At 36.8% G+C, this 57671-nt stretch carries 53 protein-coding genes, 1 tRNA gene and 1 pseudogene (2 of these 55 cut by a window edge); 34 read left to right on the top strand and 21 right to left on the bottom strand.

Features of this window, described 5'->3' with window-relative positions:
* The 4 genes from PXC01_RS04985 to alaS form a co-directional block, all read right to left on the bottom strand.
* Positions 1-174, bottom strand: partial view of a DUF4230 domain-containing protein gene (locus PXC01_RS04985; RefSeq protein WP_276471215.1) — the 5' end (the start) only. It extends 453 nt beyond the left edge of the window; only the first 174 of its 627 coding nucleotides appear in the window; the start codon lies at positions 172-174; the stop codon falls past the left edge of the window.
* On the bottom strand, positions 171-1130 hold the full coding sequence (locus tag PXC01_RS04980) for a GSCFA domain-containing protein (protein WP_276471214.1): 960 nt from the start codon (positions 1128-1130) through the stop codon (positions 171-173). Before PXC01_RS04980 ends, PXC01_RS04985 begins: the two co-directional genes overlap by 4 nt.
* Positions 1127-1978, bottom strand: a complete 852-nt coding sequence (locus PXC01_RS04975) for a tetratricopeptide repeat protein (protein ID WP_276471213.1) — start codon at positions 1976-1978, stop codon at positions 1127-1129. Before PXC01_RS04975 ends, PXC01_RS04980 begins: the two co-directional genes overlap by 4 nt.
* A 73-nt stretch (positions 1979-2051) precedes the next feature.
* Positions 2052-4667, bottom strand: coding sequence for an alanine--tRNA ligase (gene alaS / locus PXC01_RS04970; protein ID WP_276471212.1), 2616 nt, complete (start codon positions 4665-4667; stop codon positions 2052-2054).
* Between the two features lie 105 nt (positions 4668-4772).
* Between alaS and PXC01_RS04965 the strand changes: the two genes are divergently transcribed.
* The 5 genes from PXC01_RS04965 to PXC01_RS04945 are packed head-to-tail and all read left to right on the top strand — an operon-like array spanning position 4773 to position 7908.
* A complete protein-coding gene (locus PXC01_RS04965) occupies positions 4773-5750 on the top strand; it encodes a M23 family metallopeptidase (RefSeq protein WP_276471211.1) in 978 nt (325 codons plus the stop codon).
* Positions 5750-6079, top strand: coding sequence for a MerR family transcriptional regulator (locus PXC01_RS04960; protein WP_058105223.1), 330 nt, complete (start codon positions 5750-5752; stop codon positions 6077-6079). Before PXC01_RS04965 ends, PXC01_RS04960 begins: the two co-directional genes overlap by 1 nt.
* A gap of 10 nt (positions 6080-6089) precedes the next feature.
* The gene (locus PXC01_RS04955) at positions 6090-6689 is read left to right on the top strand and encodes a LemA family protein (RefSeq protein ID WP_276471210.1); all 600 of its coding nucleotides are present in this window, start codon (positions 6090-6092) and stop codon (positions 6687-6689) included.
* A gap of 6 nt (positions 6690-6695) precedes the next feature.
* Positions 6696-7133, top strand: a complete 438-nt coding sequence (locus PXC01_RS04950; RefSeq protein ID WP_276471209.1) for a TPM domain-containing protein — start codon at positions 6696-6698, stop codon at positions 7131-7133.
* Positions 7114-7908, top strand: a complete 795-nt coding sequence (locus tag PXC01_RS04945; RefSeq protein WP_276471208.1) for a TPM domain-containing protein — start codon at positions 7114-7116, stop codon at positions 7906-7908. Before PXC01_RS04950 ends, PXC01_RS04945 begins: the two co-directional genes overlap by 20 nt.
* A 411-nt stretch (positions 7909-8319) precedes the next feature.
* Here the strand turns inward: PXC01_RS04945 and der are convergent, their stop codons facing one another.
* From der to PXC01_RS04930, 3 genes are all read right to left on the bottom strand, one after another.
* Positions 8320-9624 carry a ribosome biogenesis GTPase Der gene (der, locus tag PXC01_RS04940; RefSeq protein WP_058105219.1) on the bottom strand — a complete coding sequence of 435 codons (1305 nt, stop codon included), beginning with the start codon at positions 9622-9624 and terminating at the stop codon, positions 8320-8322.
* Between the two features lie 82 nt (positions 9625-9706).
* Complete coding sequence (gene era, locus PXC01_RS04935) at positions 9707-10591, bottom strand: GTPase Era (protein WP_276471207.1); 885 nt, start codon at positions 10589-10591, stop codon at positions 9707-9709.
* The gene (locus tag PXC01_RS04930; RefSeq protein ID WP_276471206.1) at positions 10578-11942 is read right to left on the bottom strand and encodes an alanine/glycine:cation symporter family protein; all 1365 of its coding nucleotides are present in this window, start codon (positions 11940-11942) and stop codon (positions 10578-10580) included. The genes era and PXC01_RS04930 overlap by 14 nt, the downstream gene beginning before the upstream one ends.
* 192 nt (positions 11943-12134) lie before the next feature.
* Here PXC01_RS04930 and PXC01_RS04925 point away from each other — a divergent pair.
* The 22 genes and pseudogenes from PXC01_RS04925 (at position 12135) to PXC01_RS04820 (ending at position 36192) form a co-directional block, all read left to right on the top strand.
* A tRNA-Met gene (locus PXC01_RS04925) sits at positions 12135-12207 on the top strand.
* A gap of 264 nt (positions 12208-12471) precedes the next feature.
* Positions 12472-12891 (top strand): HYC_CC_PP family protein, encoded by a 420-nt coding sequence (locus PXC01_RS04920; RefSeq protein ID WP_073240370.1) that lies wholly within the window; start codon positions 12472-12474, stop codon positions 12889-12891.
* Between the two features lie 119 nt (positions 12892-13010).
* On the top strand, positions 13011-16763 hold the full coding sequence (locus PXC01_RS04915; protein ID WP_073240371.1) for an efflux RND transporter permease subunit: 3753 nt from the start codon (positions 13011-13013) through the stop codon (positions 16761-16763).
* Positions 16760-17977, top strand: coding sequence for a TolC family protein (locus tag PXC01_RS04910; protein WP_073240372.1), 1218 nt, complete (start codon positions 16760-16762; stop codon positions 17975-17977). The genes PXC01_RS04915 and PXC01_RS04910 overlap by 4 nt, the downstream gene beginning before the upstream one ends.
* A gap of 3 nt (positions 17978-17980) precedes the next feature.
* Complete coding sequence (locus tag PXC01_RS04905; RefSeq protein WP_073240373.1) at positions 17981-18547, top strand: helix-turn-helix domain-containing protein; 567 nt, start codon at positions 17981-17983, stop codon at positions 18545-18547.
* Between the two features lie 72 nt (positions 18548-18619).
* The gene (locus PXC01_RS04900; protein ID WP_073240374.1) at positions 18620-21022 is read left to right on the top strand and encodes a multicopper oxidase domain-containing protein; all 2403 of its coding nucleotides are present in this window, start codon (positions 18620-18622) and stop codon (positions 21020-21022) included.
* 31 nt (positions 21023-21053) lie between these two features.
* Positions 21054-21644: a DUF3347 domain-containing protein gene (locus PXC01_RS04895; RefSeq protein WP_073240375.1), complete on the top strand. Its 591-nt coding sequence runs from the start codon at positions 21054-21056 to the stop codon at positions 21642-21644.
* A pseudogene (locus tag PXC01_RS04890) lies at positions 21645-21923 on the top strand (heme-binding domain-containing protein); the annotation flags it as partial.
* The gene (locus tag PXC01_RS04885; protein ID WP_276471254.1) at positions 21909-22304 is read left to right on the top strand and encodes a universal stress protein; all 396 of its coding nucleotides are present in this window, start codon (positions 21909-21911) and stop codon (positions 22302-22304) included. The pseudogene PXC01_RS04890 and the gene PXC01_RS04885, both read left to right, overlap by 15 nt.
* A 1-nt stretch (position 22305) precedes the next feature.
* Positions 22306-22599 (top strand): phosphoribosylpyrophosphate synthetase, encoded by a 294-nt coding sequence (locus tag PXC01_RS04880; RefSeq protein ID WP_073240377.1) that lies wholly within the window; start codon positions 22306-22308, stop codon positions 22597-22599.
* Positions 22600-22613: 14 nt separating this feature from the next.
* Entirely contained in the window at positions 22614-23969 is a 1356-nt protein-coding gene (locus tag PXC01_RS04875; RefSeq protein WP_073240378.1) for an APC family permease, read from the top strand.
* A gap of 14 nt (positions 23970-23983) precedes the next feature.
* On the top strand, positions 23984-26494 hold the full coding sequence (locus PXC01_RS04870; RefSeq protein ID WP_073240379.1) for a heavy metal translocating P-type ATPase: 2511 nt from the start codon (positions 23984-23986) through the stop codon (positions 26492-26494).
* A 19-nt stretch (positions 26495-26513) separates the two neighbouring features.
* Positions 26514-27005 carry a DUF305 domain-containing protein gene (locus tag PXC01_RS04865; protein WP_073240380.1) on the top strand — a complete coding sequence of 164 codons (492 nt, stop codon included), beginning with the start codon at positions 26514-26516 and terminating at the stop codon, positions 27003-27005.
* 109 nt (positions 27006-27114) lie between these two features.
* Positions 27115-28857, top strand: a complete 1743-nt coding sequence (locus tag PXC01_RS04860) for an efflux RND transporter periplasmic adaptor subunit (RefSeq protein ID WP_073240381.1) — start codon at positions 27115-27117, stop codon at positions 28855-28857.
* Positions 28858-29002: 145 nt separating this feature from the next.
* On the top strand, positions 29003-29833 hold the full coding sequence (locus PXC01_RS04855; RefSeq protein WP_073240382.1) for a class I SAM-dependent methyltransferase: 831 nt from the start codon (positions 29003-29005) through the stop codon (positions 29831-29833).
* A 165-nt stretch (positions 29834-29998) separates the two neighbouring features.
* On the top strand, positions 29999-30793 hold the full coding sequence (locus tag PXC01_RS04850) for a CPBP family glutamic-type intramembrane protease (RefSeq protein ID WP_073240383.1): 795 nt from the start codon (positions 29999-30001) through the stop codon (positions 30791-30793).
* A gap of 926 nt (positions 30794-31719) precedes the next feature.
* On the top strand, positions 31720-32064 hold the full coding sequence (locus PXC01_RS04845; protein ID WP_073240384.1) for a single-stranded DNA-binding protein: 345 nt from the start codon (positions 31720-31722) through the stop codon (positions 32062-32064).
* Positions 32065-32142: 78 nt separating this feature from the next.
* Positions 32143-32523 carry a DUF6876 family protein gene (locus PXC01_RS04840; RefSeq protein WP_073240385.1) on the top strand — a complete coding sequence of 127 codons (381 nt, stop codon included), beginning with the start codon at positions 32143-32145 and terminating at the stop codon, positions 32521-32523.
* 12 nt (positions 32524-32535) lie between these two features.
* Entirely contained in the window at positions 32536-32733 is a 198-nt protein-coding gene (locus tag PXC01_RS04835) for a hypothetical protein (protein ID WP_073240386.1), read from the top strand.
* Between the two features lie 432 nt (positions 32734-33165).
* A complete protein-coding gene (locus PXC01_RS04830) occupies positions 33166-33546 on the top strand; it encodes a BfmA/BtgA family mobilization protein (RefSeq protein WP_073240387.1) in 381 nt (126 codons plus the stop codon).
* Positions 33547-33556: 10 nt separating this feature from the next.
* Positions 33557-34588: a MobB family relaxase gene (gene mobB / locus PXC01_RS04825; RefSeq protein WP_073240388.1), complete on the top strand. Its 1032-nt coding sequence runs from the start codon at positions 33557-33559 to the stop codon at positions 34586-34588.
* 5 nt (positions 34589-34593) lie between these two features.
* Positions 34594-36192: a type IV secretory system conjugative DNA transfer family protein gene (locus tag PXC01_RS04820; RefSeq protein ID WP_276471205.1), complete on the top strand. Its 1599-nt coding sequence runs from the start codon at positions 34594-34596 to the stop codon at positions 36190-36192.
* A 299-nt stretch (positions 36193-36491) separates the two neighbouring features.
* Here the strand turns inward: PXC01_RS04820 and PXC01_RS04815 are convergent, their stop codons facing one another.
* The 14 genes from PXC01_RS04815 to PXC01_RS04745 form a co-directional block, all read right to left on the bottom strand.
* On the bottom strand, positions 36492-38459 hold the full coding sequence (locus PXC01_RS04815) for a heavy metal translocating P-type ATPase (RefSeq protein WP_073240390.1): 1968 nt from the start codon (positions 38457-38459) through the stop codon (positions 36492-36494).
* A 41-nt stretch (positions 38460-38500) separates the two neighbouring features.
* Positions 38501-38917 (bottom strand): Fur family transcriptional regulator, encoded by a 417-nt coding sequence (locus tag PXC01_RS04810; RefSeq protein ID WP_073240391.1) that lies wholly within the window; start codon positions 38915-38917, stop codon positions 38501-38503.
* A gap of 9 nt (positions 38918-38926) precedes the next feature.
* Positions 38927-40111, bottom strand: a complete 1185-nt coding sequence (locus PXC01_RS04805; RefSeq protein WP_073240392.1) for an efflux RND transporter periplasmic adaptor subunit — start codon at positions 40109-40111, stop codon at positions 38927-38929.
* Position 40112: 1 nt separating this feature from the next.
* A complete protein-coding gene (locus tag PXC01_RS04800; protein WP_073240393.1) occupies positions 40113-44498 on the bottom strand; it encodes a CusA/CzcA family heavy metal efflux RND transporter in 4386 nt (1461 codons plus the stop codon).
* Positions 44499-44616: 118 nt separating this feature from the next.
* Positions 44617-44928: a DUF6660 family protein gene (locus tag PXC01_RS18405; RefSeq protein ID WP_073240394.1), complete on the bottom strand. Its 312-nt coding sequence runs from the start codon at positions 44926-44928 to the stop codon at positions 44617-44619.
* A gap of 371 nt (positions 44929-45299) precedes the next feature.
* Positions 45300-45560, bottom strand: coding sequence for a hypothetical protein (locus PXC01_RS04790; protein WP_073240395.1), 261 nt, complete (start codon positions 45558-45560; stop codon positions 45300-45302).
* A gap of 3 nt (positions 45561-45563) precedes the next feature.
* Complete coding sequence (locus tag PXC01_RS04785) at positions 45564-45926, bottom strand: hypothetical protein (protein WP_073240396.1); 363 nt, start codon at positions 45924-45926, stop codon at positions 45564-45566.
* Between the two features lie 7 nt (positions 45927-45933).
* Positions 45934-46767, bottom strand: coding sequence for a DUF4138 domain-containing protein (locus tag PXC01_RS04780; protein WP_073240397.1), 834 nt, complete (start codon positions 46765-46767; stop codon positions 45934-45936).
* Positions 46768-46799: 32 nt separating this feature from the next.
* Positions 46800-47729, bottom strand: a complete 930-nt coding sequence (traM, locus tag PXC01_RS04775; RefSeq protein ID WP_073240398.1) for a conjugative transposon protein TraM — start codon at positions 47727-47729, stop codon at positions 46800-46802.
* Positions 47710-48333, bottom strand: a complete 624-nt coding sequence (locus tag PXC01_RS04770; protein ID WP_073240399.1) for a conjugal transfer protein TraK — start codon at positions 48331-48333, stop codon at positions 47710-47712. Before PXC01_RS04770 ends, traM begins: the two co-directional genes overlap by 20 nt.
* Before the next feature lie 20 nt (positions 48334-48353).
* Positions 48354-49178 carry a hypothetical protein gene (locus tag PXC01_RS04765; protein ID WP_073240400.1) on the bottom strand — a complete coding sequence of 275 codons (825 nt, stop codon included), beginning with the start codon at positions 49176-49178 and terminating at the stop codon, positions 48354-48356.
* Positions 49178-49765: a conjugal transfer protein gene (locus PXC01_RS04760; protein WP_073240401.1), complete on the bottom strand. Its 588-nt coding sequence runs from the start codon at positions 49763-49765 to the stop codon at positions 49178-49180. The genes PXC01_RS04765 and PXC01_RS04760 overlap by 1 nt, the downstream gene beginning before the upstream one ends.
* 4 nt (positions 49766-49769) lie before the next feature.
* Complete coding sequence (locus tag PXC01_RS04755) at positions 49770-52172, bottom strand: TraG family conjugative transposon ATPase (protein WP_073240402.1); 2403 nt, start codon at positions 52170-52172, stop codon at positions 49770-49772.
* A 271-nt stretch (positions 52173-52443) separates the two neighbouring features.
* A complete protein-coding gene (locus tag PXC01_RS04745) occupies positions 52444-52731 on the bottom strand; it encodes a hypothetical protein (RefSeq protein ID WP_073243663.1) in 288 nt (95 codons plus the stop codon).
* A 188-nt stretch (positions 52732-52919) separates the two neighbouring features.
* On the opposite strand from PXC01_RS04745, the gene PXC01_RS04740 reads away from it, so the two are divergent.
* The 7 genes from PXC01_RS04740 to PXC01_RS04710 all read left to right on the top strand — a co-directional run.
* Positions 52920-53549 (top strand): N-acetylmuramoyl-L-alanine amidase family protein, encoded by a 630-nt coding sequence (locus PXC01_RS04740; protein WP_276471204.1) that lies wholly within the window; start codon positions 52920-52922, stop codon positions 53547-53549.
* 212 nt (positions 53550-53761) lie between these two features.
* Complete coding sequence (locus PXC01_RS04735; protein ID WP_073240405.1) at positions 53762-54136, top strand: ArsR/SmtB family transcription factor; 375 nt, start codon at positions 53762-53764, stop codon at positions 54134-54136.
* A complete protein-coding gene (merTP, locus tag PXC01_RS04730) occupies positions 54133-54732 on the top strand; it encodes a mercuric transport protein MerTP (RefSeq protein WP_073240406.1) in 600 nt (199 codons plus the stop codon). Before PXC01_RS04735 ends, merTP begins: the two co-directional genes overlap by 4 nt.
* Positions 54732-54938, top strand: a complete 207-nt coding sequence (locus PXC01_RS04725; RefSeq protein ID WP_073240407.1) for a GDCCVxC domain-containing (seleno)protein — start codon at positions 54732-54734, stop codon at positions 54936-54938. The genes merTP and PXC01_RS04725 overlap by 1 nt, the downstream gene beginning before the upstream one ends.
* 35 nt (positions 54939-54973) lie before the next feature.
* A complete protein-coding gene (locus PXC01_RS04720; RefSeq protein WP_073240408.1) occupies positions 54974-55384 on the top strand; it encodes a Fur family transcriptional regulator in 411 nt (136 codons plus the stop codon).
* Between the two features lie 67 nt (positions 55385-55451).
* A complete protein-coding gene (locus PXC01_RS04715; protein ID WP_073240409.1) occupies positions 55452-57635 on the top strand; it encodes a TonB-dependent receptor in 2184 nt (727 codons plus the stop codon).
* Between the two features lies 1 nt (position 57636).
* Positions 57637-57671, top strand: the 5' portion of a protein-coding gene (locus tag PXC01_RS04710; protein ID WP_073243665.1) for a cation efflux transmembrane domain-containing protein. It continues 760 nt past the right edge of the window; only the first 35 of its 795 coding nucleotides appear in the window; it begins with the start codon at positions 57637-57639; its stop codon lies off the right edge, out of view.

Raw genomic sequence — 57671 nt, 5'->3', positions numbered from 1 at the left:
CACCTCCGCAAAATGCCCCTCAGTTACCACCAACTTGGAAACGTTGGTGATTTCTTGTTGAATGAGCATGGAGTTTTCTTTAAGAATAGATTTATCTTCTTTACCATCATTGCAGGAACGAACCACCAATACAATTGCTAAAGTAATTAGAACGCCTGCAATAAATTTTTTCATGCCTTTGAAATTTTGAAATCCATAAATGGATACGCTTTCTGTATATACGTAATCTTTCTACGTAACGATGTTAAAAATTTTTGATGTGCTTCACTATTCGGATTAAAAGGTCGATGTTGCAATCCACGTTGAATTTCATCAACTTTTTTCATGTGATCGTCCATACTATCCTTAATCCAAACTAATCTAAACTTCTCCCAGATATACTCTATTGCCAACTCATTGGGGTGTATCATATCTTTGGCGTAAAAACGATAATCACGCAACTCATCCATCATTAATTCATAACTAGGAAAATAAGATACCCTATCCTCATTTAAAACCTGATGAATAGCGGCAATAAGATGCGCTTTACTTCTTTGATTCTCCAGAAATCCATCCTTTAAATGCCTAACAGGTGATACCGTAAATATAAATTGTACTGTAGGACTTACAGATTGCACAAATGTGATAACTCGTTTTAAACTCTGTGCCACCTCTTCTACGCTTAACAGCTCTTTAGTAAAATTTGACTGCGGTACTTTATGGCAATTTGCTACAACTTTATTGCTAGAAGTCTTGCGGTACACCCAAGCGGTACCTAAAGTGATAATGATATGACTAGCTGTATTTACTTGCGTTGAAGTTCTACTTATTGCATTATTTAAATCTGTAATAATTTGTGCTTTGGACGGATTACTTAAGCTAGAATGCGCATCAAAACTATGCCATTGTTCATTCTGGTTAAACACATCTTTTTCTGTAAATAATTCTTGATTGACCGACTTTTCAATTATCCTTTCAATTGCCAAAGGATGAAACAATATCCCAAACGGGTTCTGTATTCCTTGAAATTTGTAATACGATAGCTTAGCCCCTATATTTTCAGAAAAACAAGAGCCCAACAATAATAACTGACTAGAGTAGTCAATAGGATTATTAGCTTTGGAGAACGGTATTTCAGTTAAGAGATTCATTTTGGTCGTTCACTCTCATTTAACTTATGAAACAGTTGATATGGATAAATCTCATAAATTACATTATCCTCATTTATAGTATTATCTCCATATTCAAAAGCTTTCTTCTCCCATTCCGCACCTTCTTCATTTCCCAATTTGGTCATACTTCTACCCTTAAAATAAAGTGCTTCGGCAAAATTTTCATAAACCTTTAATGACATTTCAAGTGAAGTAATCGCGTCTTTGTAATTGCCTAGTTCAAAATCTGCAATACCCAAATAATACCAATCCAAATAGTGACAGGCTTCTTGCGGAGGATCATTAGGAAAATCTTTAAACTGCTGCTCTTTACTTAGCAACAAAAACTCTTTTGCTTTAGAGAATTTATTTAATTGAAGATAATCCAGACCAATGTAAAAGTTATAGGTATGATCCATAACATACCCATCGCCAAACTCTTTTTTGGCTCTCATAAATTCAGAAATCGATTTTATATAATCTTTTGAGAAAATACAGTTTATAAAACCGCTATAATCCAAATACTTTTCCGGGTCGTACTCAACAGCCTTCTCTAAAAATGGTTCTCCTAATTGGTATTTTCTAGTTTTATATAGCGGCATTGCTTTTTGTTGCCATAGCCAAGCGCTCTCTGGCATAATTGCTAATGCAGAATCTAAATACTGTTGATGTTCCAGCGAATGCATCGGGCTTTGAAAAGATTTCTCTACATACTCCCTAATACGCACAGAATCTATACCTGACAAGACTTTTTTCTCTACCTTTTTATCATCTTTTTCAGACTCTACCTTTTTATCCGAAAGGTTACAAGAGGAGATAAACAGCAATAAGATGACATATTTTTTCATAAAAAATCGCAATATTAAGCCCCTCAATTAATACAACCAAGGTATTATTATTTTCATCTTAAGGATGATAATATTACCCCAAATAACTCTCTGCTTTTGCCAAAGCCTCATCAATACCACTAGGGTTTTTACCGCCTGCAGTGGCAAAGAAAGGTTGACCGCCACCGCCGCCTTGAATATACTTACCAAGCTCACGAACAATTGTCCCGGCATTTAATCCTTTTGAGGCAACCAGTTCTTTAGATATATAACAGGACAATAAAGCTTTACCATTTTGCTCTGTACCGAACAGTAAAAACAAATTATCTTTATTGCCGCCCATTTCAAAACTAAGGTCTTTAATACCAGCGGCATCTAAATCTATCTTTTTAGCTAGAAACTGCACTCCGTTGATTTCCTTAAGTTCTGAAAGTAAATCACCTTTTAGGTTTTTTGCCTTATCCTTAAGTAATTCAGCTACTTGTTTTTTAAGGCTGCTATTCTCTTCCTGTAAACTTGAAACCGACTTTAACGGATCTTGGCTATTGCCTAAAACATGTTTTATTTCTGATAGCAATTTGTCATTATCAGTATGAAGGTCTTTAACGGCATCACCGGTAATTGCTTCTATTCTTCTAATACCTGCCGCAACGGCGCCCTCTGACTTTATTTTAAATTGCCAGATATCTCCCGTATTCTTTACATGTGTTCCTCCACATAATTCTATGGATTGACCAAAACGAATGGTTCTTACCGCATCTCCATATTTTTCTCCAAATAACGCCATAGCGCCCTCTGCTATCGCCGTTTTCATTGGTACGTTTCTTTCTTCTTGAAGCTGTAATTGTCCGTCTATACGAGCATTCACAAAATTCTCAACCTCCTGCAATTCTTCTGGTGTCATTTTAGAAAAATGAGAAAAATCGAATCGTAAATATTTTGAATGTACCGAAGACCCTTTTTGCTCTACGTGCTTACCCAAAACTTCTCTTAATGCCTGATGCAACAAGTGCGTTGCCGTATGGTTAGCTTCAGTTCTGTTGCGTTGCTTTTTATCTACGACCGCTTTAAAACTTTCATTTAAATGCTTTGGTAGGTTCTTGGCAAAATGAATGATCTCATTATTCTCTTTCTTGGTATCGGTAATATAAATAACATCGCCATGTGCATCTTCTAAATACCCTTTATCACCAACTTGACCACCGCCTTCAGCATAAAAAGGGGTGAGATTAAACACCAGTTGATATTGTGTACCTTCTTTTTTGGACGTTATTTTTCTGTATTTGGTAATCTTTACCTCAACATCAAGCATATCATAACCAACAAACTCTTGCTCGTTATCCTCTTGTAAAACCTCCCAATCTTCTTTAGATACGGACGATGCGGATTTTGACCTATTTTTCTGCTTCTGCATTGCGGCATCAAAGCCAACTTCATCTAACTCATATCCTTTTTCACTAAGAATCAATGCAGTTAAATCTATTGGAAATCCGAAAGTATCATATAGCTCAAAAGCCTTTCCGCCATCTACGATTTTTCCTTTGGTATTCTTTATGATGGTATCTAAAAGCAATAAGCCCTGATCCAAGGTTTTCAAGAAAGAGTATTCTTCTTCTTTGATCACATTTTCGATCAGTTGTTTTTGTTCTTTCAATTCCGGGTAAGCTGCACCCAAAGAATCCGTTAAAACATTTACCAAACGGAACATAAAAGGTTCTTTGGTATTTAAAAAGGTGAATCCGTAGCGTACCGCTCTTCTTAATATTCTTCTTATTACATAACCGGCACCTGTATTACTTGGCAACTGACCGTCTGCAATAGAAAATGCCACCGCGCGAATGTGATCACTGATCACACGAATGGCTATATCAATTTCTTCATTTTTCCCATAATCGGAATTTGTTATGGTTTCTATTTCTCGTATTAACGGCGTAAATATATCTGTATCATAGTTAGATTGTACTCCTTGTAAAACCATACAAAGACGTTCAAACCCCATTCCTGTATCCACGTGCTTAGCCGGCAAACTCTCTAACGAACCATCCGCTTTGCGGTTGTATTGCATAAATACCAGGTTCCAAATTTCCACTACCTGCGGATGGTCTTGATTTACCAAACTTGCACCAGATACTTTTGCCTTTTCTTCTTTTGAGCGAATATCCACGTGGATCTCGGAACATGGCCCACACGGTCCTTGGTCGCCCATTTCCCAAAAATTATCTTTTTTGTTCCCCATGATAATTCTATCCTGCGGAACAATTTTCTTCCATAGCCCAAACGCTTCTTCATCCATATCCAATTGATCGGCATCTTCACTACCTTCAAAAACTGATACGTACAAACTATCCTTATCTATTTTAAATACTTCGGTCAACAATTCCCATGCCCATGCAATAGCCTCTTCTTTAAAATAATCGCCAAAGCTCCAGTTACCCAACATCTCGAACATGGTATGGTGATAGGTATCTTTACCTACTTCCTCCAAATCATTATGTTTACCACTTACACGCAAACATTTTTGAGTATCTACCACTCTTGAGCTCTTAGGCTGAGTAATACCCAAAAAGTATTCTTTAAACTGGTTCATGCCCGCATTTGTAAAAAGCAGGGTCGGGTCATCTTTTATGACCATAGGTGCAGAAGGCACTATTTTGTGTTCTTTACCTTTGAAAAAATTCAGAAATTGAGTTCTTGTTTCTTTGGAATTCATCTAAAATGCTAAGCTTTTACAAATTTTAACGGTTTCTATAAAACTATCTTTATATTTGTTTGTTCCCTAATAATTGAAAAAACAAAAATAGGATAAATAACATTCATGTCTAAGGTAAAATACTATTACGACCCAGACACGCTGTCGTACCGTAAAATAGAACCCGAAAAATCTAAACGTTATAGAAATATAACCTTCTTTATTTTGGGCTCCTGCCTTTTTGGATTGTTAGGCTTAATACTTCTTCTCAACACCAATCTTGTCAATACCCCAAGAGAACTTTCTTTATCTCGTGAAGTAAAGAACTACGAGCTTCAATACGAGTTGCTGAACAAAAAAATGGAACAGATAGAAGAAGTTCTGGGCAATATTGAAGAACGCGACAATAATATCTACCGTTTATATTTTGAGGCCAACCCCATACCAGATGAGCAGCGTAAAGCCGGTTTTGGCGGTATTAACCGTTACAAATCTTTAGAAGGCTTCAACAATTCAGAGATGATAATATCTACCACCAAAAGGCTGGATATCATAAAAAAACAGATGGCCATACAATCAAAGTCACTTGATGAGATTACAAAATTGGCAGAGGAAAAAGAAAAATTGTTAATGTCCATTCCCGCTATACAGCCAATCAATAATGAAGATTTAACCCGTATGGCTTCAGGATATGGTTGGCGCTCAGATCCATTTACAAAAGCAAGAAAAATGCACTATGGCATGGACTTCACTGCACCTAAAGGAACACCTATATACGCCGCTGGTGATGGTAAAATAACCAGAGCAGACAATAATTCTTCCGGGTACGGAAAACATATTCGCATAGAACACGGCTATGGATACCTGAGCCTTTATGCGCATTTAAGTCAGTACAACGTTAAAAAAGGACAGAAAGTAAAACGAGGCGATCTAATAGGCTTTGTAGGTAGTACAGGCAGGTCCGAAGCTCCACACTTACATTATGAGGTTTGGAAGGACAAAGATCGTATTAACCCTATCAACTTCTATTACGGAAGTTTATCGCCCGAAGAATTCGAGAACATGCTTAAATTTGCTAATCAAGAAAATCAATCATTGGATTAATGCAGATAGACCTTCCAGAAAAAAGATATTATGGCATTGGCGAGGTTGCCCGTGCTTTTGGTGTAAACGCCTCGTTAATTCGTTTTTGGGAGAAAGAATTTGATGTGCTCCAACCTAAAAAAAATGCAAAGGGAAACAGAAAATTCACCCCTCAGGACATTAAGAACCTCCAATTGATCTATCATTTGGTAAAAGAAAGAGGCTTTACTCTTGATGGCGCAAAAATTCACCTTAAAGAAGAAAAGCAGAAAACGCTTTCCAATTTCGATATCATTCAAAAATTGGAGCGTGTAAAAGCGGAACTAAATAAAATTAAAGACCAATTATAACACAACCATTATGAAAAAAGGATTAATCGCACTAATCGTTATCGCCGTCATAGCATTTGGACTATACCAATGGGGCGTAGGCTTCAACAATACCGCTGTAGCACTAAAAGAAACTTCTACAAAAACCTGGGCAAATGTTGAAAGTGCATATCAACGTAGAAATGACCTAATAGGCAACCTTGTAAAAACTGTACAAGGCGCTGCAGATTTTGAAAGAGGTACCTTAACAGATGTAATCGAAGCTAGAGCAAAAGCTACTTCGGTGAGTATTGACCCAACCAATATTACACCACAACAATTAGAACAATTCAACCAAGCACAAAGTGGGTTAAGCGGAGCATTAAGTAAATTATTGGTGACCGTAGAACGCTATCCAGATTTAAAAGCAAATCAGAATTTCTTGGAACTGCAATCCCAATTAGAAGGTACCGAAAATAGAATAAACGTAGCACGTGACAGGTTTAACGCAACAGTAGAACCTTACAACCTGCATATTAAAAAATTCCCGAATTCTATTTTGGCAGGTTTTTTAAATTTTGATGAACTAGCCTATTACAAGGCTGATGCAGGTTCAGAAAATGCACCAGATGTAGATTTTGATTTTGAATAACAACCTATGTCCAGAGTAGAAGATTTTTTATCGGCAACAGAAGAGCAAAAGATAGTAGAAGCTATTCTTAAAGCTGAAAAGAATACTTCTGGCGAAATTAGGGTACATATTGAGGGGCACACACGTAAAGATCATTACGAGCGCGCTAAAGAGGTTTTCCATCTATTAAAAATGGATAACACCAAACAAGAAAACGGGGTACTGATCTATGTTGCCGTAACCGACAAGAAATTTGTAATCTGTGGCGATAAAGGGATAGACAACGTTGTGCCCAAAGATTTTTGGCAGACTACCAGAAATAGTATTCAAACACATTTTGAAAAGGGAGCTTTTAAAGACGGACTAGTTGCCGGCATTTTAAAAGCTGGCGAAGAACTAAGAAGTCATTTTCCTTGGCAATCAGATGACACCAACGAACTAAGCAATGAGATATCTAAAGGTTAGCCTTGTAATTCTTTTTCTTTGGTGCACTCCGTCATGGAGCCAGTTTGAGATACCCGAAAAACCAGCCTTACAAACCAGTGTTTACGACTATACCAATTTACTGAGCGATCAGCAAAAAGTAGCTTTAAGCCAAAAATTAGTTAGGTATTCGGACAGTACTTCTACCCAAATTGTAATTACCATTATTGCGAGCACCAATGGTGAGAACATTAATTATTTGGGTGCCAACTGGGGGCAAAAATGGGGAATTGGCCAAAAAGGAAAAGACAATGGTATTCTTATAATTTTAGCCGAAAACGACAGAAAAGTTGCTATTAGTACCGGTTATGGCGTAGAAGGTTTACTTACTGACGCCCTGTCCAAAAGAATTATAGAAAACGTGATTCTACCGGAATTTAGAGTTGGAGATTACTATGGAGGGCTAAACAAAGGATCAGATGTGATTTTTCAAGTATTGAACGGTGAATTTCAAGAAGACCGAACATTTGGCGATAATGGCGGCACTCCACTCTCTTCTTTTCTACCATTTATCATTTTTTTGGTAATACTTTTCATTTTATGGAGTCGTAAAAATGATGACAATGACAGAAATGGTGGCAGAAGGCACAGAGGACTAAGCCCATGGGATATGATTATTCTCAGCAACATGGGACGCTCTAGCGGTTCTAGTGGCGGATTCGGTAGCGGCGGAGGCGGAAGCTTTGGCGGCGGTGGATTTGGAGGAGGTTTCGGCGGCGGCGGCTTTGGCGGCGGCGGTGCTTCTGGGGGGTGGTAGTTTTTTTTCCAAAAAATTACTAAGTCTGTTTTATCAAAAATGTTTAGTACAATTCAGAAGCTATTCCCCTCCCGGCATGGGCTAAGGATGGGTTGCTGTTTGTGAGTTTGTTGTAATCTTCATCATCACAGTACCCACCCCTCTGTCCCCTCCCCAGAGGGGAAGATTACGTTTTTTTGTTTTGAGATTGTTGAGCGCCGGGAGCAATGTTCCCTCAAATATCATTTAATCTGCCTTATCTAAAATTTTTAATACAAGTCAAAAACTGTTCCCCTCTCGGGAGGGGCTAATGGTGTGTTGTTGTTTAAAACTCAAAAAAAAAAAAAAAAAAAAAAAAATGACCAAACAATACTGCTTAACATAATTGTTTGGTCATTTTCAATTTTACAATTGAAGATTAGAATAAAATCTTTATTTCTTCCTCATAAATACTGTAATAGGCACCCCAGTAAAATCATACTCTTCACGTATCTTATTCTCTAGATAACGCTTATATGGCTCACGTACATATTGCGGCAGGTTACAAAAAAATGCAAACTGCGGATACGGAGTTGGTAATTGCGTACAAAATTTAATCTTAACAAACTTCCCTTTATATGCCGGTGGTGGATAATTTTCTATTATAGGCAACATTGTTTCATTGAACTTACGGGTAATAATCTTTTTATTACGATTATTATATACCTCAACTGCAGTTTCTATTGCCTTAAAAATACGTTGCTTTGTCAATACAGAAACAAAGAGAATTGGCACATCTGTAAATGGCTCAATAGCTTTTTTAATTTTATCGGTATAATGCTTTATAGTATTGGTCTCTTTATCCTCTACCAAATCCCACTTATTCACAAGAATTACAATCCCCTTGTGGTTACGTTGTGCTAGCCAGAAAATATTTTCTACCTGACCGTCAAAACCTCTTGTGGCATCTAACATTAAAATACAAACATCGCAATGCTCAATTGCCCTAACCGAACGCATTACGGAATAGAACTCCAGATCTTCCTTCACTTTTGCCTTACGACGAATACCAGCGGTATCAACTAGGTTAAATTCAAATCCGAATCTATTATATTTTGTATCAATGCTATCTCTTGTCGTACCTGCAATATCGGTCACAATATATCTATCCTCCCCAATAAGTGCATTTATAAATGATGACTTACCGGCATTAGGCCTACCTACAACGGCAAATCTTGGCAGATCACTTTCCTCTTCTACAACATCTGGCAACTTTTCTACCAAGGCATCTAACAATTCTCCAGAACCACCTCCATTTATACTAGATAAGGTATAATACTCACCAAGGCCCAAAGAATAAAACTCAACAGCATCCTCAGCTCTTTTGGCATTATCAACCTTGTTGACCGCCAAAAAAACAGGCTTCTTGACCCTTCTAAGTAACTTGGCAACATCTTCGTCCATACCGGTAACACCAGTTTCAACGTCTACCATAAAAATAATGGCATCAGCTTCTTCGATCGCCAATTCAACTTGCCTATCAATTTCCTTTTCAAAAACATCATCACTACCTACAACATATCCGCCGGTATCAATAATTGAAAACTCTTTTCCGTTCCAATCACTTTTACCATAATGGCGATCACGTGTAACACCGCTAACGGCATCAACAATAGCCTCGCGTCTTTGAATTAATCTATTAAAAAATGTTGATTTCCCTACATTAGGTCTCCCTACAATGGCAACAATAGCACCCATAGCTTAAATTTGCCGCAAAGGTAGTATAATCCGAACAATAGTTGCCTGATTAGCTTATCTATATATAAAATTTAGAAAGACTTTACTTATTATACCCAAAGCGTTTTAACTGACGTGCATTACTACGCCAATTCTTGTTCACTTTTACATATAATTCAATGTGCACCTGTTTGCCAAAAAACTTCTCCAAGTCTTTTCTAGCCTCTACCCCTACTTTTTTTAAGGCAGAACCTTTATGACCTATTATAATACCTTTTTGAGAATCTCGCTCAACCATAATAACAGCTCGCATACGAATGATATCTTCATCTTCAAAAAACTCTTCGGTCTCTATCTCAACAGCATACGGAATTTCCTTTTTGTAGTTCAATAAGATTTTCTCCCGGATCGTCTCATTTACAAAAAAACGTTCTGGCTTGTCCGTTAATTGGTCTTTTGGATAATATGCCGGAGACTTAGGCAACAACTCTATTATACGTTCAAATACACCTTTTATATTAAAATTCGATAATGCAGAAATAGGATGCAACTCTACACTTGGCAACATTTCTTGCCAGTATTGCACTTGCTCTTCCAATAATTCTTGCGTAGCCGTATCTACCTTGTTCAACAATAATAATACGGGAATTTTACTGTTCTTTATTTTTTCAAAAAAAGCTTCATCTTTTAGAGCCTTTTCCCCTATCTCTACCATGTACAAAAGCACATCGGCATCTTCAAAGGCCGATTTTACAAAATCCATCATACTGCTCTGAAGCTGATATGCCGGCTTAATAATACCAGGGGTATCCGATAAAATCATTTGAAAATCATCCCCATTTACAATTCCTAAAATACGGTGCCTTGTTGTTTGTGCCTTTGATGTTATTATGGATAATTTTTCACCCACAAAAGCATTCATCAATGTTGATTTGCCAACATTAGGATTACCAATTATATTTACGAAGCCCGCCTTATGATCTGCCATCTCTATATTTTAATATATATTTCTTCAATTCTACATTTACCTTAGGAGCCAACAAAAGTACGGCAATCATATTAGGAATTACCATTAGTGCATAAGACAAATCAATTAAATTCTTAACCAGCTCTAACGAAGCAACTGCCGCAAAAACAATCATAATCACAAAATACCAGTTATACAACTTGCCTATTTTAGCATTGGTCAAAAAGGATAAAGATTTTACCCCATAGTAAGAATAGGTGAACAAAGTAGACAATGCAAATGCAGTTACTATAACCATTAACAGTACGTCTCCCCAACCGAACAAGGTTTTTTCAAATGCCGATAAGGTCATTACAATACCACTAGAATCTTCTAAATACGCTCCACTGAGAATAATTACGATTGCCGTAAATGTACATACCAAAATAGTATCTATAAACGGCCCCAACATAGCCACCAAGCCTTCGCGAATTGGTTCATCGTTTTTTGACTGACCGTGATACATTGGTGCGCTACCCAAACCGGCCTCATTTGAAAACATTGCCCTACGGACACCAATAATAACCAATCCCCAAAAGCCGCCAGTAGCCAAAGATTTAAAGTTCCAAGCTTCAGTAAATATCATTTTTAAAGCAGGCAATATTTGACCAGAATTCATAGCCATTACAGCAATAACCGCTATTAGATATACCGCAACCATGAACGGAACTATGGCAGAAGCGACTTTTGCAATCTTTGTTAATCCGCCGAAAATTACAAATGAGGTAATCACGGCCAAAATAAGTCCTATAGTCCATTTCCAATTCTCATCGCTCATTTCTATTATTGTTGAACCAGGTTCAACTACACTCATAAATGTTTCTGTAAACTGGTTCGCCGTGAAAACACCTAAAAACCCGAATAACCCACAAACCGCAAAAAAAATAGCCAACGGTCTAGCTTTTTCTCCCAGTCCTTTTGTGATATAGTACATGGGACCACCTTGTAATTTACCGTCTGAATCTGTACCACGATACATAATTGCCAAACTACAAGAGTAAAATTTGATACACATACCTATTAATGCTGTCATCCAAATCCAAAAAACCACTCCCGGTCCACCATCATGTATGGCTATTGCCACCCCAGATATATTCCCCAAGCCAACTGTAGCAGCAACTGCGGCCGACAGTGCCTGAAATGAGCTTACCTCACCTTTAGAATTTTTATTATCATATTTACCTGCGGTAATAGCAATGGCGTGACCGAAAAAACGATAGGGCATTAGTTTTGAATAAAAAACTAAAAAGAGTCCGCCACCTATCAACAAAAGAAACATTGGCCATTCAGTATACGGTAGCGCGCTGGCTATAAAATCATTAATTGTATCCATAAAATTGCAAAAACCGAAGTTATGGATTTAATGTTTTTTAAAGGATATAGCTCTTGAAAAATATTCTTTAAATAAGTTTTGAAAATATAGAAAATGTGTTGTATATTTGCACCCCGCTACGAATAGTAGCAAACCTTTATCTCGTCAGCGTAATGACCTGAAGTTGAAAACAAGTGAGATAAAAACCCATATCGCGGGGTAGAGCAGTAGGTAGCTCGTCGGGCTCATAACCCGAAGGTCGCTGGTTCGAGTCCAGTCCCCGCTACTAATAAAATCAAGCCTTTCAAGAAATTGAGAGGCTTTTTTTATGCTTGGGTACAACATAGGTACAACATTTCTTTGTTTTGCTAATCAAAATAAAAATTATCATTATTTGACATTAAAAACAGTCAATAGCAATTATTTGAGTACTACTCCCAAAGATTTTAAATTGTAAGTCCCCGATTTTCAGCTTACTTGGTTCAAACCATTACAAATTAAATTATTGTTAAACTCAATAAAAATTTTAAATTTTTATATATTTGTGCTAATGAAAAAAGTATCTCAAAAAATAATGTCAATCTTGATGGCGTTCGTAGTGTTATTCTCTACGATGTCATTTACCATTGATTTGCATTACTGTGGAGATACTATTGTCGATTATTCTTTCTTTCATAATGTGGAAACTTGTGGAATGAAAAAAGAGCAAGTTGTATCAACTTGTGAAAATCCAGAAATGAAAAATAAATCCTGTTGCTCAGATGAACAAATCATCATCGAGGGACAAGAAGATTTAAAAAATAATTTCAGCACACTCACATTTGAGCAACAGATTTTTGTTGCATCATTCCTTTACTCTTACATCAATCTTTTTGAAGGAACGGCATCAGAGGAGGTTCCTTATAAAGATTATCCACCACCATTTGTCATACGGGATGTGCAAGTCTTGCACCAGACCTTCGTAATTTGATTTATTAAACATTCGTGATTCGCCCTTCGATAACTATCGACTAGGGCTCAATTTGTTGTATTTGTATTTCTGTGTTTCAGGATTTCAAATCATTCGTAAATGTTTAATAATCAAAGTATATGCTTAATAAAGCTATCAAATTTCTTATCGAGAATAAGCTCGTTGCAGCTCTATTGTTATCCCTGTTTGTAAGCTGGGGAATTATAAGCACTCCATTTAATTGGAATACCGGAATTCTACCATCAAATCCTGTTGCCGTAGATGCAATACCAGATATAGGAGAAAATCAACAAATAGTATTTAGCAAATGGGTTGGTAGGTCTCCTCAAGATATAGAAGACCAAATTACGTACCCTTTAACAACCACTCTTTTGGGAATACCTGGAGTTAAAACTATTCGTAGTTCATCTATGTTCGGCTTTTCTAGTATTTACATCATTTTTGAGGAGGATGTTGAATTTTACTGGACTAGAAGCCGAATTCTTGAGAAAATAAATTCTTTACCTAATGGTTTGCTTCCCGATGGTGTCAACCCCACATTAGGACCTGATGCTACAGGATTAGGACAAATTTATTGGTACACTTTAGAAGGTCGAGATAAGGATGGTAATGTAACCGGTGGATGGGATTTACAAGAACTACGAAGCATTCAAGATTATTATGTTAAGTATGGCTTGGCTTCTGCAGGTGGTGTTTCTGAGGTTGCATCAATTGGTGGTTATGTGCAAGAATACCAAATTGATGTTGAGCCTGAAAAAATGCGTCAATATGGTATTGGATTAAGTGATGTCGTTAAGGCGGTTAAAAGGTCTAATCAAGATATTGGTGTACAGACTTTAGAAATGAATCAAGCGGAATATTTAGTTCGTGGCTTAGGTTATGTGAAATCTATTTCTGACCTAGAAGATGCTGTGGTTACTTCAAAAAACTTTACCTCAATTCATATCAAGGATATTGCGAATGTACATTTAGGCCCCCAAACGAGAAGAGGTATTCTAGATAAAGAAGGAGCTGAAGTTGTAGGTGGCGTTGTGGTTGCTAGATATGGTGCCAATCCATTAGAGGTAATTAACAATGTAAAAGAACAGATTGTAGAAATTTCATCAGGTTTACCCTCAAAAGTATTGAAAGATGGGAGAACATCTCAGTTAACAATTGTCCCCTTTTATGATCGTACAGAGCTTATTCAAGAAACCTTACATACGTTAAACGAAGCACTTACGCTAGAAATTCTTATTACTATTCTTGTAATTATAGTTATGGTGTTCAATCTACGTGCATCTATACTTATTTCGGGTTTATTACCGGTTGCAGTATTGATGGTCTTCATTGCCATGAAATTGTTTAATGTAGACGCAAATATCGTTGCTTTATCTGGAATTGCGATCGCTATAGGTACTATGGTAGATGTCGGGGTAATACTCGCTGAGAATATGATTCGGCATTTAGAAGATGAGAAACTGCGCTTTCAAGCAAATGGTGTAGAGTATACAACCAATGAAATTATATATAACGCAACGGCAGAAGTATCAGGGGCAATATTAACAGCTGTCCTAACAACGATTATTAGTTTTTTACCCGTATTTACAATGATAGGTGCAGAAGGTAAACTTTTTCGTCCGCTAGCATTTACCAAAACAATGGCATTAACGGCATCTTTGGTAATTGCACTTTTCTTGATACCACCAATCGCCGCATTTCTTTTTAGAAAGCGAAGTTTAAAAACAGCAACAAAATTCGTTATTAATGGGTTATTAATAATTCTAGGTTGTATCGCCATTTTTTATGGCTATTGGTTGGGCTTATTGTTAATTGCTTTTGGTGCTGTGGCTTTTTTAAAGATCAGGTCTTTTATATCATCGAAACAAGAGAATTTGACAAACATCGTACTATCAACGTTAGCGATTGTAATCTTACTTGCAGAATACTGGAGACCACTTGGGTTTGATCGTAGCATTATCATGAATTTGATTTTTGTTTCTATTATTTGTTTCGGTCTATTGGGAGTATTTACCGTTTTTAAAAAGTATTATGACCAAATTCTTCGCTGGGCTTTAGAGAATCGACTTCTTTTCTTAACGATACCAACAGTGATTTTAATACTGGGGGTTCTCATTATGAGAAATACTGGCAAAGAATTTATGCCTGCTCTTAATGAAGGCTCTTTTCTTTTGATGCCTACTTCTTTACCGCATGCTGGTGTTGAAGAAAATAAACGTGTTTTGCAACAACTAGATATGGCTGTTGCCAGTATTCCAGAAATAGAGACTGTGGTTGGCAAATCTGGTAGAACAGAATCTGCGCTTGACCCAGCTCCTTTATCTATGTACGAAAACATGATTCAGTATAAGTCTGAATATATGAGAAATAGTAATGGATTAAGGCAACGTTACAAGGTTAACGATGACGGATTGTTTGTCCTTAATAATGACAAGTATATCATCAACCCGAACAATGACATAAATGATGATGCAATTTATGAAGCTTCAAAACTAAAAACTACAGCTACTAACAGAGATTTAATTGCTGATGATGACGGAGAATATTACCGAAATTGGCGACCAGAAATAAACAGTCCAGATGATATTTGGAATGAGATAGTTAAGGTAACCAAATTTCCAGGTGTAACATCTGCCCCAAAATTACAGCCTATTGAAACTAGACTTGTAATGTTACAGACCGGTATGCGAGCTCCAATGGGTATTAAGGTAAAAGGTCCCGATTTAAAAACTATCGAAGATTTCGGATTGCAATTGGAAACCATTTTAAAGGAGGTGAATGGTGTAAAGAAACAAGCTGTTTTTGCAGATCGCATCGTTGGTAAGCCCTATTTACTAATTGACATTAAGAGGAAGCAATTAGCCCGTTACGGATTAACCATAATGGACGTTCAAGAGGTACTACAAGTAGCGGTTGGCGGTATGTCTCTTACGCAAACGGTAGAAGGAAGGGAACGATATGGAGTAAGAGTTCGTTACCCAAGAGAATTAAGGTCAAACCCAGAAGATTTGAAAAATATCTATGTTCCCATTAAAAACGGTACACAAGTGCCACTTGGTGATCTTGTAGATATAAGATATGAACAAGGACCACAGGTAATTAAAAGTGAGGACACCTTTTTAATAGGTTATGTATTGTTTGATAAATTAGATGGTTTTGCTGAAGTTAATGTTGTAGAAAGTGCACAAGCTCGAATTGAACAAAAAATCGAAAATGGTAGTTTAATAGTTCCGCAGGGTGTCAGTTATCGCTTTACCGGAACCTATGAGAATCAGATAAGGGCAGAGAAAACACTTTCAATCGTAGTGCCTATGGCGCTGTTAATTATTTTCTTGATATTATATTTTCAGTTTAAATCGGTAGCCACATCATTAATGGTATTTACAGGAATCTCGGTTGCATTTGCTGGTGGCTTTATTATGATCTGGTTATATGGTCAAGATTGGTTTTTCAATTTTAGTTTATTCGGAGAAAATCTACGGACACTTTTTAATATGAAAACCATTAACCTAAGTGTAGCTGTCTGGGTTGGTTTTATTGCACTGTTCGGTATAGCTACTGACGACGGTGTTGTTATGGCCACCTACCTGACCCAAACATTTGATAGAGAAAACCCTACTGATAAAAAAGGGATTAGACAAGCAACTTTAGAAGCTGCAGGCAAGCGAATAAGACCTTGTTTAATGACAACCGTAACTACCATATTGGCACTACTGCCTGTATTAACATCTACAGGAAAGGGAAGTGATATTATGATACCGATGGCCATTCCCATATTTGGAGGAATGATCATAGATATAACTTCCTATTTTTTGGTTCCTGTTCTGTATAGCTGGAAAAAGGAGTATGAACTTAAAAAAGTATACAAATGAAACAGTTAAATCTAGTTATTTGCTTATTCCTTCTAACTGCATTTGTTAATGCCCAAGAATTACAGTCTTTTATACAGGAAGCTAAAAGTAATAGTCCAGAGATACAAGCATACAATCTTCGCCATAACATAGCTGAAGAAAAAGTGAACGAAGCTAATTGGATTCCGAATACGGAATTTAGCGCTGGCTATTTTGTAAGTGAGCCAGAAACTAGAACGGGAGCTCAACGAGCACGTTTTTCAGCAAAACAAATGCTGCCTTGGTTTGGTACTATCACAGCTAGAGAAAATTACGCGAGTTCAATAGCTAATGTCGAATATGTAGAAATCGTAATCGCCAAGCGTAAACTAGCACTTTCCGTCTCTCAGTCGTATTACAGCTTATACACAATTAAGACAAAACAAAAAGTGCTTGACGAGAATATAGAGCTACTTAAGACCTATGAAAAATTGGCACTTACTTCCGTAGAAGTTGGCAAAGCTTCAGCGGTAGATGTGTTGCGATTGCAGATTAGACAAAACGAATTGCAGCAACAAAAAGAGGTGCTGGAGGAAACCTATTTGGGAGAGCAAACTTCCTTCAACAAGTTGCTGAATCGAGATGGAAATACAGGTGTAACCATTCTCGAAGCATTGATGTTGCCCAGCGAAGACATCTTTTACGATGAAAATAACCTATCACTTAATCCAGAGTTGCTTAAATATGACAAACTCTATGAATCCATAGCACAATCAGAACTGTTGAATCAAGCCGAAAGCAATCCTATGATTGGTTTTGGATTGGATTATTTGCCAGTTTCTGAGCGTCCCGATATGAATTTTAGTGATAATGGGAAGGATATTTTAATGCCGATGGTTTCGGTCTCTATCCCCATTTTCAATAAGCAGTACGATTCTAGAAGCAAGCAAAACGAATTGAAACAGTTAGAAATCAACGCTCAAAAAGAGAATCGATTGAATGTTTTAGAATCCGCTTTCGCGAAAGCGCAATCGCAACGTAATCAATCCAGAATAGCATACAATACACAAGCTAAAAATTTAAAGCAAGCTAAAGATGCTGAGCAAATTCTTATTAAAAACTATGAAACAGGCACTATCGATTTTAACGATGTACTGGATATACAGGAGCTTCAACTCAAATTTGAGTTGAATCAGGTGGAATCCATACAAATGTATTACATACAATCTGCACTGATTAATTACCTAATTAACTAACCGATGGAAAAGAAATTATTCATAAAAAATATGGTGTGTAATCGCTGTATTAAAGCAATTCAGAGGGATGTTGAAATATTAGGTATTCAATTAAAGCATATTCAATTAGGCTCTATAATCTATGAAGAGAGATCTAAAGATGATTTTAATAATATAAAAACGATTTTAGAAAATAATGGTTTTGAAATTCTACTTGCTCAAGACCAGCAACTAGTAGAACAAATTAAAATTGAACTCATCAAGTTACTGCAAAAACTGCCTTTACAATTGGAAAAAACTCTCTCTAAATATTTAGAAAGCACGATGAGTATCGAGTACTCAAAAATCAGTAAGATTTTTTCATTTAATGAAAGTATAACTATAGAAAAATACTTTATCAAGTTAAAAATAGAAAAAGTAAAAGAGTTGATACAATTACAAGAAAACAACTTTACAGAAATTTCACAACTACTTGATTATAGCAATGTCAATCATTTAAGTAGGCTATTTAAGAATGAAACTGGTATGAGTTTAACGGAATATAAGAATAGTCAAAAAAGCATAAGAAACGCCTTAGACCAAATTAGGTAGATAAGAACCATAATTGTGATACAAAAAGCTTTAATTCAAGAGTAATTTCGTGTCTACAAAATAAAAGCTAAAATGAAAACTAAAATAATTTTGTTGTTTCTAATTGGGTTAACTACAGGTGTTTATGCACAAGACACACAAGGAAATATAGATAACCTTCCAGTAAGAGAACACACTATTACCTTGCGTGAGGCTACTGTGAATAAAGCAGGCAAAGATGTTGTGGGAATGACCGTTAACGGGACAATTCCCGGTCCAACTTTAGAGTTTACAGAAGGTGAATATGCAATAATATATGTAAAAAATGAAATGAGTGTAGAAACCTCAGTGCATTGGCACGGACTTTTACTTCCTAACTTTTACGATGGTGTACCGTACTTAAATACACCACCTATAGAACCAGGACATACACAGAAATACGAATTTCCTATCAAACAATCTGGAACCTATTGGTACCATTCCCATACAATGTTACAAGAACAAAGCGGCGTATACGGTTCCATTGTTATTCAGCCTAAAGAAAAAGTGTTGGATTATGACAAAGAATTGGTGTTGGTCTTATCTGACTGGACGAATGAAAAGCCGATGAACGTTCTGCGTAATTTAAAGCGTGGGAATGAATGGTACAGTATTAAAAAAGGAACAGCTACACCTTTAAATCAAGTAATTGCGCGTGGCGCTTTTGGAGCACAACTCAATTTTTGGAGGCAACGTATGGAAGGTGCAGATATAGCAGATGTATATTATCCTGCATTTTTAATTAATGGAGAAGAAAGCATTGACTATCCAGAATTTAAAGCTGGTGAAAAAATAAGACTGCGAATGATTAATGGAGGAGCTTCTACCTCTTTTTGGATGACGTTTGGAGGAGAGATACCTGTACTGGTTTCTTCAGATGGATTAGATGTGGTTCCTGTCGAAAGAAATAAAACTTTTATAGGAGTAGCCGAAACGTATGATTTTATTGTCACGGTACCAAAAGAAGGTAAGATGGAATTTAGAATTACTGCACAAGATGGTTCTGGTACAGCCTCTGCTTTTATAGGTAATGGTACAATTTTACCTGCAATGGATGTTGCTCGACCAGATAAAATCGGGATGATGCAGAAAATGGCTAAAATGGATATGAAAATGGGTGCACACGCTTTAAAATTTCAGCCAGGTAAGGATGAGCGTTTTGAGATGAAAGAGGAATACGGGATGCAGATGGATAAAATGGAAGGAATGAAAATGGATGGAGAGATGAAAATGGATCATTCTAAAATGAAAGGTATGAAGATGGATCATTCAAAAATGTCTGGAATGGATATGAATAAGCCAAAAGATACTACAGAAATGGGTAAGATGGACCATTCTAATATGGCAGGAATGGATATGAAGAAAGACAAAACAATGTCTGGAATGAATATGAAGAAAGAGAATTCTATGCCAGGAATGAAGATGGAGGGAATGGATCTATTTGCCGAATACAATTATGATTATTTGAAGTCGCCCAGCAAAACAACATACGACAAAGATGTTCCCGTTAAGGAAATATTACTAAATCTTACTGGTAATATGAATCGTTACATCTGGAGTATGAATGGTGTACCACTATCTGAGGCTGATAATATCAAAATAAATAATAAGGAGGTAACGCGCATTACATTCAATAACCTGACGATGATGCACCACCCAATGCACTTACACGGTCACTTCTTTAGAGTACTTAATGAAAATGGAGAGTACTCGCCATTAAAGCACACGGTAAATGTGCCCCCAATGGAAGAAATGACTATCGAGTTTTATGGAAATAATGGCGATGAGGCTGGAGACTGGTTTTTCCATTGCCACATTTTATATCATATGATGGGTGGTATGGCAAGAGTAGTGTCTTATGATACGCCACGAGACCCAAGAATGGATGAATTTCCAGCTTCTAAAATTATTGAAGAAACCAACAAATGGTATTCTTGGGGACTGGTAGATGCAGCGTCGCATACTACTGGTTTTAATTTGATGACCTCTAATATTAGAAATCAATTTAATGCTTCTTTTGAATATGGATGGAATGAAAATCTGGAAGGAGAATTCACGTATGAACGGTATCTACACGATTATTTACGAGTTTTTGGTGGTGTAAACATTGAGAATTCAACACGTGATAGCTTAAATGAGTTTAGCACAACGGCAGTTGTTGGTGTTCGCTATTTAACGCCCTACTTATTCAATTTAGATGTGCGTGTTGATAATAAATTAAGACCAAGAATTGGTGTAGGTCGCAGTATAATGATTTTCCCAAAACTGTCTGTATTCGGTTATTATGAATACCAAATAGATTTAGGTTTCGTAGATGACCTACCTATGAATAAAGACTTTACTTCAGAAACAGTATGGAGTGCAGGAGCTGAATATATGCTATCAAGAAACTTTTCTCTTATGGCGAGTTACGATAACCGTTTTGGTGCCGGTGGAGGATTATCAGTAAGATTTTAAGTAAATAATATTAACAATAAAACAAATAAAAATGAAAACAATTAAAAGAAGTATTAGAACAGTAGCCTTAGTCGCTACAATGATTTTAACCGTGTCTTGTAAAGATGCTAATAAGAATGAAGCACCTTCGTCTGCTAGCAATGAAGTAATGCAAGAAAATATGGATAGCTCAAAAAATATGGCAATGAATAATTCTCAAAACGCAATGGCAGAAGCTATTTTAAAAGATTATTTTAATCTTAAAGATGCGCTAGTAGGAGATGAAAATGACAAGGCTAAGATGCTCGGTGGAACACTTGCTAAATCACTTGGCAATCTTGACAAGTCAACATATTCTGAAAGTCAACAAAAGGAATTAACAGACATTATTGAAGATGCAACAGAACACGCAGAGCATATTTCTGAAAGCGATATCAAACACCAACGTGAACATTTTAAAATTTTGAGCAAGGACATTACAGTTATGGTTTCCATAACAGGAACTGCGACAAAGTTGTACGAGCAATTTTGCCCAATGTACGATGGTGGAACAGCCTGGTTAAGTACAAAGAAAGAAGTAAGAAACCCATATTACGGAAGCTCAATGTTGAAGTGCGGTAAAGTACAGCGAGAAATCAACTAAATGAAAATTGTAAAAATCATAGCTTGGGTAGCATTAATCGCCTTTGTGATTATTCAATTTTTTCCAACGGATAAAAATGAAAGGTACACAATACCTGAAACTGATTTTATGATGTTTAACAAAGTACCGTCTAAAATCGAGAATCAGCTTAAGGTGTCTTGCTATGATTGTCACAGTAATAATACTGTATATCCTTGGTATAGCAAAGTTCAGCCAGCAGCTTGGTTTTTAGAAGACCATATTAAAGAAGTAAAAGAAGATGAAATAACATTTCCTTTTAAAAATATTGCTTTCGTATCTGACTTTAAAGAAGACATATCCAATGCATTCAAAAATGCAGAAGAAATCGCAAAAAAATGCAATGCAAAAATTCACTTGTTAAACATCAATACGACATCAGATTTTAATAGTGTTGAAAATGGTTTACAACCAATAAAGGACTTCTTAACGCATTTTCCAAAATTGGAAAACTATCAGATGCACGTTTATAGTGAAACTAATATAGAAAGTGGTATTGAAAAATTTGAAGATTCTATTGATGTAGATTTAATAGTAATGTACACTCATAGTAGAAAGGGATTATCAAGCATATTTTCAAAGAGTATTACTGAAAGTATTACCAATCATTCAAAAAAACCAGTGATGACAGTTCATTTATAATATGGAAAATTACGATACCCTTTCAGAAGCAATAAGTAATCTACAGACAAGAGGCTATACCGTTGATTTCAATTTGAAAGAGAAACATCTGGAATGTAATGCCTTAAAGTTAAAGATACATCCAGAAGATTTTGATGTTGATGAGATGCATCGTTTTGAAGGGATGAGCAGTACAGATGACAATAGTGTGCTTTATGCCATTTCATCCAAAAACGGAATTAAAGGCTTATTGGTGGATGCTTATGGAGTTTACGCCGAAAATATTTCAGAAGCAATGCGGAAAAAATTAAGATAAATACAGATTATTAAATGAAACCCTTAAAAACAAATACCCAAAAACTGTCATTATTAGGCTCTGTATCATTAGGTACAGGTGTGATGATAGGTGCTGGTATTTTTGTATTAATGGGGCAAATAGCCGAATTGGTCGGCGATTTATTTCCTATTGCATTTGTGGTAGGAGCTTTTATCGTAGGATTTAGTTCGTATTCGTATGTAAAATTCTCAAACGCTTATCCGTCTTCTGGAGGGGTTGCAAAATTTTTAACAGAGGCCTATCACCCAGGTACACTTGCGGGTTCATTTTCCTTGTTAATGTACGTTTCAATGGTTGTTGCCGAGAGTTTGGTGGCAGGTACTTTTGGGGCGTATGCATTACGACTGTTTCCGCAGGAGTATGCCGGCTACGCATCTGTATTGGGAGTCATACTTATTGGTATTGCATATATTGTCAATATTTCAGGTAATAAAATTATTGAACGTACCGCCACCTTTACTGCAATTATAAAAGTTGTTGGTATCGCTGTATTGGCCATTTCGGGATTGGTTATTTCTGGTTTACCTACTATCACAGGTAGTTATAGTCCTGCAACTACCCAATCCTTTCCTGAGGGTTTTGGATTTGTTGCCGCATTAGCCTTATCGATTCTTGCTTATAAAGGATTCACGACAATAACGAATCAAGGTGGCGACATAAAAAATCCTCATAAAAATGTTGGGCGTTCCATAATTATTTCAATTATCGTTTGTACAGTTATTTATGTTGTTTTGGCGTTATCGGTTGCTGGCGGATTGAGCATTGAAGAAATTATAGTAGCAAAAGATTATGCTTTGGCAGCTTCCGCAAAACCACTATTTGGCGAATGGGGTTCCACTTTAACAATTTTACTTGCCATTGTAGCAACAGTTTCCGGTGTCATTGCCAGCGTGTATTCTGCTTCAAGAATGTTAGGAATGTTAAGCGATATGAAACAAGTTCCTAATTTGAATAGAATCAAGAAACTTAAAAACCCTTCGTTGATTCTTACCGTTTCATTAGCAATACTATTAACTATTTTGTTCGACTTAACTCGAATAGCGTCTATTGGAGCAATTTTCTATTTGATAATGGATATTGCCATTCATTGGGGACTTTTTAAACACCTTAAAAACAAGGTAAAATTCAATCCAGTAATTCCCATAATTGCTTTAGTAATGGATATTGTTGTTTTGGCAGCATTTATCTATTTAAAATTTTTGACCGACCCATTTGTGCTTATTGTCGCAGCAATAGGTATTGCTCTCATTTTTCTTTCTCAATTTCTATTTATGAAATCACATACAGATAAGGACGGCAATATGAATATGGGAATGGAAATGAGTGAAGATGAAATGACCAAAATGTAAAAAATTAAAATAAAATGAAACACACCTATCACATACAAGGAATGACCTGCAACGGTTGTCGCAGTCACGTTGAGCAAACTTTATCTAAAGTTGATGGTGTGACAAACGCATCTGTTGATTTAAAAAAGCAGGAAGCAACAATTGAGATGAGTTCTCATATTTCTCTGGAAACTTTTCAGAAAAGCTTAAAGGATGATGGAGGGCGTTATTCCATCCACAACCTTGGCGAGCATCATCATAAGGAAGATTCGGCAAAAGAGAAAAAGCTAAAACAAAAAGGCAAAGGAACTGGCACTTTCTACTGCCCGATGCATTGCGAGGGCGACAAAACATACGACGAGCCAGGAGATTGTCCTGTTTGCGGTATGGATTTGGTTGAAGAAGTCAATCTTTCCGCAACCACTACAGAACAATGGACGTGTCCAATGCACCTAGAAGTCGTGAAAAACGAAGCTGGAGCTTGCCCTATTTGCGGAATGGATTTAGTACCGATGGAAGCAGATAGTTCAGCAGAAGAAAAGAACTATAAAAAGCTGTTGAAAAAATTCTGGATAGCTGTTGGGTTCACGTTACCCATTTTTATAATCGCAATGAGCGAGATGATTCCTAACAATCCGTTATACGATGTAATGGAGCAAAAATGGTGGAACTGGATTCAATTTGGCTTATCCATTCCAGTTGTGTTTTATGCCACGTGGATGTTTTTTGAACGTGCCTATCGCAGCATCAAAACTTGGAATCTCAATATGTTTACGCTAATAGGAATAGGTGCTGGTGTGGCGTGGCTATTTAGTGTTTTCGGAATGCTGTTTCCAGACTTTTTTCCAGAACAGTTTAAAACAGAGTCTGGTGCAGTACACGTTTATTTTGAAGCAGCAACCGTAATACTCACATTAGTTTTAATGGGTCAAGTTTTAGAAGCGCGTGCGCATAGCAAAACCAATTCCGCAGTTAAGGAATTATTGAAACTTGCACCCAACAAAGCCATTAAATTAGTTAATGGAAATGAAGAAGAAGTTTCCATTGACCAAATAGAAAAAGGAGATATTCTACGAGTGAAGCCTGGAGATAAAATTCCCGTCGATGGCAAAATTACCGAAGGCGAAACTACTGTAGATGAATCGATGATTTCGGGCGAACCTATACCAGTTAACAAAACTACAGATGATAAAGTAAGTAGTGGTACAATCAACGGCAATCAGTCTTTCTTGATGGAAGCTGAAAAAGTAGGTAGTGATACGCTGCTTTCCCAAATTATACATATGGTAAACGATGCCAGTCGTAGTCGTGCACCTATTCAGAAGTTGGCAGATACCGTTTCCGGGTATTTTGTACCTGTTGTAGTAATTATTTCGCTCATCACTTTTGCGGTATGGGCAATTTGGGGTCCAGAACCAGCTTATGTTTATGCCTTGGTCAATGCCATTGCCGTATTAATTATAGCCTGTCCTTGTGCTTTAGGATTGGCTACACCTATGTCTGTGATGGTAGGAGTTGGCAAAGGTGCACAAAATGGTGTACTAATCAAGAATGCCGAAGCCCTTGAGAAAATGGATAAGGTGGATACCCTTATCGTGGACAAAACAGGAACCATTACGGAAGGGAAACCAACCGTTGAGAAAATAGGTATTTTTGGAGACCACTTTCGCGAAAGCGAGATTCTACATTTTATCGCATCCCTAAACAGTTCCAGCGAGCATCCACTTGCCGAAGCTACCGTGAAATATGGAAAGGAACAGAAAACCGAAATATCCAAAACCGAAAACTTTAGCGCAGTAACAGGAAAAGGCGTAGAAGGAACAGTTGATGGCAAGAAGCTCGATTTAGGCAATGTCAAAATGATGGAGTACGCAAATGCTACGCTATCATCTGAAATGGAAACCGAAGCACAATCCTTTCAGAAACAGGGAAAGACCGTTTCTTACTTATCCATTGATGGCGAAGTTTCAGGCTATGTGGTCATAGGCGATAAAATAAAAGAAACGAGTGCCAAGGCAATCAAAGAATTGCAAGACAAAGGCATCGAAGTAATAATGCTCACAGGAGATAATCACGACACCGCCCAGGCAGTAGCCAACGAACTTAATCTCGCCGACTTCAAAGCGGGAATGTTACCAGAAAACAAACTGGACGAGGTTAAAAAGTTACAAGAACAAGGCAAAGTAGTGGCGATGGCTGGCGACGGTATAAACGATGCACCAGCATTAGCCAAAAGTGATGTAGGTATTGCAATGGGAACAGGAACGGATGTCGCTATTGAAAGTGCAATGATAACATTAGTAAAAGGCGATTTACACGGCATCGTAAAAGCAAAGAATTTAAGTCATAAAGTAATGCGGAATATCCAGCAAAATTTATTTTTTGCCTTGATATACAATACCCTCGGTGTACCCATTGCAGCGGGAGTTTTATTCCCATTTTTTGGAATACTCTTATCGCCAATGATTGCCGCGTTGGCAATGAGTTTCAGTTCGGTTTCGGTCATTGTAAATGCACTCAGACTTAAAACAAAATCAATTAATTAAAAACTAAAAGCCATTAGAAATGAATTCAAAAGAGAACAATCACGGAGAAATGAAAAAAGGAAATTACTCAAAATTTGTTGGTATGCTCGTGGCATCCTTTATAGCAATGTACATCACGATGTATCTAAACACCTATGCAATCGAACACGTATATTTTAGCCTCACAAGGTTTTATATGAGCTGTTTAGGTATTGCAGCGATGGCCATAATAATGTTTGTGGCAATGCGAAATATGTATCAAAATAAAAAGAAAAATGTTGCCATAGTTTTAGGAAGTATTATTCTATTTGTTGGTGCGCTAGGACTGGTACGTGACCAAAAATCAACTGTGGGCGATGTACTCTGGATGAAAGCTATGATACCGCACCACTCGATAGCAATATTAACCAGTGAGCGTGCAAATATTCAAGACCCTGAAGTGAAAAAATTAGCCAATGATATCATTAAAGCTCAAAAGAAGGAGATAGAAGAAATGAAACAAATGATTGACCGATTGCAAAATCAGAAATAGAGCATTCGAGCAGTCTTTTCGCTATATCTTTTGTTTGCAGAAATAGCAAAAAAAGGATGCCGCTACAATCCCTAACACCCATCGTGCTACACATTAAACAATTTTTATTATGAACAAAAACATATTATATATAGCAGTCGCAGTAATAGTGGGATTATTTGCAGGCTGGCTCATTTTCGGAAATTCTGAGATTGATGTTGACGCAAGCAAGGATTCGTCTAATATGTCAGATTCCCACAACCACTCTAGCGATACGGCAAACCAAATGTGGACTTGCTCAATGCACCCACAGATTATGCAACCAGAAGCAGGCGACTGTCCTATATGCGGGATGGACTTGATACCTGCTGAGTCTGGCGCTGAAGGTCTCGCTTTGAATGAGATAAAAATGACAGATAACGCAATGGCGCTGGCCAATATTCAAACTACAGTTGTAGGTAGTGGTGCACCTTCTGATGAAGACGGAATGATCTCACTCTCAGGAAAGATTGCTACAAACGAAGAAAATAACGCTGTACAAGCAAGCTATTTTGATGGTCGTCTGGAAAAATTGAATGTAAGCTATGAAGGTCAAAAAGTAAATCGTGGTCAATTACTGGCTACTATTTATGCGCCTAATTTAGTAGCGGCACAACAAGAGCTTTTAACTACGACTGCTTTAAAAGAATCGCAACCTGCTTTGTATAAAGCTGTGCGAAACAAGTTGAAACTCTGGAAGCTTTCAGAAAGTCAAATTAATGCTATTGAAACTTCTGGGAAGGTTCGTGATAATTTCCCCATTTATGCTACTGTTTCAGGAACTGTCTCAGAAGTTGCGGCAAGAGAAGGAGACTATGTAAAACAAGGTCAACCAATTTTAAAAGTGAGTAATTTGAATTCAGTTTGGGCAGAATTTGATGCCTACGAAAGTCAAATCTCTAATCTAAAAGTAGGTCAGAAAATGATGATAGTAACCAATGCCTATGCCAATAAAGAATTTGACGCCACGATTTCTTTTATTGACCCTATGCTGAACAACGCAACGCGTACTGTTACCGTAAGAGCAACACTTAAAAATATAGATGCCCTATTTAAGCCAGGAATGTTTGTCACGGGCAAACTCAAAGGAGAATCCAAAATGAATGACGATTTAATTACCGTTCCTGCAAGTGCAGTGATGTGGACAGGAGAACGCTCATTGGTGTATATAAAGACCAATCCTAACGAACCAATTTTTGAAATGCGTGAAATTGTGATTGCGAATCGTAATGGAGAAAATTTTAGGGTAAAAGAAGGGCTTGAAAATGGCGATGAAATCGTGACAAATGGAACATTCTCAGTAGATGCCGCCGCACAATTACAAGGAAAAAAATCGATGATGAACAAGAGCAAAAAGGAAACATCGGATATGTCATTGTCTCAAATGATAATAGACTTACCATCAAGTTTTCAGAAGGACTTTGAAAAAGTGCTCACATCCTATCTTCAAATGAAAGATGCATTTGTCTCAAACGATGCTAACCAAGTTGCCGCTTTTGCAAAAGAGACATCCAAGGCCTTAAAATCTATAGATATTAGTGGTTTAGGAAAGATGGAGCAAGCACACTTAAATAAAACTATTAAAATGTTTGACGCCATTGTAGAAAATGATAATCTGGAAAATCAACGTGACCATTTTGTAATTCTGAATGAAAATTTAGTGCCCATTGCTATGAATATTGAGAATGTTGATCCCATACTATATTTGCAAAAATGTCCTATGGCAAATAAAAATAAAGGTGCTTTTTGGCTAAGTAAAGATAAAGATATTCGAAATCCATATTATGGAGATGAAATGTTGACTTGTGGAAGTATCATTAACATAACTAAGTAAACTGTCAAAGAATAGAACACAAATTTTTCAAATAGTCCAGATTAAAATAGTTTAAGCTAAAACCTTAGAAAAGATAAATTTTTCTAGGATATAAAAAGAACCAAACTATAGAATTAAAGAAATAAATGTTATAGCACACTAGCAAATGAAAAAAATAATTAAAGAATTCATTGGAGCAATTTTGATTAAGTTACAACCCCAAAAAGTTGAAATATTAATAAAAAAAGGCATCAGTTTTAATGTCAAAAATGAACTCAGTTTAAGTGAGCGATTCATGCGTTCGGCACTTTTAAAAAATGCCGAAAAAAACCAAGACTTCGATTTGCTGGCAGATTATCATGAAAATTTTTGGAAAGAGACAGGTAGAAAATATTTTTCAGATAAAGAGAATGTATTGAAAGATTTTTTTTTTCCTAATTGTTTACCAGTATTTGAAAAGCTTCAGAATATTTTAAAAGATACATCACATGAATTTCACACCATTGTCGAGATTGGAACAGGCAATGGGGATGTTTTAGATTACTTGAGCGCTGAATTTTCACAAATTGAAAGATTTATAGGTATTGATTTAAGTGTTGAGCAAATTAAATTTAATAAAAAACAGTATGTTGAGAATATTAAAATCGAATTTGTAGCCGCAGATGGATTTGATTGGATTAAAGAAAACGGAACCAATAATATGATAATCTTTACTTCAGGTGGTGTCCTAGAATATTTTTCAGAACAACGATTGCAAGAGTTCTTTTCTTACCTAAACAAATTAGGGACTTCAATATTTATTGCAATTGAGCCCATTGGAGCAAATATTGACTTTAGCAAGAATCCAAATTCTCAACCTTATGGTGTTGAGCGATCATTTTCTCATGATTATGCACGCCTTTTTAAAAATGCAGGTTTTAATTTATGGCACGAGTCTAAGGCACCAGGCAAGATGCATGAAGATTATTTTGGGGTTTTTGGAGCAATAAATAAATGAATGTTATTCATTAATAATTACATAGAAATTGACGTTTAATCCAACATAACAGTTCGAATAACCAAAAGGTCTTGTATAAAAAAATGATAAGACTATCTTGGCAAACGATTTTTTTACAAAGAGATTAAATCAAAATAACACCAAACCATAACTAGAAATTTACTGATGACCACAAAAATGATAGACTTTTTAAAGAGGTACGAAATATGGGTGTTTTTAACACTTGCACCAATGCTGAATTTTGTAATAACTTTTGCTAAAAGCAAAGGCGTAATAGAATTTTTCCCGTACACCAATGGTCGCTTTTACGCTTTAATGTTTTTGTTGTTATTTATTGTAAAAATTACAAAAGGTAATGAAGGTATAAAGAATTTATTTAGACCTATGCTAGTTTGGAAAGTACACCCAAAGTGGTATGTATTTAGCTTACTGTTCGCATTTACCATAGGTTTAATAACTTTAGTAATTGTAGCTTTTTATAATGGAGATATGTCCATTCTTGATTTCGAAATTTATATACCTACCTTAAAATTCACTTTGTTTCTTTTGTCTTGGGCATTTCTAGGTGAAGTGGTATGGATAGGTTATGCATTTCGTGAACTTTCGAAAATTACTAAACCATTTTACGCAACTCAGGTTATCGGCTTTGTATGGTCTTTATGGTGGCTACCTTCCGTTTATATAAATGTTGGTGTAATTGAAGACCTTCCTGTATGGCCGTTGTTTTTAAATATGATGGGAGCTGCTGGTATGTGTGCTATTGTATATTCAAAAACCAGAAGTGGAATATGTGTACTGGTAATACAATCGATGTTAAATATGTCTCTTGTTTTGTTGCCGATTTCACCAGATGCGGGTGACCATACCTATACTATATTTGCGGTTCTTTACTTTATAATAATGTTGGTCTTTATGTATTTTATGCCACCAAAGATAGATTCTAATTCATTGAAATTGTAGTCTTTCTTATTAATTAATTACTTTAAAAAATTTTAAATATTATCCGTCAGCACATACCCCAACATTCCGCGAAGAGCTTCATTTCGGGAAAAGCGCTTCATTAAAGGTCTTAGACACAATCCCAAAGATTCCGATTTCCACTACGCTAATCCCGCCCAAAAGCAGGAAACGCTTCATTCCCAATCTACATATTTGAAATTTAGTCCGCTTTAAATTCTGCTAAAGAGGTTAATTCGTTTTCACAATCCGTTCAGCACATTCCCCTACATTCCTTAAAAAACTTCATTCCGTGAAAAGAGCTTCTCTACAAATGTCTTGGACACACCTATTGTTTTGCTTCCTTCATTACGTTAACCCGAACCGCTACGCTGGTTTGGGACACTTCATTTCGTTAGAAAAAATAGGTAAGTCCAACAAAACATCGGAAAGCCATCGACTCGATTTTCTTAACAGGATTTTCGGCGAAGTCTTCTTGAGCCTTCACTCGAAAATCCTTAAAAACCGAACCGCTGCCTTACACATTTTAAGGGGTTTATAATGGATAAAGCCTTTGTTGTTTTTCGGGGCGTCGAAAAACAGGCACGACATAACCAATTCTAATTTAATCACAGCTGCTTATCTCGCTTAACTGTCGGTACGCTCAAACGCAACTGCGCTTAAAAGAATTACTAATGCCCTTATGGAACTTGTCAAGACTATACAAGTTTTAGTGAAAAAGAAGGTTTCTACTTCCTTGAAAATCCAAGGATTTTACTACGTCGCAAACACACCTGATTTGTTCCCGAAAAGTCTGGACAAAACCCACTCTATCCATTGTGCGGTGCACAGAAGAAAAGAACAAACACCCCTTAAAACTTAATTCAGTTTAAATCAAATAGGGGAAATATAAACCAGTCTGTAACAAAGCAGACACAAATCTTTTTATTATGAGTACTATTAAAAATCACGTACAGTTAATTGGAAACGTTGGACAAGAACCAACTATTACGAACCTTGAAAGCGGAAAGAAAGTAGCCCGTTTTTCACTCGCCACAAATGAGTATTACAAAGATGCCAAAGGCGAAAAACAAACTGACACTAATTGGCATACGGTAGTTGCTTGGGGCAAGACTGCCGAAATTGTAGAGAAGTATGTTGTTAAAGGCAAAGAAGTTGGAATATCGGGAAAACTTAAAACCCGAAGTTATACAAGTGATGATAACGAACAACGCTATGTTACGGAAGTTGTAGCCGATGAAATTCTATTACTTGGAAGCAAAGACGACAAGTAAATCTTAAAATGAAAGAGGGCGTAACCGTCGAAAGATGCGCCCTCTTTTTCATTATTCACACTTTAAATAATATGTACAATGAAAGCACAAGTTAACGAAATCAAAGAAGGATTGCAACATTTTCACGGAACGGAAATGTTCTATCAAATCCCATTATTAAAAACACGTTTTACAGACGGTCTAAAATACCTTGCTAACGTGGCAGATTGTTTTTGGCTCATTACAGATACATCCGTAATCGCAAAAAGTTTGATGAACCGAAGCGAATTTGTAACCATAGACTTCAAAAGATTGTCCGAAGAAAAACAGGATTTTACAGGTTATGAAGCTGAAATTATTTATACAGATGGCAACGATACTATTTTAGAAAAACACAGCTATCGTGTAACCGATTTTCCACTCGACGAACTGCGGTTATTTTTTGTAAATAATACGCTGATGTTACCTAGCGAATATTAGAATTTTGAAGCTATGATTTACATAAAATTTCAGGATTTGAGCGAGGAAAAACAAGAGGACCTTTTACAGGTTTCGAGAGAGCACGTAACACATCTTTATGGGGAATCCATAAAAAAATATGTGGAAGAAACTGGTGCAGATTATGAAAACTTGATTGACGAGGAAATGATTAAAAACTTATACACCTATAATTTCGTTTTCAATATTTAGCACTATTATATAGAGCAACGAACACCTCTAAAATTTTAGAGGTGTTTTTCTATGCAATTAATATATAGTCAAGAAAAAAACGTATCTTTATTTCGCTGAAATTCAGCATTCAAATTTAAGTAGGGTTATCCACTTTTCGACTTTCGCCGATAACCGTACACATCGAAAAATAACATATCGGAAAATCATTTTCCCTGAAAATGGCAATCGGCTTTTTAGCCGGATTGTATGGATTTTTGTCACGCTTGCGCGTGACGAAAAGGAATAGCAAGAGGGTAACACGCTGCGCGATGTTTCGGATTCCTTTTCGTTTTCAAATAGCTGATTGCCAGCGATTTGAAGGTGTTTTAATTTCCTGACAATCAGAGATTTGCGACAAACGAGCTGTAAACGCCCATTTTTAGGGAAGATTTTGCGACAAATAGGCGAAATATGGACTCATTTATTGGAATTAGATTTAAAAAGGAAACTGCAAAACGCTTCCAAAGTTTCTCACGCACTTACTTCAAATCGCACACCGAAGCAATGGCTACGATGCTCGATTTTTTCTTCTACAATGAAATCTCGCCAAAGGAAAAATTGGGTCCGACGGGGCGAACCATCGAAGCCAAATTACTTAAAAGAATCAATGCTGTAATTGCCATAATGAGGGATGTGGAAAAGACACAAACCAAACCTACGGTAGCGATGATTCAATCACTTTTTGAAACAGAAGAACCAACCAAAAAACCGTTGATTGTAGAAAAGAAATATGCCGAACAAAAACCTAAAGTGAGATTTCAGGAAAAACAAAATCAGAATAACGAACTCTAATTTTTGAACTATGTACATCACAATAACACCCCAAAAATTAGGTGGCACTTATGGTCAAAGTTCGGCGGATTTTGTAGGCTATTTAGAGAAAGAAAACGAAGGTTTAGAACAACGAGATATGGAACACTTTTTCAACCAATATGGCGACGAGATTCCCGCTGAAGAAGTGGTCAAAGAAATTGATGGAAATACCGCAAAATTAAAAAAGAAAGAACCCAAGTTTTATTCGATTACGGTCAGTCCTTCAAAGTATGAATTACGAAAACTAAAGAACAATAGCCAAGATTTAAAAAATTACACTCATGAGCTGATGAAGGATTATGTCGCCAGTTTCAATCGGGAAATAAATGGACGACCTATATCAATCAATGACATAAAGTACTATGCTAAAATTGAACATCAAAGAACATTCAAGGGTACAGATTTTCAGATTAAAGAGAACCAACCTTACGCTTCAAAAATTCTTCAACTAAAAACTGAAATCCGAAATATTCAAGATGGACGAGCAAAAGGGAATATTAAAAAGATGAACAGGGAAATTGCCAAACTGGAACGCCAAGCACCGCATCAACAAAATGGAAAACGCATTGTCCAAGGAATGTCAAAAGATGGAAACCAAAGTCATATCCATATTATCGTAAGCAGAAAGGATGCTTCCAATTCGGTAAGTCTTTCGCCTGGTAGTAAACACAAAGCTTCTGAAGTAGAGATGCACGGCAAAAAGGTAAAGCGAGGTTTTGATAGGGATGCCTTTTTCGTTAAAGCGGAAAAGACGTTTGACAAAACTTTTGGATATAAACGCAATTTTGCCGAGACCTATAAAGCAAGAAAAGATTTTGTTAAAAACCCTAACCTCTATTTTGCTGCCTTGATGAAACTACCAGCTAACGAAAAGGCATTGGCTTTTAAAATGATTACAAAAACAGGCTTGCCAGTAATACCTAGTATTCCTTTAAGCCAAGCACAAATTGCGCTTCGGGTTTTCAAACGGTTAAGACGTGGTGCAGAAATAGCAATTAAATCAAGTTCCATCGGAATATAAGTAGTATGCAGATAGATAATATCATAACGACACTTTCAATTATTGGTTTTACCAGTACTGTTTTCTATGCGATGTTTCGGCTAAGTAAGTTTGCGTTTCTTTTGAATATCGCAATACTGTCATTTTTCGTATTCTATGTTGCTGCTGGAAATGAATTAACATTCATTTTGTTGTATCTAGTTTGTCCGCTACTATTAATTAATACAGGACTATACGTTTTTCTGCATAAAACTGAAAATTCGCAAAATGGCGATAGTAAATACCAAGTCAACTTTGCTACGAGCAAAGGGAATTTTAAATTGGATAATATTAAACGTGGCGCATCCGTCATCGGATCCGCTGGAAGCGGAAAAACCGAAAGTGTCGTTTACGGATTTCTTAAACACTTCCAAAAAGAAGGCTTTTGCGGAATCATTCACGATTACAAAGATTTTGAATTGACCGAAATGGCATATCCACTTTTCAAGGATAGCGATATTCCATTTAAGGTCATTTCCTTCGATAAAATCATCCATAGGGTAAATCCTATTGCGCCACGCTATTTAGAGAACGAGGAAAGCGTCAATGAGGTGTCAAGGGTGTTAATCGAAAAACTTTTAGAGCAAAGAGAAAGCGGAACAACTGGCACGACAAAATTCTTTAACGATGCTGCAGAGGGGTTGATTGGTGGTTTGATTTGGAAACTGAAAACGGAATATCCAAAATACTGTACGTTACCCCATTTGATAGCTGTTTATCAATTCCTTGATACAAAAAGCCTAATCCAGTTTCTGGAAACCAACACCACCTCAAGGGCGATGGCAGATGCTTTTATTAGTGGCAAAGATTCTGAAAGACAGACTGCTGGTGTAAAAAGCACCTTGGCCAATGCGCTCAAACGAATTAGTACCCAACGTATTTTTATGGCATTGTCCGCAGACGAAGTGCCATTGAATATTAATAGCGAGGAAAATCCATCAGTAATTTCAATAGTGAACAACCCAAAATTTGAAACCTCCTATTCGCCCGTCATTGCTACCATCATTCATACTATCACCAAGCAAATGAGCGTGCGGAATTCTAAACCGTCGTTCTTGCTGATGGAAGAAGCACCGACCATACGTTTGTTGAATATGCATCGTATTCCAGCAACCTTACGTAGTTACAACATCTCAACTATTTACGTGATGCAAGACAAGATTCAGAATGATATGATGTATGGCGATAAAGCAAGTAAAGCGATTTTGAGCAATTTATCCTATCAATTCTTCGGTAAGGTCAATGACCCGGACACCGCCAAATATTACGAACGCTTTTTTGAAATTATTAAAGACCCGACCAAGAGTATCAGTCGAGGACATAACCTTGATTTTGATACGCGTATTACTACGGGCGAAAAGGAAATTCCAAAGATTAGAGCTGATGTTTTCTTCAGGTTGAAACAAGGCGAATTTATTACTTACGCGGATGGAAAGGATAAGAAAATTCAATTTAAATTGGATGATATTCAAAGAGAATTACCAAAGGAATCGAAACAGTTTGCACAGGCTGATTTAGCAGCTAATTTTGAACGGGTTTATGATGAGGCGCGTTCGATATTTGAAAAGCGACTGTATGTGAGTTAAAGTAGCGACGTTCTTTGTACTCTTAGCAAAAAGCGGATTTTGTAAAGAGTGTGGCATTTTTGAAGCATACTTTAATGAGTTTGACTGCAATAACGAAACGAAGCACAACAAGTATAATGTTAAGAGTACATTTAAACAATCGTTTAATTATACTTTTTTAGTTCCGTAAAAGGTGAATTACCGGAACTACTAAAAAGAACGACAAATTGAACTGGAAGCGAATATGTTAGCAACATTTTCAAGTCATTTTGTAAAACGGCCGTTTTAAGGAACTAAAATCTATGTATTTTATTTCTTTACTAACTCCACTTCATCTTCTGCAATCGCACCGCATTCAATATAGCTAGCAACGCCACCCCCACATCCGCAAAAACGGCTTCCCACATTGTGGCAAGTCCACCAGCACCAAGAATAAGAACTATAATCTTTACACCAAATGCCAAACCAATATTTTGCCAAACAATTTTTCGGGTAGAACGCCCAATTTTAATTGCTCTTGCGATTTTTGAAGGTTGGTCCGTCTGGATAATGACATCCGCCGTTTCAATGGCAACATCGCTACCCAAACCGCCCATCGCGATACCTACATCACTTGCTGCCAATACCGGTGCATCGTTGATACCGTCGCCTATGAAGGCAACCTTCAAATCTGGTTGTGCTTTGAGCTTTTCGACTTCGTTCAATTTATCTTCCGGTAATAGACCGCCCTTAGCCCAATCTATGCCCAATTCTTTTGCGACCTGTTGAGTTATGGAATCCTTATCGCCCGAAAGCATAATGATTTTGGAAATCCCAGAATCCCTAATTTGCTTTATGGCTTGGTGCGCATCTTCCTTTAGTTCATCGGCAATGGTCACATAGCCCGCAAATTTTCCATCAATGGCGACCATGACGATGGATTCCACAATGTCATTGGTTGCAGATGGAGCTTCGATGTTATTTGAGGTCATCAAAGCCTTATTCCCTACCAGAACAGTCTTACCATTAACCGTTCCCAATAAGCCTTTTCCAGCCACCTCAGAAACATTCGTGGCATCTAAATCTGCACCTTCAGCTTTATATTCCAGAATTGCTTTTGCAATAGGATGGGTAGATTGTTCTTCCATTGCCATCAAGTATTTCATAAATACCGCTTCCGAGAAATTGGAACTGTTTATTACTTCCTTAATCTTGAAAACACCTTTGGTCACGGTTCCCGTTTTGTCCATTACCACAGTAGTCACTTTGGTCATTGCATCCAAAAATGAAGCTCCTTTAAATAGTATACCGTTGTGCGAGGCTGCACCCAGACCACCGAAATAGCCGAGAGGAATCGAGATGACCAATGCACAAGGACACGAAATCACGAGAAATATTAAAGCTCTGTACAGCCAATCACGAAACACATAATCATCCACGAAAAAGTAAGGCAAGAATGTCAGACCGATAGCGAGAAAAACAACGATAGGCGTATAAATCCTTGCGAACTTCCTTATAAATAATTCCGTCTTTGATTTTCTTGCAGTCGCATTCTGTACCATATCAAGAATTCGTGCAATGGAACTATCTTTAAACTCTTTTGTGGTCTCGATTTCGATTACACCATCGAGATTTATGCTTCCGGCAAAAACACTATCTCCTTTGGCGATAGTATCGGGTTTGCTTTCGCCTGTTAAAGCTGCGGTATTAAATGAACCTTTATCAGAAAGCAGAATACCATCGAGTGGTACTTTTTCGCCCACACGCACCTGAATCTTTTCGCCTATCTGAACAGTCTCGGGATTGACCGAAATGAAATCGCCATCACGGTTTACCAAGGCTTCATTAGGGCGCACGTCCAATAATGCTTTTATATTTCTTTTAGCACGGTTAACAGCAGCATTCTGAAACAGTTCTCCAACGGCATAGAAAAGCATTACCGCAACACCCTCGGGATATTCGCCTATGGCAAATGCGCCCAAGGTTGCAATGGACATTAGAAAAAATTCTGTAAAGAAATCGCCATTCTTGATACTGTTCCATCCTTCTTTTATGACTGGAAATCCAACTGGAATATAGGCTACCGTATACCAGACAACACGAATCCAACCCTTAAAAAATGGAAAAGCATCGAAATAATCAATGGCGATTCCTGCTATCAACATTACAAAGCTAAAAATCGCTGGTAAATAAGTTCTGAAATTGGAGGCTTCTTCTGGACTGCCGTGATTGTGTCCGTCATCGTGATTGTGCCCGCCTTGGTGTTCCTTTGGGTCTAAATCCCGTAAGTTTACTTTTTTCTTTTTCATGAGTGTAATTTCCTAATTATTTTGATGCAACAGAAGTGCATTTATTGCCTGCTGCATTTGTCACAGATTCCCTTCAAAACCAAATTTGCGTCTTCGGCAACGTAACCGTCCGGGAGGTTGATATGTGGAATCTTATGTTCAGTCAGACAGACCGTCTCATTGCAGTTGCTGCAATGAAAATGAAGGTGTAAATCCTGTTCAATCTCACAGTTACAACCGGGCTCACATAAGGCATACTTGGTTGTGCTAGTGCCATCGTCTATCTGGTGTACGATTCCTTTTTCCTCAAAGGTTTTCAGCGTTCGGTATAACGTAGTCCTGTCAGATTTCGCGAAAGCGTTCTCAATATCCGTAAGGGCGACCGCAATTTCCTTTTCGGCCATATATTTATAGATCAAGATGCGCATTGCCGTAGGACGCACATTTTTATTTTCCAATGTTTTTTCTATTTCCTTCATGCTTTATTATTAATGGCCGTGACCTCCTTCTTCTTCGCTATTCTTTGCTTTTGCCAAAAGGGTAAAAGAATCCTTTAAAACAATTTCCATAGAAGTAATGTCCTGCGTTTCATCGACAAATTCGAACGCAACAAAACCTTCTTCCTCGTTACCTTTTGTGATTTCGAGCATTTCAAAATCATTCATCGGGTTTTCACCTTCTCTCCGTTTTCCGAGGGATTTAAAAATATACTGTTTTGCTTCAAATCGAACTATGGCTTCTTCTGGAACGGCATATCGTTCCTGCGCTTCCACTTCAATAGCTGCATTGACGAACATTCCTGGCAATAAGTCTTCATTTTTTTCCTTTAAATGACCGTGAATCGTAATAGACCTATCGTCACGCACGTTGCTTCCAATGAGAAATACTTCGGCTTCCATCCATTCTTCCGGTGCATTTGCCAGTCTAAAGCGAATGCGTTGCCCATTACGAATCAAGGGAATATCATCTTCATATACCTTAAGTTCTACATGTAAATCTGTTGCATCGGTAATATCCATTATTACATCTTGGGGATTGAAATATTTTCCTGTGTTGATATAAACATCCCGAACCACACCATTTATGGGCGAATACACATTCACGACAGTTGATAGATTACCATTTTTTACACTTGTTGGGTTTATACCTATCAATCGAAGTTTACTTTCAAGCGACTTGATGTTTGCCTGATTGGTCAAATACATACTTTTCGCCTTTTGGAATACTTTTGTTGATGTTACATTTTCATCGTTCAAGGTTTGCTGACGGTCAAAATCTGCTTTGAGATAATCATTATTTGCCAGAGCTTCCAAATATTCCCTTTGGAACTCGATAAATTCTGGATTTTCCACACTTGCTATTACCTGACCCTTTTTAATTCTGCTACCAGGAAGCATTTCGGTATATTTCAAAAATCCCCCGTACAGTACTGTAACTGAAATATTGCCCTGTGGTGGCACATCAATCATTCCGTTTACCGAGATTTCGTGTCCTATTTTTCGTTTTTCAACCTTACCAATGACAATGTTGGTCTGTTCCATTTGCGCATCGGTCAGTTCAACTTGATTTTCTTCTCCTTTGTGGTCATCTTCAACCATTGGTTGTGCATTATCCTTACAACCTGTTGACATTAAAGCGACGATAAAAAAGATTGTTATATATATATTCTTCATTTTATTGATTATTAGCGATGAGTTCTTCGATTTTTATGAGTGTTTGATTGTACTGGTTTACAAAATCCAAATATTTCACTTGAATAGTCATTGCCCTGTTAAGCCCTTGGATGTATTCGATATACCCAACTTCCCCTTCCTGAAATCCACGTTGGGAATTTTTCAACAGCAATTCCGCTTGCGGCAAAGCATTGTTTTTGTACGATTCCAGATTTGTTTGCTCCGTTTGAAGCGTTTCCCATAAGGTATCAAACTGGGTCTGCGCTCTGTTTTTTATAGCTTCCAATTGTGCTTCGTTCTCCATTTTTTGGATTTTGGCAGCTTTGATTTTCGCTGTGTGTGGTTTTAACCAAATTGGGATACTCAAACCCAATTGCACACCTGTAAATCTATCTCCAGAATCGAATACTGTTGGTGTTCCGTTTGCGGTTTCGCCATTGCCTATAAAGGATTGATTGAAATAACCCAATGTGATATCTGGTAATAGTTTTGAAACAGCCACGGATTTTTCATTTTCGGCAAGTTCGATTTGCTTTTGGTAAAAAGCGAGCGTTGGATTATTTGAGATTGCTGTGGAATCCTTCAACTGGGGTAACATTTCAGTTTTTACTTCTAAATTTCCTACATTGATATCAACCAAACTATCTGTATTCATCAGATTTTGCAATTGTAGTTGATGGTTTTTAAGGACAGAAGCGTTATCCAAAATCATAATCTGAATATCTGCCAGTTCCACATTGGCTGTTGCCTGCTCCAATGCATTGCTTTCGCCTGTTTTATAACGCAAGTTCGCGGCGTAGGCAAACCGTTCATAAATGCTGTCCTGTTTTTGCAGTACCATTTGTTTGCTCTTGATATACCACAATTCGTAATACGTGGATTTAACTTGGGCAATCAAATCATTTTTTAGAACCGCTTCATTCAGTTCGCTTGCCTCAATTTTGGTTTTTACCAATTTATTTTGGCTTCCATAAAGTGTTGGGAACGCAAACTTTTGACTAACGCTAAAACGTGTATCATTATCTGCAATGCTATTGATTTGTCCATATTCCAAACCAAAATCAGTTTTAGGTAAATCGAAACTACTGCCTTTCAATGCCTGCTGCTGTTCTGTCTCCAAACGTGACACCTTGATATTGGGATTGTTTTTTAATGCTGTTTCAATTACTTCATCAATATTTTGATAGACTTTTACTTGAGAAGTTGTCTGCGCATTTATGGAAAAGGCACTTCCGAATAATGCCATCAGCATAACAAGAGCTGTCTTATTAGGTTTCATCTTTAATTTTTTTTCAGAATAATAATAGAGGATTGGCAATACCACGAGCGTTAAAAAGGTTGCTGTAATCAAACCACCAATCACTACGGTTGCCAAAGGTCGCTGTACTTCTGCGCCAGAAGTTTGGGAAATTGCCATTGGCAAAAACCCTAGAGAGGCTACGGAAGCGGTCAAAATTACAGGACGTAAACGGGTCTTTGTGCCTTGATAGATGCGTTGGAAAATATCTGAAATTCCGTCTTTTTTAAGTCGGTTAAATTCCGCAATTAAAACGATACCATTTAGGACCGCTACACCAAACAAAGCAATAAATCCAACTCCTGCAGAAATACTAAATGGCATATCTCGAAGCCAAAGTGCAAACACACCCCCAATGGCTGATAATGGAATTGCCGTAAAAATGAGCACACCTTGTTTGATTGACCCAAACGTAAAGTATAACAGAATAAAAATGAGCAACAATGCGAGTGGAACTGCAATTGCCAAACGTTCTCGTGCTTCCACAAGATTTTCAAACTGCCCTCCATACGAAATAGTATAGCCTGGTTTCAGATTGATTTGTGAATCGATTTTTGAACTTATTTCATCAACAACGCTTTCCACATCCCGATTACGCACATTGAAGGCTACGATTATTCGTCGTCGTGTATCATCTCGTTGAATTTGGTAAGGTCCATCTTTTATGGAAACATTTGCTACCTGTTGCAAGGGAATCTGTTGGCCATTGGCACCATTGAGATACAGATTCTGGACATCGTGAAGGTCTGTTCTGTTTTTATTTTCCAAACGTACTACCAAGTCAAACTGCTTTTCGCCTTCATACACCAAGCCTGTGGAAGCTCCAGCGAATGCAGCTTGAATCGTATTGTTTACCGATTTTATATCCAATCCGTATTTTGCAAGTTGTCCACGATTGTAGTTGATGACTATTTGTGGCACTCCCGTGACCTCCTCCGTATAGACATCCACAGCACCTTCCACCGTTCCTGCCAATTTTCCGATTTGGCTTGCATAGGTAGAAAGTTGATTTAAATCTTCGCCATAAATCTTGATGGCGACATCTTGACGCACACCTGTCATCAACTCATTAAAACGCATTTGAATCGGTTGTTGAAAACCAAAGGTAACACCAGGAATAACTTCAAGTGCTTCAGCCATTTTATTTGCCAAATCTTCCCTGTTGGATGCCGAAACCCATTCTGATTTATCTTTAAGAATTATCATTAAATCGGCAGCCTCAATCGGCATCGGATCTGTTGGGATTTCTCCCGAACCAATTTTAGATACGACTTGTTCCACCTCTGGAAAATTATCCAAGAGGATTTTTTCAGCTTTGGTAGTCGCTTTTATTGTATTTGAAAGGGAACTTCCCGTAATAACTCGTGTTTCTACCGCAAAATCGCCTTCTTCAAGTGTTGGAATAAATTCGCCACCCAAGCTTTGGAACACTAAAAAAGCGGTGACGAAAAGTGCAATGGTACTACCAACTACAATAATTCTTGTACGCATTGCCCAATGTATGATTGGTTCGTAAATGCAATAAAAGAAGTCCATTATTTTATCGGAAATATTCCGCTTGTGTTCTGTTTTTTTGCTCAAGACCAATGCCGACATCATTGGAATGTAAGTCAGCGACAATAAGAATGCTCCCAAAATAGCGAAACTTACCGTTTGCGCCATCGGTCCGAACATTTTGCCTTCCGTTCCCACCAAGGCTAAAATAGGTAGATATACAATTAGGATGATGATTTCTCCGAAAGCTGCTGAATTTCGAATTTTACTTGCAGATTGATACACTTCTTCATCCATTTCAGCCTGCGTCAATTTTCTGGAAATTTTTAACGCCCCTAAATGGAATAGGGTCGCTTCCACAATAATGACCGCACCATCCACAATTAAACCAAAATCAACTGCTCCCAAACTCATCAGGTTTGCCGAAACACCAAAAATATGCATCATACTAAACGCAAATAGTAAAGCGAGAGGAATAACGGATGCTGTAATCAAACCAGCACGCCAATTGCCCAACAATAAAAGTAAAATGAAAATCACGATAAGCGCACCTTCCACAAGATTGGTGGTAACTGTACCAATGGCATTGTCCACCAATTTAGTTCTATCCAGAAAGGGTTCGATAACCACACCTTCGGGCAAGGTTTTGCTAATGGTTTCAATTCTATCTTTTACATCCTTTATTACTTTGGCGGAGTTAGCGCCTTTCAACATCATAACAATCGCACTAACCACTTCGCCTTCGCCATTTCGGGTTGTTGCGCCATAACGAATCGCCTTTCCTGTTTGAACTGTTGCAACATCACTTATCAAAATAGGAATGCCACTTTCTGTCTGCTTTACAAGAATATTCTTGATATCTTCTATCGAACCAACAAGGCCTTCGCTTCTAATAAAAAGTGCTTTGTCATTTTTTTCAATATAAGCACCGCCAGTATTTTGATTGTTATTTTCGAGTGCGCTGAAAAGGTCGGAAATGGAAACACCCATACCGTTCAAGCGTTCTGGACGAACTGCAATTTCATATTGTTTTAGATAGCCACCAAAACTACTGACGTCTGCAACGCCTTTCGTTCCCAATAGCTGGCGTTTAATGACCCAATCTTGTATCGTCCGAAGCTCTGTTGCTGTGTATTTGTCCTCATAACCAGGCTTTGTAGCAATGACATATTGATAAATTTCACCAAGTCCCGTAGTCAATGGTGCGATTCCTGGCTTACCGATGCCCTCTGGAATTTGGGATTGAGCATCCGCCAGACGTTCGTTTACCTGTTGTCTTGCCCAATACACATCTACATTCTCCTCAAAAACAATGGTTACAACCGATAATCCAAAACGTGAAAAAGAACGAATTTCATCGATTTGGGGAATGGTTGTCATTGTGAGTTCAATGGGAAAAGTGATTAATCGCTCAACCTCTTGGGCTGCAAGTGTTGGCGAGGTCGTAATGACCTGTACTTGATTATTGGTAATATCCGGAACGGCATCTACAGGAAGCTGTTGCAATGAATAAGCACCCGTGATAATCAAGGCTAGAGTGAGTAAACCAATAACCAGCTTATGGGTTATGGAATACCTAATAATTTTATTAAGCATAGAAAGAATTTAATACAGTTAAACATCACGGAATTATGCCAAAAAATTGCAATTGTCCGCAGCGGAGTGTGACCTTTCTCGGTCAAAATCGGATATAGTTATCCTAGTGTAAAACTGACTATGCCTTTGGAGGCTGGAAAAGAGAGTGTGAAATGTCATTGCCGAAGCTATCGAAATGCGCAAATTTTTCCTTGAAATTCATAAGAATCAAGGGTTCGAACGAAATAATGTTGGATTCGATGGTATGGATATGGCAGCAATGGCAATTGCAAAATGGGGAACACAGGTCGGTTGCGCCATGGTCATGATTTCCATCCATCGCGATTACATTTTCGATTTCCGCATCATCACTTGACATCTTCCCATCATTACACGGAATGAAATTGAGTGCCAAAAAATATAGCGATAATATGATTGCGATTGATTTCACTTTCCAAAGATAACAAGAAATTCATGCAACTGTATTGCAAAGCTTTACTATGCTATGAGTTCCTAAAAAAAGAAAGTTGTACGGGACTGCATTTAATTTCTAAAGTTCAAATAAGGGTATTTCCATAGAATTTAACTAGTACGTTTAAACCCACCTTTATTTAGACTTTCAAAATTGCAGATTTAGTCTACTTATAACGACCGTTTAAATGGACCTTTCTCAACATTATTTAGTAACTATTTACAAATAGCACTTTTAATAGAAAGTTTTTGCATAGAGGACTATTACATAAAAGGTGCAAATAGTGAAGTAATCTCTTCTAGATAAAATTAACTATAAAATCTATTTTAGACAGAGTTCAGTTTACACCATCATTCATGGACTAACCGATTGTAATAGGATACAAATTCCACAACATCCTCATCGCTGATTTCATCCGAAATTTGTTTAGATGAGATGACCATATCTTTGATATTAATTTTCAAAATATCGTTGAGTTCTATTAAGTCTGATTGGTTATGACCAAAAGCGGTATAGGCTTCAATTTTACCTTTTATAATACTCTTGAAAATATCCAGCGCTATAAACGCGGTATCAGGGATATTATTGTTATGGACCTGTTCATTATCCATAGCTTAAAAAGGCCCTTTTTCCCTCGGTCTTTTACTGGTAACTTTCCATTGACCGTTTTCTCTAACCAACTTGAAAATTCCAGTTTTCCCATCGTAGGTGCTGCTGTATTTTATCCAGGCAATTTCGCCATCAACAGCTTCATCTAAAATTTCCACTTCGATGTTTTTATCAGAATCCGGTATCATATTCTGTACAGTAATCAAACTGGCATAGCCTTCTGTAGTAGTATGTTTTTTTAAAGCTGATTCATCTTTTGAAAAAAAACTTCCCGCAACTGCCTTGGCAGTTTCAGAAGGGGATTTTGTTGTGCTTTCTGAACAAGAAAGGAACAACAGTACAAGCGAGCAAATGACGATTTTTTTCATAACAATTTTAATTTGGGTTATTGATATACTTATGCGATACCTTCAATTTTAAATCCCTTTCCCCATTTTTCTCATTCAGCTCAACCACTAATCTACGGTCATTAATTATTGAAAATTTAGGCATTACATAAACTAATTTTACAACTTCGCCCTCAGCTATTCTGGACGGTACGTTGTGCTTAAAAATGGGTTCTTGAAGCAGCTTTTGTAACGATTTTCTTTTGCCTTTTTGTCTTGTTTCTAGCGAGAGATTTAAGAAATTTAAGTCGTAATCCAAACTCGATTTATTCTCAATCTGGATAACAAAGTAGAGTTCTTCCTTATCAAAAACTATATTCTCAACACTCAAAACGATGCTTTCATTTCGTTTTTGTATCGTACCTATTCGTTGCTTTCTTTCAAGAAGATAAGAAGAGAATTTTGTGTAGTAAAATCTGCTGTTATCTACTAAATTCTCAACTTCAGTTACTTCGGTAGTGTCAATGATGATAGGTTTTTCATTGCCTATACTACTTGATTGTGACACGAAATAATTGAGCTTCGATAGCTGCTTTCTATATCTTATAATATACGAAAAAATCGCCCCATTTCTATTGATTATCAATAAATTACTTTCTTTTCCAGGGGTTGCCTGAAGCAATCCAAAGTACTGTTCTTTTTCACGATTGTAGGTAAAGACAAAATTATCCGAACCAGTTACACCTTGCCTAATAGGTTCTGGAAAGAACAGCGCAACGTTTTTGGTGTCGTTGGCATAAATGGTGTCGAGAACTTTGGTTGTTTGTGCTTTCGCGAAAGCGGAAATACATATGACTGCTATTATTAAGACTGAATTTTTCATAAGAGTGCGTTTTTAAATACCCATTATAGGCCTCATAATTTTGGTTTTAAGATTAATTTGTAATTGTTCAAAACCGTAACTTTTACGTTACGATTACTACGTCTAAGAACTTTTGTAATTCCACCTACTTGCGGAACGGCAGGTATGTTGATGTCGCCAATAATGTCGTCAAGAACTTCGGTGGTGGCTTCTGCTCTAAAGTTATTCTCAACATAAATACCTTCGCTTCCATCTTGCAAATCGAATGCTTTGAGCTTTGTAGGATGATGACTAATATTTTCAATTTCAATCAGCGCGCGATTGGGTTGAAAACTAATAAACCCAAAAACTGGTGTATTCTTTGGCATCAGCTTACCATTGATAGTTGCCGATTTAGTAAGGCGCATTCTTAATCTTGTATTTGCCATTACGATTTGGCTGCCATCAACGATGACATAGATACTGTCATCTGTATTTCCAATACTAGAAAAGGCATTGGGTTTAGGCGAAGCAGCAAAAAACAATTGATGTTCTAGACCCAATTCTTTAGCTTGAATTTTTTGTTCTCTTTTAATATCGGCTGAGTCAATTTGCTGGATATTCTTTTGAGCGACTTTCCTTTGTCCAAAATTTTGATATCGTTTTTCAGAATATTGAATTTTACCAGCATTATAAATACTATCCACAATACGTTCTTTTTCACGTTCCGGAAGGTCTTGGTCATAAAATCCCAAGGAATCAATTAGTTTTTCATCGTAGATACTAGGCGCATTATTTTCTCGCACTTCCTTTAGGTCGTTAATAGCATCCAATTTAGAATCATACTCTTTTTGGTTTTCGTCCAAATCGGGTATCAAGGTCTGTTCAAGGTTTTCAGTTTCACTTTCATCATCGCCCATAACCATTACAGAATAGGAAATCAGGAATATGAAAATCACAGCCAATACAGCTGCAAAGACAATTTTATTTTTCTCTACTTTCATCAGATAATTTTTTAAGTGTGTTTTCAAAGTATTCCGTAATCAAAAGACCGTGCGGATTGTTTGGAAAGTTTCTATCAACTGGAATTAAGTTTCCACTAGAAACGAGTTCGTAGGTATCTATTATTGAACCTCTATTAATTTCAAAGACGCTAACCGTTCTAAATACGTATGTTCCATTTTGTTCTTCGATTTGTGAGTCTATACTCAGTACTTTTTGAACTAGCGAATATTGTAGCAATCGGTTATAGACACCATCTGCTTTTTTCTGACGGTACAAATTATCCACAGAACTATTACCCAACCAAAGCGCCTTTTCCAGATTCCGTTCATAATTGCTAGCATCAATGTTATAGAAGTACTTATGGAACAGGTCTAAATGGGCTAAAGCTTCAACCTGAAAATTTTCTTTTTGGGTAACGAGTTTAAGCGGAATAATACTGCCATCGGTATTAATGGCGAAAGCGCTATTGAGTGCTTTTTTATTCGTTTTAAAAGCCATCCAAAGTGAAAAGGTGCTGGACAGCATTGCAAAAATGACAACTGCCAACACGATAAATCTGTTTAATTTTAAGACCTTGTATATGTTCTTGTATGGTGTTTTCATATTTCTATTTTTAATCTGCCTTAGGCAGTAAACAATCTGAGCGTAAAAGATGTGGCGCGTTTATATAATTTGAACTTTAGAAAAAGAATGAAACCAACAGACCCAAGCTGAACGACAGGTGCAAAAAAGCCCTGGCCAACATCTGTCCCAAAAAGGTTTGTCCAAAAATTTGTATTGATTTCAGTATAGAGAGCGTTTACAAATACATTGACCAAAAAGAAGGCTGGCACCAACATATAGACCGCAGCGTACAACTTGAAAAATGTATAAGCAAGCGAACGGAATTTTCCAAAAACTGCTAAACTTATAACCAAGGGGAAGAAGGCTTGCATTATGCCCAATAAAAAATAACGTTCTGAAAGGAATAACGGATAGATGAACAAATCCAAAATCCAGAGGAAAAGGCTAATAATAAATGCAAGTATTTTGAACCCGTAAAGTGGTGTCACCAATGCTTCATATAGCAGCGTCATTGCTGCTGTTGCGACCTCGATAATATTGACATCTTCTTCAATGGGAATATCCTGCATCTGCAAAGGCAATAAAGCTGGTGCTGTACCACGATACTGCCCTTCAATGGAAACTAGGATGCTATCGAAAAAACCTAGTACTTGTGTAGAGAAAATCACCAGAAGAACAACTGCAAAATTCTTTGTGAGTTCCGAAGGACTTAGCCCCCAGGTATAACCATCTTTATCCGCAACCCCTTCATTATATTTTTTTAGGATATTGACCAAAAAGAATAGTACAGCAAGCGTTTTCATTCCAGCAATGGTGTATTGCGAAAAATCACTTGCCTTTATCGTTTGAAAGACTGCATCTACATATTCAAGCCCAAAACTCATTAGTAATCTGTTTCGCGGTTATTGACTTTATCCTGCATTTTTCTAAAGGAAATAATATCCCTGTAGCGTTTCGTTTTTGTCTCAATATTGGAAACCATTTGTTTAGATTCTAGTTCTTTTTCCTTTAAAACTTCAGCACGTTCAGCATCCGACATTTTTAGGTTATCGCTTGATAAAATTTCACCCATAAAATCAACCGTATCTAATGAGTTTTGGACTATGGCATCAAATGATTCCGCAACCCGTGTTACTTCCTCGGGCTTGATGTAAGGCGAGTTTAAAATATCCTGTAAGTCGTTTTGCATTACATTAATAAGGCGTTGATTGTTTTGTGCAATTTGCTCAACTGCTCTAAGTTGTTGTACCACACTCGATACTTTCTCAATGCTTTCTTTTGCATCTTTCAAGAACTGTACGGACTTAATCATTTGAGCTGTCTGCTTTCCAGATTCTACCAGTTGTTTTACTAAACTGATAAAATTGGTATTGTCGTAAGTGGGCATTCCTTGGGCAGTAGCACCGCCAGGCAATAAAATGGCTACCGTGAAGATTAGTCCGAACAAGATTGTTTTGATTTTTGTGTTCATAATATTATGTTTTATATGTGAATTCAATTATTGCTTTTTCCATATCGTGATGCTCATCGTAGAGCTTCATTATTTCCTCGTTTTCTTGTCCATCCGTTAAGTAAGCTGCATACACTTCTTTGGGAACTTCTAACCTGAAAATGTTGCTTTCCTTGCCTATTTTGATGAACATTTCGGTGTATTTCCGTGGACCAGAAAGATTGTTTTTGATGGATTTTAATTGGTTTAAATCGTGGCTGGATAGGTTGAGTCTTTTGACCAATTCGTCATAACCCTTTTCATTGTTCAGGCTATAAATGACTTGTGTGTTTTCAAGTATGCTTGCCGATGTTGCATTATTTGGAAGCTGATTTATCGACTGAAGAATAATACCAATAGCACCATTTTGTTTACGGATGGCTTGGTAATAGAATTCCACACTTTCCAGTACATTATCAAACTTCAGTTGCTTTGCAAACTCATCGAAAAGGATGATGCCTTTTTCAGCACGATTTTTCCATATCGTTCTTTGAATGGCTGACTTTATCAACTTCAACATTACGGACAAGATTTCTTTATTGTCCTTGACTTCATCCAGTTCAAACACAATCAAGCGTTTGTCTTCAATTTTATAGGTTTGGTCTTCACTAACTTCAAACAGGAAGCTATATAGACCATCGCCGACATATTCGGACATTACGTGCAAGAAGCTTGTAATATTGAAGTAGTCGGGATGGATTTTTAAGGTGTCCAGAAGATCTTTCTGATTCCTCTCTATAAAGTTGTAGAAACCATCTAAGGAATGATTTTCTGAAGTATTATTGTAATAATGGCGTAGTATCTTTTTAACCGAAACCGATTGTGCTTTGGTAACTTTTAAATCTGAGGCGAAAAGTTCAAACAAGAAAACGGACAAGTCTTCCAAACGTTCTGGTGTTAGGTCATTTTTATCACTTATATAAAAAGGATTGATGCCTAAATTTTTGCCACTTTCATAGCGAAGCACAGTATATTTTTCGGGATAGAGTTTGGCAAATTTGGTGTAGGATCCACCAAGGTCAATTATGACCAGGCGGACACCACTTTCAAAATACTGGCGCAGAATGTTATTTGCCAAAAAGGACTTGCCTTCGCCAGTAGGTGCAAAAATGGCAAAGTTTCTTGCCTTAATGCGCTTCTTGCGTTCGTCCCAAACATCTTTAAGAACAGGCACATTATGTTCCCTATCATTAAAGATGATTCCGGTAGTATCAGAATTATAATTGGTGTTATTGATGAACAGGCATAAAGCGTGTTTTAAATCGGTAACATATAAATCGTTATTTGAAAAGTTTGAAGAAAAACAGCAGTAACTATTTAGGATATAATTCTTTCGTTCCTCACCTCTAGGATAGTAAGGAATAATGTCTAGTTCCTTAAACTCGGTCTTTATTTTTGAACCGATTCGACTTAAATTTTCTGGGTTCTTGTCCCAATAGATGATGTTTAAATGACCTCGAATAATACGTGCATTATCATCAGCGTTGATTTGGTCAAGGATATGCTGAATTTTACCGAGGACTACTTTATTCTGCGAACCGAAGTTGGAACTTTTATTAAGTTCTTCAACTTTCTTATCCAGTAGCTTGCGCCACTTCTGTTTGTCATCCAGATAAAGGATTTGATTGACAATATGATTTTCATTAAGCGTGAGCCCTAAGCCATCAATAAACCCTTGATGAAACACAAAATCGTCAGAAGTGAATTTCTCATTGGTCTTGCTACTCTGTACACTTTCGCCAAAGCACAGTTCGCTATTGATAGCCAGGGCATCAAAATGGTTTTCGCCAATATTGACGCTTTTTTTATCTAATATGATATCGGTGTCAAACCCTTCATTAAAACCATTGAAATATCCATTCGTTAACTGCTGAATATCTTTCGCTTTAAGCGAAGCAAATTTCATTTTTCGACTATTGTTTATGAAGGAAACAGAATCACTAACAGAACCGACAAAGCTCTTAACGTTGTCATCCAATTGTTGTGTAATCCCTTTGGAAACTTTACGGAAAGGGTTGACATATTTTGAATTGTTCAGCGCTTTATTCTTAGTGAGCGTAAAGAACAAAAAGCAACGATGTTCCATATAATCACGTCCTTTGAAGTGGTCGTGTGTTGCTTTTTCCAAAAACGTTGTATTTGGAAGCGCTTCTGAAGTGTATGTTTTTTTAAGATATATGTCCTGTTTTTGCACTACAGTACCAATAGGTAATGATTTCAAAGCCTGAAACCAAGCACCGTGTATATCTTCAAAGTCTTTTTCGGACAATGAATAAATCTCTGGTAACGTACCTTCATAGCACAGGACAACATTACCATTGTTGGCAAATATGATATTGTCTTGAATATCTACAATAGGTTGATATGCTGAAAGATTAATCTTGTTCATAGTTGAAGCCAGAGTTTCTTTTGTTACTTATTATTCTCGGAAAAGCATTAGCCATCTGAAAAATTTGTGGGTTATGTGTTATTCTCGTTAAGGCTACGTACAAGGCAGCATTAAAAACGAGTATTCCAATTATTATCCCGAAGCTGAAAGAGAAGATTATGATGAGCAGCGAAGCCAAAATGGAAACCATCATTAACGCAAACAGGGAAATAGGCAGCCCAAAAATGACCGCCCGTTTCCTAATGTTTTTATAGACCTCGAAGCGTTTCATCTATACTACGATTCCTATTAGGTATGTGAAGATGCCGACAACTGCGCCAGCAATCAAAACAAACACTAGCACTCTGGTAATCCCTTTTTTAAGGTCTGCATTTTCCCCAAAGAAATGCCCTGCATTAAACAGGAAACCAACTAAAAAAATGACACCAAGTAAAATTGGAAAGATGGTACGTATGGTATCGCCCACATCATTAACGGAATCTTCAATGCCACCAATTTGTGCAAAAAGTGATGTTGAGAGCAACGATAAAAAAGTTGCTAAATAGATTGATTTTTTCATAATAAAACTGTTTAAATTTTTATTCATTTTCTCTTTCTGAAATTTACATATATTTGTACATAAATAACTGATAATCAAATATTTGTGAAAAAAATATTATTTGAAATCCATTGAATTTAATTACTATTATTTGGCATCAAATTCTATGATTTTTTGAATGGAAATTGTTGATAACCTAAAAACTGAAAATGAAAAAAGTGCTCAAAAACGTCAGTTTTGTCTTTTTGCTTCTAAAAATGTGTATCGTTTTGGGACAAGAGACAAGTACTAAAAAACGAATTATAATTGATGTTGGACACGGTGGAAAAGATACCGGTGCGATAGGCATAAATAAAATCCAAGAAAAGGATGTTGTATTGGATATAGCGAATGCCATTTTGAAGCTGAATAATAAATTAGATACCCCTTTGGATATTTATTTAACCAGGTATACTGATACACTCATTTCGTTATCGGATAGAGCAAAACTGGCCAAAGCTCTAAAAGCCGATTTGTTTGTGTCGCTGCATTGCAATCATTCAGATAATCCAGATGCAAGAGGGATAGAAGTTTATGCTTCACAAAAGGGAACAAATAATTCCAAAGAATCTATTTATACAGGTTATCAAATTGAAAAAGCACTTTGCAAAGCCATAGGATATAAAAGTAGAGGAGTGAAGTTTGCAAATTTTCAGGTACTACGTGAAACTATTGACTATTGTACTTCGGTTCTTTTGGAACTGGGTTTTTTGAGTAATAGGGATGAAAGCAGTTATATTTCTGCTTTTAAGAATATCAAATTAATTGCCTTAGTCATTTTATTATCTATTAAAAACTAATACTATTATGAAAGATATATTTTTAGAGTTGACAAAAAGTTTAAAAGCTATTGTACTACAATTTATTGCAGAAGTAGTTTTATTATATAAGTCTTTTAGAAACTAGACTACTGCCATTTGTTTCTAGCAGTTCTATTAATCAAATAATTGCTATATTAAATATTATATATTTAAGTGTTTGCTTAAATAATAAAATAATGTAACTTTGCTTTATGGACAATAATTCTTGCATAAGACAACAAGCCGATTTAGAACAAATTAATCGTTGCAAAGACACGGTTTCGGAATTAAACGAATCGTTCGACTATTTGGCGAATGGACTTTCATTAGTTGGGAATAGCGTAAGACTTAAAGTACTATACCTACTCTTTGAAGAAGATAGGCTTTGCGTTTGTGATTTAAGTGATATTCTTGGAATGAATATTTCGGCCATTTCCCAGCATTTGAGAAAAATGAAAGACCGAAATCTATTAGAAACCGATAGAGAAGCCCAAACGATTTATTACTCATTGACCGCTGAATATGAAAAACTACTCAATCCGTTTTTCGCAATACTTGATAAGAACAAAGTTTTAGAAGCAATATGAAAAGTGAAAATAAATTAATTGGAGCAGGCTTGCTAACTGCAATTACAGCTTCCTTATGCTGTATTACGCCTGTTTTGGCTCTTATCGCAGGAACAAGTGGGATTGCTTCAACATTCTCTTGGATAGAACCTTTTAGACCTTACCTAATCGGGCTTACAATTTTAGTTCTTTGTTTTGCCTGGTATCAAATGCTAAAGCCTAAAAAGGAAATCGATTGTGAATGTGAGACAGACGAAAAACCAAAATTCACACAGTCCAAAACTTTTTTAGGAATTATAACTGTATTTGCAATAGTAATGTTGGCATTTCCATACTATTCAGGAATTTTTTACCCAGACACGGCAAAACACATTATCGTAGTAGATAAATCGGATATTAAAACAACTGAATTTAAAATTAGTGGAATGACCTGTGCGGGTTGTGAGGAACACGTAAACCACGAAGTAAATAAACTCAGCGGAATCGTGAGCTCAAAAGCATCATACGAAAGTGGAAATGCAATCATTGAATTTGATAAAACCAAGACCAATGAAGCGGAAATTGAGAAAGCAATTAATTCTACAGGTTATAACGTGACCGACAAAAAAGAAAAATAATGGAAACTATATTGACATCTGAAATAACTTGCCCAAACTGCGGACATAAAAAAGTAGAAGAAATGCCAACGGAATCTTGTCAATTCTTTTATGAATGTGAGAGTTGCAAAACGGTTCTAAAACCAAATGAAGGAGATTGTTGTGTTTATTGTTCTTACGGAACTGTGCCTTGTCCGCCGATTCAAGAAAACAAAAGTTGCTGCTGAAAAGACAATACTCTAAAAAATGATATATTAGGAAAATGCAAACGGAAGAAGAAATCCTAAAAATAAAAAAAGTAAAAAACACCGCAGTACGAATGGTTGTTCTGCGCCATCTTTTAAGCCTAGAAAAAGCTCAATCATTAAAGGATATTGAAAATGCGCTGCCCTATACGGATAGAAGTTCTATTTTCAGAACACTAAAAACATTTGAGGAAAACAAAGTTATCCACAGCATTGAAGATGGCTCTGGAATGACCAAATATGCAGTTTGTGCGGAAGGCTGTAACTGCGACCCAAAAGATTTGCACTATCATTTTTATTGTACTAACTGCGACAAAACGTTTTGTCTTTTCGACGTTCCTATTCCCAATATTCAACTTCCAAAAAATTTCAAGTTGCAACAAGCAAATATGGTCGTGAAAGGCCTGTGCGACAACTGCAACAGATAATCTTTGCAATCGAGTTGCGGTAAATGCTAAATACATTTGCAATATTCTTAAAAACCAGAATAAGCAAATGAAAAAAGTATTTTTAAACACATTATTTTTAATGTTATCAATTATATCATTCGCACAAACGAGTGATATTTCCATTTCTGTGAGCGATGCCGAAACAGATGGGCCATTATTGGGAGCGACTGTATATTTTGAAGAATTAGAGAAAGGAGCAGTAACAGATTTTGACGGAATTACCACATTTACAGAAATCCCAAATGGAAACCAAACCGTAAAAATTTCATATGTAGGTTTTAAAACCATTGAAACCACTATTGAGGTTGGCACAAAAAAAGAGTTCTCTTTCAAGCTCGAATCGGGAGGAAATGAATTGGATGAAGTCGTAATACAATCTTCAAGAAGTACACGAACTGTTAGAAAAATACCTACGAGAATAGAATTTATAGGTGCGGAAGAATTAGGCGAAAAAGCAGTAATGAATCCGACTAATATTTCAATGGTGCTTCGTGAAAGTACCGGAATACAAATGCAACAAACCTCGTTAAGTAGTGGAAACACCAATATTAGAATTCAAGGTCTCGATGGACGTTATACACAACTTTTAAGAGACGGATTTCCTTTGTATGGTGGATTTTCAAGTGGTTTGAGTATTTTACAAATTCCGCCTCTAGACCTACAACAATTTGAGATAATAAAAGGAAGTTCTTCTACACTTTATGGAGGAGGGGCTATTGCGGGTTTAATAAATATGGTATCAAAAACACCTGATGAAGAACCATCTTTGGATATTATGCTAACTCAAACACAAGCGTTGGGTAGTACAGCAAATGTCTTTTATAGTAAGCGAAATGAAAAATTTGGAGTTTCATTATACAGTTCTGGTCATTACCAAAAAGCGTATGACCCAGAAGATGATGGTTTCAGCAATCTACCAAAAACAACTTCGTTATCTTTTAACCCCAAATTCTTTTATTATCCTTCAGAAAAAACAACTTTTTGGATAGGTTTAAATGGAACTTATGACGACAGAATTGGTGGAGACATTACAAAAATTGAAAGTGGCGAAAATGGGATTCATCAATATACCGAAGAAAATCTTTCTAAAAGATTGACCAGTCAGGCTGTTTACGAAACACAGATAGATTCGGTCAGTTCATTGAACATCAAGAATAGCATCTCATTTTTCGATAGAAAACTATCTATTACCGATTTCAGTTTTGACGGCAAACAAACCAATACATTCACAGAAATCAACTATCAAAAGGCATCCAAAAAAACCGATTGGATTTTTGGTGCAAATTTATACACATCTAATTTTGATGAAAATGATAATGCGACATTACAACGAGACCAATCAGACGTTACTTATGGAGCATTTGTAAACAACATTTACGACGTTTCAGATAGTTGGATTTTAGAAACAGGATTAAGAGCAGACTACAATACAGATTTCGGTTTTTTTCCACTTCCAAGAGTTTCCTTGCTTTACAAGAACGACAGCGGATTTTCGAGCAGAATTGGTGGTGGATTAGGTTATAAAATTCCAGATATTTTCACCGAAGAGGCGGAATATATCAGTTTTGAAAATGTACTTGCTATAGATAAATCTGCTTTAAAGGCAGAACGTTCCTATGGTGTCAATTTTGATGTGAATTACCAAACAAGGTTATTCGATGTGGTAGGTTTTAGTGTTAACCAACTCTTCTACGTTTCAGCTATTAACAACGGGCTATTATTAAACTCAACAGACGATGGATTTTTTATGTTTGAAAATGCAACCGATAAAATAATAAGCAAGGGAGCGGAAACCAATATTAAATTTACGTACAAGGATTTTAGATGGTTTTTAAACTATGCACTCATTGATACAAAGCTGAACTATTTGGCAGGAAATCCGCAAAAACCGCTCACAGCAAAACATAATGCAGGTAGCGTTTTAATGTACGAATCTGATAAATGGCGCATAGGTTATGAAACTTTTTACACAGGAAAGCAGTTTTTGTCTAATGGCACAGAAACCACGGATTTTATAACTATGGGATTGCTTTTAATGCGCAATTTCAAATGGGGAACAACCTTTGTAAATTTTGAAAACTTTACAGACAGAAGACAAAGTAGGTTTTCACCTTTGGTTTTGCCACCACACGACAATCCAGAATTTCCAGAAATTTATGCGCCTACGGACGGTTTTATTTTTAGTGTAGGAGTAATTATTAAACCTTTTGGAAACGAAGATGAAGACTAAAATGAACAAAACGGTATTTGAAATTAGCAAGATGGA

The organism is Maribacter huludaoensis (assembly GCF_029350945.1).
Taxonomy (GTDB): Bacteria; Bacteroidota; Bacteroidia; order Flavobacteriales; family Flavobacteriaceae; genus Maribacter; species Maribacter huludaoensis.
This window is presented reverse-complemented; position numbering and strand designations above follow the sequence as displayed.

Coding starts and splice junctions, on each gene's coding strand:
- PXC01_RS04905 (WP_073240373.1), top strand. CDS start 17,981: ATGGAAAAGAAATTATTCATAAAAAATATGGTGTGTAATCGCTGTATT.
- PXC01_RS04860 (WP_073240381.1), top strand. CDS start 27,115: ATGAACAAAAACATATTATATATAGCAGTCGCAGTAATAGTGGGATTA.
- traM (WP_073240398.1), bottom strand. CDS start 47,729: ATGAAAGTAGAGAAAAATAAAATTGTCTTTGCAGCTGTATTGGCTGTG.
- PXC01_RS04915 (WP_073240371.1), top strand. CDS start 13,011: ATGCTTAATAAAGCTATCAAATTTCTTATCGAGAATAAGCTCGTTGCA.
- PXC01_RS04900 (WP_073240374.1), top strand. CDS start 18,620: ATGAAAACTAAAATAATTTTGTTGTTTCTAATTGGGTTAACTACAGGT.
- PXC01_RS04910 (WP_073240372.1), top strand. CDS start 16,760: ATGAAACAGTTAAATCTAGTTATTTGCTTATTCCTTCTAACTGCATTT.
- PXC01_RS04850 (WP_073240383.1), top strand. CDS start 29,999: ATGACCACAAAAATGATAGACTTTTTAAAGAGGTACGAAATATGGGTG.
- PXC01_RS04785 (WP_073240396.1), bottom strand. CDS start 45,926: ATGAAAAAAATCGTCATTTGCTCGCTTGTACTGTTGTTCCTTTCTTGT.
- PXC01_RS04920 (WP_073240370.1), top strand. CDS start 12,472: ATGAAAAAAGTATCTCAAAAAATAATGTCAATCTTGATGGCGTTCGTA.
- PXC01_RS04960 (WP_058105223.1), top strand. CDS start 5,750: ATGCAGATAGACCTTCCAGAAAAAAGATATTATGGCATTGGCGAGGTT.
- PXC01_RS04820 (WP_276471205.1), top strand. CDS start 34,594: ATGCAGATAGATAATATCATAACGACACTTTCAATTATTGGTTTTACC.
- PXC01_RS04965 (WP_276471211.1), top strand. CDS start 4,773: ATGTCTAAGGTAAAATACTATTACGACCCAGACACGCTGTCGTACCGT.
- PXC01_RS04955 (WP_276471210.1), top strand. CDS start 6,090: ATGAAAAAAGGATTAATCGCACTAATCGTTATCGCCGTCATAGCATTT.
- PXC01_RS04845 (WP_073240384.1), top strand. CDS start 31,720: ATGAGTACTATTAAAAATCACGTACAGTTAATTGGAAACGTTGGACAA.
- PXC01_RS04755 (WP_073240402.1), bottom strand. CDS start 52,172: ATGAACAAGATTAATCTTTCAGCATATCAACCTATTGTAGATATTCAA.
- PXC01_RS04745 (WP_073243663.1), bottom strand. CDS start 52,731: ATGAAAAAATCAATCTATTTAGCAACTTTTTTATCGTTGCTCTCAACA.
- PXC01_RS04805 (WP_073240392.1), bottom strand. CDS start 40,111: ATGAAGAATATATATATAACAATCTTTTTTATCGTCGCTTTAATGTCA.
- PXC01_RS04880 (WP_073240377.1), top strand. CDS start 22,306: ATGGAAAATTACGATACCCTTTCAGAAGCAATAAGTAATCTACAGACA.
- PXC01_RS04760 (WP_073240401.1), bottom strand. CDS start 49,765: ATGAACACAAAAATCAAAACAATCTTGTTCGGACTAATCTTCACGGTA.
- PXC01_RS04835 (WP_073240386.1), top strand. CDS start 32,536: ATGATTTACATAAAATTTCAGGATTTGAGCGAGGAAAAACAAGAGGAC.
- PXC01_RS04725 (WP_073240407.1), top strand. CDS start 54,732: ATGGAAACTATATTGACATCTGAAATAACTTGCCCAAACTGCGGACAT.
- PXC01_RS04950 (WP_276471209.1), top strand. CDS start 6,696: ATGTCCAGAGTAGAAGATTTTTTATCGGCAACAGAAGAGCAAAAGATA.
- merTP (WP_073240406.1), top strand. CDS start 54,133: ATGAAAAGTGAAAATAAATTAATTGGAGCAGGCTTGCTAACTGCAATT.
- PXC01_RS04855 (WP_073240382.1), top strand. CDS start 29,003: ATGAAAAAAATAATTAAAGAATTCATTGGAGCAATTTTGATTAAGTTA.
- PXC01_RS04930 (WP_276471206.1), bottom strand. CDS start 11,942: ATGGATACAATTAATGATTTTATAGCCAGCGCGCTACCGTATACTGAA.
- PXC01_RS04830 (WP_073240387.1), top strand. CDS start 33,166: ATGGACTCATTTATTGGAATTAGATTTAAAAAGGAAACTGCAAAACGC.
- PXC01_RS04765 (WP_073240400.1), bottom strand. CDS start 49,178: ATGAGTTTTGGGCTTGAATATGTAGATGCAGTCTTTCAAACGATAAAG.
- PXC01_RS04810 (WP_073240391.1), bottom strand. CDS start 38,917: ATGAAGGAAATAGAAAAAACATTGGAAAATAAAAATGTGCGTCCTACG.
- PXC01_RS04800 (WP_073240393.1), bottom strand. CDS start 44,498: ATGCTTAATAAAATTATTAGGTATTCCATAACCCATAAGCTGGTTATT.
- PXC01_RS04715 (WP_073240409.1), top strand. CDS start 55,452: ATGAAAAAAGTATTTTTAAACACATTATTTTTAATGTTATCAATTATA.
- alaS (WP_276471212.1), bottom strand. CDS start 4,667: ATGAATTCCAAAGAAACAAGAACTCAATTTCTGAATTTTTTCAAAGGT.
- PXC01_RS04735 (WP_073240405.1), top strand. CDS start 53,762: ATGGACAATAATTCTTGCATAAGACAACAAGCCGATTTAGAACAAATT.
- PXC01_RS04740 (WP_276471204.1), top strand. CDS start 52,920: ATGAAAAAAGTGCTCAAAAACGTCAGTTTTGTCTTTTTGCTTCTAAAA.
- PXC01_RS04980 (WP_276471214.1), bottom strand. CDS start 1,130: ATGAATCTCTTAACTGAAATACCGTTCTCCAAAGCTAATAATCCTATT.
- PXC01_RS04875 (WP_073240378.1), top strand. CDS start 22,614: ATGAAACCCTTAAAAACAAATACCCAAAAACTGTCATTATTAGGCTCT.
- PXC01_RS04895 (WP_073240375.1), top strand. CDS start 21,054: ATGAAAACAATTAAAAGAAGTATTAGAACAGTAGCCTTAGTCGCTACA.
- PXC01_RS04780 (WP_073240397.1), bottom strand. CDS start 46,767: ATGAAAAATTCAGTCTTAATAATAGCAGTCATATGTATTTCCGCTTTC.
- PXC01_RS04975 (WP_276471213.1), bottom strand. CDS start 1,978: ATGAAAAAATATGTCATCTTATTGCTGTTTATCTCCTCTTGTAACCTT.
- mobB (WP_073240388.1), top strand. CDS start 33,557: ATGTACATCACAATAACACCCCAAAAATTAGGTGGCACTTATGGTCAA.
- PXC01_RS04720 (WP_073240408.1), top strand. CDS start 54,974: ATGCAAACGGAAGAAGAAATCCTAAAAATAAAAAAAGTAAAAAACACC.
- PXC01_RS04815 (WP_073240390.1), bottom strand. CDS start 38,459: ATGAAAAAGAAAAAAGTAAACTTACGGGATTTAGACCCAAAGGAACAC.
- PXC01_RS04840 (WP_073240385.1), top strand. CDS start 32,143: ATGAAAGCACAAGTTAACGAAATCAAAGAAGGATTGCAACATTTTCAC.
- era (WP_276471207.1), bottom strand. CDS start 10,591: ATGGCAGATCATAAGGCGGGCTTCGTAAATATAATTGGTAATCCTAAT.
- der (WP_058105219.1), bottom strand. CDS start 9,624: ATGGGTGCTATTGTTGCCATTGTAGGGAGACCTAATGTAGGGAAATCA.
- PXC01_RS04945 (WP_276471208.1), top strand. CDS start 7,114: ATGAGATATCTAAAGGTTAGCCTTGTAATTCTTTTTCTTTGGTGCACT.
- PXC01_RS04865 (WP_073240380.1), top strand. CDS start 26,514: ATGAATTCAAAAGAGAACAATCACGGAGAAATGAAAAAAGGAAATTAC.
- PXC01_RS04770 (WP_073240399.1), bottom strand. CDS start 48,333: ATGAAAACACCATACAAGAACATATACAAGGTCTTAAAATTAAACAGA.
- PXC01_RS04870 (WP_073240379.1), top strand. CDS start 23,984: ATGAAACACACCTATCACATACAAGGAATGACCTGCAACGGTTGTCGC.
- PXC01_RS04790 (WP_073240395.1), bottom strand. CDS start 45,560: ATGGATAATGAACAGGTCCATAACAATAATATCCCTGATACCGCGTTT.